At 34.4% G+C, this 57,410-nt stretch carries 59 protein-coding genes (1 of these 59 running past the window's edge); 26 read left to right on the top strand and 33 right to left on the bottom strand.

Features of this window, described 5'->3' with window-relative positions:
* From ACNQGX_RS04470 to ACNQGX_RS04450, 5 genes are all read right to left on the bottom strand, one after another.
* Positions 1-165: the 5' end (the start) of a hypothetical protein gene (locus tag ACNQGX_RS04470; protein WP_417974404.1), read on the bottom strand. Its footprint begins 231 nt before the window's first position; 165 of the gene's 396 nt are visible here — the first part of the coding sequence; its start codon is at positions 163-165; its stop codon lies off the left edge, out of view.
* A gap of 82 nt (positions 166-247) precedes the next feature.
* Complete coding sequence (locus ACNQGX_RS04465; RefSeq protein ID WP_417974402.1) at positions 248-805, bottom strand: sugar O-acetyltransferase; 558 nt, start codon at positions 803-805, stop codon at positions 248-250.
* 45 nt (positions 806-850) lie between these two features.
* A complete protein-coding gene (locus ACNQGX_RS04460; protein ID WP_417974400.1) occupies positions 851-1,309 on the bottom strand; it encodes a DinB family protein in 459 nt (152 codons plus the stop codon).
* A 64-nt stretch (positions 1,310-1,373) separates the two neighbouring features.
* Positions 1,374-1,718 (bottom strand): MmcQ/YjbR family DNA-binding protein, encoded by a 345-nt coding sequence (locus ACNQGX_RS04455; protein WP_417974398.1) that lies wholly within the window; start codon positions 1,716-1,718, stop codon positions 1,374-1,376.
* A gap of 4 nt (positions 1,719-1,722) precedes the next feature.
* Positions 1,723-2,181, bottom strand: coding sequence for a YciI family protein (locus ACNQGX_RS04450; RefSeq protein WP_417974396.1), 459 nt, complete (start codon positions 2,179-2,181; stop codon positions 1,723-1,725).
* Between the two features lie 178 nt (positions 2,182-2,359).
* On the opposite strand from ACNQGX_RS04450, the gene ACNQGX_RS04445 reads away from it, so the two are divergent.
* From ACNQGX_RS04445 to ACNQGX_RS04415, 7 genes are all read left to right on the top strand, one after another.
* Entirely contained in the window at positions 2,360-4,564 is a 2,205-nt protein-coding gene (locus ACNQGX_RS04445; protein ID WP_417974394.1) for a TonB-dependent receptor, read from the top strand.
* A gap of 196 nt (positions 4,565-4,760) precedes the next feature.
* Complete coding sequence (locus tag ACNQGX_RS04440; RefSeq protein ID WP_417974392.1) at positions 4,761-5,381, top strand: hypothetical protein; 621 nt, start codon at positions 4,761-4,763, stop codon at positions 5,379-5,381.
* A gap of 76 nt (positions 5,382-5,457) precedes the next feature.
* Entirely contained in the window at positions 5,458-6,792 is a 1,335-nt protein-coding gene (locus tag ACNQGX_RS04435) for a histidine kinase (protein ID WP_417974667.1), read from the top strand.
* A gap of 2 nt (positions 6,793-6,794) precedes the next feature.
* A complete protein-coding gene (locus tag ACNQGX_RS04430; protein ID WP_417974390.1) occupies positions 6,795-7,106 on the top strand; it encodes a 2TM domain-containing protein in 312 nt (103 codons plus the stop codon).
* A gap of 2 nt (positions 7,107-7,108) precedes the next feature.
* Positions 7,109-7,414, top strand: coding sequence for a 2TM domain-containing protein (locus ACNQGX_RS04425; RefSeq protein ID WP_417974388.1), 306 nt, complete (start codon positions 7,109-7,111; stop codon positions 7,412-7,414).
* 62 nt (positions 7,415-7,476) lie between these two features.
* Positions 7,477-7,812 (top strand): 2TM domain-containing protein, encoded by a 336-nt coding sequence (locus ACNQGX_RS04420; RefSeq protein WP_417974386.1) that lies wholly within the window; start codon positions 7,477-7,479, stop codon positions 7,810-7,812.
* Between the two features lie 56 nt (positions 7,813-7,868).
* Positions 7,869-8,624: a LytR/AlgR family response regulator transcription factor gene (locus ACNQGX_RS04415; RefSeq protein WP_417974384.1), complete on the top strand. Its 756-nt coding sequence runs from the start codon at positions 7,869-7,871 to the stop codon at positions 8,622-8,624.
* A gap of 107 nt (positions 8,625-8,731) precedes the next feature.
* Here ACNQGX_RS04415 and ACNQGX_RS04410 read toward each other — a convergent pair whose 3' ends face one another.
* From ACNQGX_RS04410 to ACNQGX_RS04375, 8 genes are all read right to left on the bottom strand, one after another.
* Positions 8,732-8,914, bottom strand: coding sequence for a CsbD family protein (locus tag ACNQGX_RS04410; RefSeq protein WP_417974382.1), 183 nt, complete (start codon positions 8,912-8,914; stop codon positions 8,732-8,734).
* Positions 8,915-9,152: 238 nt separating this feature from the next.
* Positions 9,153-9,926, bottom strand: coding sequence for a CDP-alcohol phosphatidyltransferase family protein (locus ACNQGX_RS04405; RefSeq protein WP_417974380.1), 774 nt, complete (start codon positions 9,924-9,926; stop codon positions 9,153-9,155).
* A gap of 63 nt (positions 9,927-9,989) precedes the next feature.
* Positions 9,990-11,012, bottom strand: a complete 1,023-nt coding sequence (locus ACNQGX_RS04400; RefSeq protein WP_417974378.1) for a COX15/CtaA family protein — start codon at positions 11,010-11,012, stop codon at positions 9,990-9,992.
* Between the two features lie 41 nt (positions 11,013-11,053).
* Positions 11,054-12,487, bottom strand: a complete 1,434-nt coding sequence (locus ACNQGX_RS04395; protein WP_417974376.1) for a CCA tRNA nucleotidyltransferase — start codon at positions 12,485-12,487, stop codon at positions 11,054-11,056.
* Positions 12,488-12,540: 53 nt separating this feature from the next.
* Positions 12,541-13,113: an L-threonylcarbamoyladenylate synthase gene (locus ACNQGX_RS04390; protein WP_417974374.1), complete on the bottom strand. Its 573-nt coding sequence runs from the start codon at positions 13,111-13,113 to the stop codon at positions 12,541-12,543.
* Positions 13,110-13,934, bottom strand: a complete 825-nt coding sequence (locus ACNQGX_RS04385; protein WP_417974372.1) for a glycosyltransferase family 2 protein — start codon at positions 13,932-13,934, stop codon at positions 13,110-13,112. The genes ACNQGX_RS04390 and ACNQGX_RS04385 overlap by 4 nt, the downstream gene beginning before the upstream one ends.
* Before the next feature lie 68 nt (positions 13,935-14,002).
* On the bottom strand, positions 14,003-14,929 hold the full coding sequence (locus ACNQGX_RS04380) for a glycosyltransferase family 2 protein (protein ID WP_417974370.1): 927 nt from the start codon (positions 14,927-14,929) through the stop codon (positions 14,003-14,005).
* A gap of 28 nt (positions 14,930-14,957) precedes the next feature.
* Entirely contained in the window at positions 14,958-15,707 is a 750-nt protein-coding gene (locus ACNQGX_RS04375) for a glycosyltransferase family 2 protein (protein ID WP_417974368.1), read from the bottom strand.
* 78 nt (positions 15,708-15,785) lie between these two features.
* Here ACNQGX_RS04375 and ACNQGX_RS04370 point away from each other — a divergent pair, with 78 nt between their 5' ends.
* Positions 15,786-16,508, top strand: a complete 723-nt coding sequence (locus ACNQGX_RS04370) for a polysaccharide deacetylase family protein (RefSeq protein WP_417974366.1) — start codon at positions 15,786-15,788, stop codon at positions 16,506-16,508.
* Here the strand turns inward: ACNQGX_RS04370 and ACNQGX_RS04365 are convergent.
* Positions 16,500-17,237, bottom strand: a complete 738-nt coding sequence (locus tag ACNQGX_RS04365; RefSeq protein ID WP_417974363.1) for a glycosyltransferase family 2 protein — start codon at positions 17,235-17,237, stop codon at positions 16,500-16,502. The two genes, ACNQGX_RS04370 and ACNQGX_RS04365, sit on opposite strands and share 9 nt — an antisense overlap.
* A 54-nt stretch (positions 17,238-17,291) precedes the next feature.
* Between ACNQGX_RS04365 and ACNQGX_RS04360 the strand changes: the two genes are divergently transcribed.
* Positions 17,292-18,110, top strand: a complete 819-nt coding sequence (locus tag ACNQGX_RS04360) for a glycosyltransferase family 2 protein (protein ID WP_417974361.1) — start codon at positions 17,292-17,294, stop codon at positions 18,108-18,110.
* 30 nt (positions 18,111-18,140) lie between these two features.
* Here the strand turns inward: ACNQGX_RS04360 and ACNQGX_RS04355 are convergent, their stop codons facing one another.
* Entirely contained in the window at positions 18,141-19,199 is a 1,059-nt protein-coding gene (locus ACNQGX_RS04355) for a glycosyltransferase family 9 protein (protein WP_417974359.1), read from the bottom strand.
* Positions 19,200-19,355: 156 nt separating this feature from the next.
* Here ACNQGX_RS04355 and ACNQGX_RS04350 point away from each other — a divergent pair, with 156 nt between their 5' ends.
* Positions 19,356-20,114, top strand: coding sequence for a lipopolysaccharide kinase InaA family protein (locus tag ACNQGX_RS04350; protein WP_417974357.1), 759 nt, complete (start codon positions 19,356-19,358; stop codon positions 20,112-20,114).
* A 90-nt stretch (positions 20,115-20,204) separates the two neighbouring features.
* On the opposite strand, the gene ACNQGX_RS04345 is transcribed toward ACNQGX_RS04350, so the two are convergent.
* Positions 20,205-21,020: a 2,3,4,5-tetrahydropyridine-2,6-dicarboxylate N-succinyltransferase gene (locus ACNQGX_RS04345; protein WP_417974355.1), complete on the bottom strand. Its 816-nt coding sequence runs from the start codon at positions 21,018-21,020 to the stop codon at positions 20,205-20,207.
* Positions 21,021-21,164: 144 nt separating this feature from the next.
* Here ACNQGX_RS04345 and ACNQGX_RS04340 point away from each other — a divergent pair, with 144 nt between their 5' ends.
* The 3 genes from ACNQGX_RS04340 (at position 21,165) to ACNQGX_RS04330 (ending at position 23,954) form a co-directional block, all read left to right on the top strand.
* Positions 21,165-21,899, top strand: a complete 735-nt coding sequence (locus ACNQGX_RS04340; protein ID WP_417974353.1) for a class I SAM-dependent methyltransferase — start codon at positions 21,165-21,167, stop codon at positions 21,897-21,899.
* A 22-nt stretch (positions 21,900-21,921) separates the two neighbouring features.
* Complete coding sequence (ruvX, locus tag ACNQGX_RS04335) at positions 21,922-22,338, top strand: Holliday junction resolvase RuvX (RefSeq protein WP_131916339.1); 417 nt, start codon at positions 21,922-21,924, stop codon at positions 22,336-22,338.
* A gap of 119 nt (positions 22,339-22,457) precedes the next feature.
* Positions 22,458-23,954 (top strand): malate:quinone oxidoreductase, encoded by a 1,497-nt coding sequence (locus ACNQGX_RS04330; protein WP_417974351.1) that lies wholly within the window; start codon positions 22,458-22,460, stop codon positions 23,952-23,954.
* 65 nt (positions 23,955-24,019) lie between these two features.
* On the opposite strand, the gene ACNQGX_RS04325 is transcribed toward ACNQGX_RS04330, so the two are convergent.
* A complete protein-coding gene (locus ACNQGX_RS04325) occupies positions 24,020-26,233 on the bottom strand; it encodes an FUSC family protein (protein ID WP_417974349.1) in 2,214 nt (737 codons plus the stop codon).
* Between the two features lie 196 nt (positions 26,234-26,429).
* Here ACNQGX_RS04325 and def point away from each other — a divergent pair, with 196 nt between their 5' ends.
* The 3 genes from def (at position 26,430) to mazG (ending at position 28,450) form a co-directional block, all read left to right on the top strand.
* Positions 26,430-27,017, top strand: coding sequence for a peptide deformylase (gene def, locus ACNQGX_RS04320; protein ID WP_417974347.1), 588 nt, complete (start codon positions 26,430-26,432; stop codon positions 27,015-27,017).
* Positions 27,018-27,106: 89 nt separating this feature from the next.
* Positions 27,107-27,586, top strand: a complete 480-nt coding sequence (locus ACNQGX_RS04315) for a DUF5606 family protein (RefSeq protein ID WP_417974345.1) — start codon at positions 27,107-27,109, stop codon at positions 27,584-27,586.
* Positions 27,587-27,667: 81 nt separating this feature from the next.
* Entirely contained in the window at positions 27,668-28,450 is a 783-nt protein-coding gene (mazG, locus tag ACNQGX_RS04310) for a nucleoside triphosphate pyrophosphohydrolase (protein WP_417974343.1), read from the top strand.
* A gap of 305 nt (positions 28,451-28,755) precedes the next feature.
* Here mazG and ACNQGX_RS04305 read toward each other — a convergent pair whose 3' ends face one another.
* A complete protein-coding gene (locus ACNQGX_RS04305; protein ID WP_417974341.1) occupies positions 28,756-29,436 on the bottom strand; it encodes a Crp/Fnr family transcriptional regulator in 681 nt (226 codons plus the stop codon).
* A gap of 109 nt (positions 29,437-29,545) precedes the next feature.
* Between ACNQGX_RS04305 and ACNQGX_RS04300 the strand changes: the two genes are divergently transcribed.
* From ACNQGX_RS04300 to ACNQGX_RS04265, 8 genes are all read left to right on the top strand, one after another.
* Positions 29,546-31,948, top strand: coding sequence for a heavy metal translocating P-type ATPase (locus ACNQGX_RS04300; protein ID WP_417974339.1), 2,403 nt, complete (start codon positions 29,546-29,548; stop codon positions 31,946-31,948).
* 117 nt (positions 31,949-32,065) lie between these two features.
* Positions 32,066-32,257, top strand: a complete 192-nt coding sequence (gene ccoS, locus ACNQGX_RS04295) for a cbb3-type cytochrome oxidase assembly protein CcoS (protein ID WP_131916347.1) — start codon at positions 32,066-32,068, stop codon at positions 32,255-32,257.
* Positions 32,258-32,301: 44 nt separating this feature from the next.
* Positions 32,302-34,491: a cytochrome-c oxidase, cbb3-type subunit I gene (gene ccoN, locus ACNQGX_RS04290; protein WP_417974336.1), complete on the top strand. Its 2,190-nt coding sequence runs from the start codon at positions 32,302-32,304 to the stop codon at positions 34,489-34,491.
* A 5-nt stretch (positions 34,492-34,496) separates the two neighbouring features.
* Positions 34,497-34,667, top strand: coding sequence for a cbb3-type cytochrome oxidase subunit 3 (locus tag ACNQGX_RS04285; RefSeq protein WP_131916349.1), 171 nt, complete (start codon positions 34,497-34,499; stop codon positions 34,665-34,667).
* Between the two features lie 27 nt (positions 34,668-34,694).
* Entirely contained in the window at positions 34,695-35,594 is a 900-nt protein-coding gene (locus ACNQGX_RS04280; RefSeq protein ID WP_417974334.1) for a cbb3-type cytochrome c oxidase N-terminal domain-containing protein, read from the top strand.
* A gap of 76 nt (positions 35,595-35,670) precedes the next feature.
* Positions 35,671-37,089: a cytochrome c oxidase accessory protein CcoG gene (ccoG, locus tag ACNQGX_RS04275; protein WP_417974332.1), complete on the top strand. Its 1,419-nt coding sequence runs from the start codon at positions 35,671-35,673 to the stop codon at positions 37,087-37,089.
* Positions 37,090-37,131: 42 nt separating this feature from the next.
* Positions 37,132-37,584, top strand: coding sequence for a FixH family protein (locus ACNQGX_RS04270; protein WP_417974330.1), 453 nt, complete (start codon positions 37,132-37,134; stop codon positions 37,582-37,584).
* Between the two features lie 73 nt (positions 37,585-37,657).
* On the top strand, positions 37,658-38,359 hold the full coding sequence (locus ACNQGX_RS04265) for a sulfite exporter TauE/SafE family protein (RefSeq protein ID WP_417974328.1): 702 nt from the start codon (positions 37,658-37,660) through the stop codon (positions 38,357-38,359).
* Between the two features lie 71 nt (positions 38,360-38,430).
* Here ACNQGX_RS04265 and hemN read toward each other — a convergent pair whose 3' ends face one another.
* From hemN to ACNQGX_RS04225, 8 genes are all read right to left on the bottom strand, one after another.
* Complete coding sequence (hemN, locus tag ACNQGX_RS04260; RefSeq protein WP_417974326.1) at positions 38,431-39,795, bottom strand: oxygen-independent coproporphyrinogen III oxidase; 1,365 nt, start codon at positions 39,793-39,795, stop codon at positions 38,431-38,433.
* Between the two features lie 100 nt (positions 39,796-39,895).
* Complete coding sequence (locus ACNQGX_RS04255; protein ID WP_417974324.1) at positions 39,896-40,372, bottom strand: hypothetical protein; 477 nt, start codon at positions 40,370-40,372, stop codon at positions 39,896-39,898.
* A 101-nt stretch (positions 40,373-40,473) separates the two neighbouring features.
* Entirely contained in the window at positions 40,474-40,821 is a 348-nt protein-coding gene (locus ACNQGX_RS04250; protein ID WP_417974322.1) for a hypothetical protein, read from the bottom strand.
* Between the two features lie 144 nt (positions 40,822-40,965).
* Positions 40,966-42,990 carry a DUF349 domain-containing protein gene (locus ACNQGX_RS04245; protein WP_417974320.1) on the bottom strand — a complete coding sequence of 675 codons (2,025 nt, stop codon included), beginning with the start codon at positions 42,988-42,990 and terminating at the stop codon, positions 40,966-40,968.
* Between the two features lie 342 nt (positions 42,991-43,332).
* Positions 43,333-44,082, bottom strand: coding sequence for a shikimate dehydrogenase family protein (locus ACNQGX_RS04240; protein WP_417974318.1), 750 nt, complete (start codon positions 44,080-44,082; stop codon positions 43,333-43,335).
* A complete protein-coding gene (locus ACNQGX_RS04235; protein ID WP_417974316.1) occupies positions 44,082-45,479 on the bottom strand; it encodes a tetratricopeptide repeat protein in 1,398 nt (465 codons plus the stop codon). Before ACNQGX_RS04235 ends, ACNQGX_RS04240 begins: the two co-directional genes overlap by 1 nt.
* 224 nt (positions 45,480-45,703) lie before the next feature.
* Positions 45,704-46,891 carry an aspartate aminotransferase family protein gene (locus tag ACNQGX_RS04230; RefSeq protein ID WP_417974314.1) on the bottom strand — a complete coding sequence of 396 codons (1,188 nt, stop codon included), beginning with the start codon at positions 46,889-46,891 and terminating at the stop codon, positions 45,704-45,706.
* Positions 46,892-46,949: 58 nt separating this feature from the next.
* Positions 46,950-48,581, bottom strand: coding sequence for an OstA-like protein (locus ACNQGX_RS04225; RefSeq protein ID WP_417974312.1), 1,632 nt, complete (start codon positions 48,579-48,581; stop codon positions 46,950-46,952).
* Positions 48,582-48,860: 279 nt separating this feature from the next.
* On the opposite strand from ACNQGX_RS04225, the gene ACNQGX_RS04220 reads away from it, so the two are divergent.
* The gene (locus ACNQGX_RS04220) at positions 48,861-50,726 is read left to right on the top strand and encodes an alpha-amylase family protein (RefSeq protein WP_417974311.1); all 1,866 of its coding nucleotides are present in this window, start codon (positions 48,861-48,863) and stop codon (positions 50,724-50,726) included.
* A 33-nt stretch (positions 50,727-50,759) separates the two neighbouring features.
* Here ACNQGX_RS04220 and ACNQGX_RS04215 read toward each other — a convergent pair whose 3' ends face one another.
* The 7 genes from ACNQGX_RS04215 to rsfS all read right to left on the bottom strand — a co-directional run bounded on the left by ACNQGX_RS04215 (position 50,760) and on the right by rsfS (position 56,468).
* A complete protein-coding gene (locus tag ACNQGX_RS04215; protein WP_417974309.1) occupies positions 50,760-51,533 on the bottom strand; it encodes a superoxide dismutase in 774 nt (257 codons plus the stop codon).
* 92 nt (positions 51,534-51,625) lie between these two features.
* A complete protein-coding gene (locus ACNQGX_RS04210; RefSeq protein ID WP_417974307.1) occupies positions 51,626-51,895 on the bottom strand; it encodes an acyl-CoA-binding protein in 270 nt (89 codons plus the stop codon).
* A gap of 2 nt (positions 51,896-51,897) precedes the next feature.
* Complete coding sequence (locus ACNQGX_RS04205; protein ID WP_417974305.1) at positions 51,898-52,548, bottom strand: phosphatidylserine decarboxylase family protein; 651 nt, start codon at positions 52,546-52,548, stop codon at positions 51,898-51,900.
* Positions 52,538-53,428, bottom strand: coding sequence for a phosphatidate cytidylyltransferase (locus ACNQGX_RS04200; protein ID WP_417974303.1), 891 nt, complete (start codon positions 53,426-53,428; stop codon positions 52,538-52,540). The genes ACNQGX_RS04205 and ACNQGX_RS04200 overlap by 11 nt, the downstream gene beginning before the upstream one ends.
* 1 nt (position 53,429) lies before the next feature.
* The gene (locus ACNQGX_RS04195) at positions 53,430-54,032 is read right to left on the bottom strand and encodes a lactate utilization protein B/C (RefSeq protein ID WP_417974301.1); all 603 of its coding nucleotides are present in this window, start codon (positions 54,030-54,032) and stop codon (positions 53,430-53,432) included.
* A gap of 116 nt (positions 54,033-54,148) precedes the next feature.
* Positions 54,149-56,077, bottom strand: a complete 1,929-nt coding sequence (gene ftsH / locus ACNQGX_RS04190; RefSeq protein ID WP_131916371.1) for an ATP-dependent zinc metalloprotease FtsH — start codon at positions 56,075-56,077, stop codon at positions 54,149-54,151.
* A gap of 19 nt (positions 56,078-56,096) precedes the next feature.
* Complete coding sequence (rsfS, locus tag ACNQGX_RS04185; protein ID WP_039109645.1) at positions 56,097-56,468, bottom strand: ribosome silencing factor; 372 nt, start codon at positions 56,466-56,468, stop codon at positions 56,097-56,099.
* A gap of 97 nt (positions 56,469-56,565) precedes the next feature.
* Here rsfS and ACNQGX_RS04180 point away from each other — a divergent pair, with 97 nt between their 5' ends.
* Positions 56,566-57,294 (top strand): biotin--[acetyl-CoA-carboxylase] ligase, encoded by a 729-nt coding sequence (locus tag ACNQGX_RS04180; protein ID WP_417974298.1) that lies wholly within the window; start codon positions 56,566-56,568, stop codon positions 57,292-57,294.
* Positions 57,295-57,410: the final 116 nt, after the last annotated feature.

Here is a 57,410-nt window from a genome sequence, read left to right as displayed (position 1 = left end):
CGCTTTTATTGGTGCAAAATTTCCTTCTTCAGCCGGATGAAATGTTTGGGACATTACTTCGTGAAATTCTTTTATGGCTGGCCATTTATCAAAAGTGGATTGAGCCGAAACGGAGTTTGCAACAACAATTAGTACCAAAACCAGAAATGCTTTAAGATGTTTCATAATTATTTATTTGTGTTTAAAGGTTCTAACAAATATAGGAAATTTTAGTTTTGAGGAGTTATAATTCGGGTTAGGATATTCATTAAACATTCAATTTTCGAATTACTTTTGCCGGATTTCCAACTGCCAAAGAATTGTCGGGAATGTCTTTTGTAACTACTGAACCAGCACCAATTACAGAACCATTTCCTATGGTAATGCCAGGGCAAATAACCGAATTTCCTCCAATCCAGCAATCATCACCGATAGTTATGGGTTTAGAAAGTTCGTGGGTGCGTCGGGTTTCAATATCCATTGGGTGTGATGCGGTGTACAATTGAACGCCAGGAGCAAATAGAACATTAGAGCCAATGGTAACTTTCGCACCATCCAAAATAACACAGTTTACATTGAAATACACATTGTCGCCACAGATGATATTGTATCCATAATCACAAAAAAATGGAGGTTCTATATAAAGATTTGCTCCTGCATTAGGTATTAGCTCTTTTATTATTTCTCGTGCTTTTTTGGTTATTCGATACTCGGTTACATTTAATCGATGGAGTAAATTTTTGGCTTTACGGCGATCTTTTTTAAGATCGTCTCCTCCAGAAATATAAAGTTCCCCAGCGAGCATTTTTTCTTTTTCGGTTTTCATAAAAGGAATTGTCGTTTTTTGTAAATCTTGATTTTTGCCAAAGTTTCAAATGAATTTTTTAAGAATAACAATTTGTCCTAAATGATATACGTCATGCTGAATGATTCCGTGAATATGCTCATAATAGGTGAGATTATTATTGGGGTATATTTTTTCAAAATCACTTTCGTTAAAATCACTTAATAGTTCAATCCATTGCTGTTGGGATTCCTCAAGACTTATCAGAGTGTTTTTCCATGCTTCTTCAGATGGATCTGAATTTTTTGTAAAATAGTTGTGACCGGGTGTTGTCATAATTTTTCCTTGGACACGTTGCAATACATTCAACCTCCATTGAATCATGTGATTGACAATCTCCCAAATAGAATTGATTTCAGGCTTAACTTTTGTATAAGCTTGTTCTGCTGAAATTGATTCCAAAGTTTCAAGAATGTTAATATCAATCCAAGGATGGCCATTGTAAACGGTTTTGTAAAGATTAGAAACTCTTTCTTTTTCAGTCATGAATTATTAGTTTTAAAATTATGGATTACACTATTTTTAGAATGTCAGGATCAACACTTCTTAATCAATTTAGTTCTTTCTTAATTTTCGCGGGTAATTTATCCTTAACCAGAGTATAGGATTGTGTCACATAATGTTGCCATTCTTTAGCCGATAAAACGTTGATGTCTTCTGCCAAAACCCATTTGTAACGTGCTGTGTAAGGTGCAGGCTTAAAACCTTCCCGGTGGCTCATTTCCTCAAATTCTTCATCCAAAACTTTAAAAGCCGCTGAAGTAGGAGATTGGTCTAAACCAATAACCAAAAATATTTTTTCGCCTATGCAAAAACACAAATCATTTCCCCATTTAATGTTTTCGGTTACCGCTGCATTTGATTTACAAATAACCTGTAATTCTTCAATATTCATGAAATTAGATTTTTGTTTTGGCTATTTTATCATGAATTTTTAATGTTTCCTGCAATCCCGCACTTCCGTACCAAAGCGTCAGTTCAGCTTCAAGCAGATTCGATTGTACCGCAGGATCTGTTGCTACAAACGCTTTAGCTTCTTCAATACTGGCGGCATTAAAAATATAAATGCCTCTGTAATTTCTTTCGTTTTTCATAAAAGGACCAGCCACAACCAGTTTTCCTTCTTGCGCTAATCGATTAATATTAGCCATATGTCCTTCAAATAATTTTTGAGTTTCTTCTTTGGTGGCTGTCGTGTTGCTTCCCGTTTTTAATAAGCAAAAAACATATTTCTTCATGCCATATTCGTCGGCATTTAAAGATTTTGCCAGTTTTTCGTCATATGTTGAGGGAGTTTCTTGAGAAAATACTGCGGTACTATAAGAGAACAGTAAAAGTAAAAAGAGTGATTTTTTCATTTTTCAGAATTTGATTGTACACAAATTTAAGGTTTTCATCATAAAATAAAAAATACGTGATTTCAAATTCGAAATTTATTTACTAAAACAACTCATCCTGTAATTTCAACAGTTCAGTAATAACTTTTTCTGGTTCTGATTTTTCCAATAGATATTTGCGGTATCAAAATCAGATATCATGAAACCAACAATTATTGAACAATCAAATCATTCGAACAGAACCCTTAAATCGATTTTTACTCTTGTCCTTTTATTATTCAGCTTGACTATTTTTTCACAAAATACAGTTTCAGGGAAAGTGGTGGATGCAAAAGGAAAACCAGTTTCCGGCGCTAATGTTTTTATCGAAGGAACTTATGACGGCGCTTCCAGTACTGAAACGGGTAATTTTAGTTTTACCACCAATACAACCGGAAATCAGACATTGGTAGTGAGTTTCCTGATTTATGAAACTTCAAAAACTGTAATTGATGTGGCTAATTTCCAAAATAAAACGATCAAATTACGAGAAAGTGTTACGTCGCTTGATGCAGTTGTGATTACCGCAGGAACATTAGAAGCGGGCGATAAAGCAAGAGTTTCGGTTTTGAAACCATTAGACATCGTAACTACAGCGGGTTCTGCGGGGAATATTATTGCGGCTTTGCAGACGTTGCCAGGAACACAAACGGTAGGCGAGGACGGGCGATTGTTTGTTCGTGGTGGCGAAGCCAATGAAACACAAACTTTTGTTGATGGGATTCGGGTGGCGCAACCGTATGGCGCAACCACGAATAATTTGCCTACACGAGGGAGGTTTTCGCCCTTTTTATTTAGTGGAATATCTTTTTCTACAGGTGGATATTCAGCGGAATATGGCGAAGCGTTATCCAGTGTTTTGTTATTGAATACACAAGATGAACCAGACCAAAATAAAACCGAAATCGCTTTGATGACCGTAGGTTTAGGGATTGGAAATACCCAAAAATGGAAAAAAAGTTCTTTGAGCGTAAATGCGAATTACATCAATTTAGCGCCGTATCAAACGGTTATTCCTCAAAATGTGGATTGGAACAGTCCTTTTCAATCTTTGTCAGGAGAAACGGTATATCGCTATAACTTCAATAATGGGATTTTGAAAGTATACGCTGCTTTTGATAGCTCTAAATTCGATATTAATCAGGAAAACATCAATTCGCCGGAGAAAATCAGAGTCGATTTAAACAATAATAATTTTTATTTGAATTCGTCTTACAAAGGCATTTTTGGGAATAACTGGCAAATTACTTCTGGGTTGAGTTATGGCTATAGCAACAACAAAATAAATTTGGATTCAGATAAAGTGGCGAATGATGAAAATGCGGCTCATTTGAAATTAAAATTGAAAAAAAGTTTTTCAGACCGATTAAAACTATCTTTTGGAGCTGATTATTTTGTTACCCAATTCAATGAAGATTTTAAGGAAAATTCAGGTTCGGTTTTTACCAATGGATATGATGCTAACATTGCAGCTATTTATACTGAAGCTGATATTTTCTTCTCTAAAAAATGGGCGGCAAAAATAGGAGTAAGGGCTTCAAATAACGATTTGCTGAACGAAACTGCTATTTCACCCCGAGTTTCATTTGCGTATAAAATGGCTAAAAACAGCCAGTTTTCATTTGCTTATGGCAATTTTACCCAAACTCCAAATGCGGAATACGTTAAATACTCCAACAACCATCAGTTTGAAAGCGAAAAAGCTTCTCATTATATTTTGAATTTTCAATACAATAAAAACGGGAAAACGTTTCGTGCGGAAACCTATTTTAAAGATTACAGCAATTTAGTAAAATTCGACACAGAAAGAGCAGTTTATAATTCGGTTTATGACAATACGGGTTCTGGTTATGCGAAAGGCTTGGATTTGTTTTGGAGAGACGGAAAGTCTATCAAAAACTTAGAATATTGGGTTTCCTATTCTTATATCGATACAGAAAGAGATTATAAAAATTTCAGTTCCCAAGTTACGCCTAGTTTTGTTGCGGATCACAGTTTGTCAATAGTTACTAAATATTGGATAAAGGATTGGAAATCACAAATAGGTTTCACGAATTCGTACAGTTCGGGACGACCATACAACAATCCAAACGAAGCGAAATTCATGAATGGAAAAACGAAATCGTACAACAGTTTGAGTTTCAATTGGGCATATTTAGTGTCGCAGCAAAAGATTTTATACTTCTCGGTTTCCAATGTTTTAGGTTCTCAGAATGTTTTTGGATATGAATATGCCAATAATCCAGATAATGCGGGGTTTTACAACAGAAAAGAAATCGTTCCCACGGCTGATCGTTTTTTCTTTGTAGGCTTCTTTTGGACAATCAGCAACGATAAAAAAGACAATCAGTTGAGGAATTTGTAAATGACAATTTCAATAGTAATGGCAATAAGAATAGCAATGACACTATTCGAAATTTAATTCCAATAACAATTCATCCTTCAAAATTGACAGTTCAGTAAGTATAAATTTTAAATCAATAAAAACCGAGATACTTTTGAAGTATAAATTATATAACGTTTCAATCATCAAAATAATAATCATTTAAAAACAAGAAATCATGACCAAAATTATCACCACAATCGTATTTTTTATTTGTAGTCTAGTATCAGCTCAAGGGCAATTTGAACAAGGAATGGGAAAAGCATTCCAGCTTTGGGGAGAAGGGAAAAACACGGAAGCTTCGGATATGTTCGAAAGAATCGCCGCCGCTGAAAAAACAAGTTGGTTGCCTAATTATTACGTTGCATTAGTGAATACAACAACCGCTTTTAGAACAAAGGACAAGGAACAAATGAATTTGTTGCTTACAAAAGCTCAGAATTCTTTGGATACAGAAATGGGAAAAAATCCCAATAATGCCGAATTATTGGTTATGCAGGCTATGATTCACACCGCTTGGATTGCTTTTGATCCGATGACTAACGGACAAAAATTATCCGGAACTGTTATGGAATTGTACGGAAAAGCACAGGCAATTGCTCCAGAAAATCCAAGAGTTGTTTTTGGTAAAGCCGAGTTTGAAATTGGTGGAGCCAAATTTTGGGGAACGGACACTAAACCAATGTGTGTGCAAATTGAAAAAGCTATCGGACTTTTTGCTACTTTTAAACCGGAAACTCCTTTCTCTCCAAAATGGGGTTTAGAAAGAGCAACGGCTGCATTGAAAAACTGTAAATAAGTCTGTTGATTGTTTCTAATTATTCGTTTTTAAGAAACAAAATAGAGAATAGTAACTATTGAAAAAAAAGAGAATGATGTATATAAAACCACATTTGATTAAAGCTTTATCTATTGGAATGGTTATTTTTTTGGTGTCCCTTTTAATTGAATTTGCTTCTGTAGGAACCGAAGTTTTTTCGCCAAATTTAGTTGTTTACTTTCTCTGTTGCATGCTCTATAGTATTGTTTTATATGTTGTTAACGCAGGGTTGTTTGTGTTTTTGGATAAAAAATTCAAGGATGATAATTATTCTCCCAAACGAATAATCGTTGGATTTATAAGTTCGTTTTTTGTTTCCTTGTTTGCGATTTTTTTGCTACGAATTTTTTTGGAAGTAATTGTAGGTAAAAAGACATTAGAAGCTTTCTTAGCACATGAAACCCCTTCTGAATATATAGAATCATCTATTATTACTTTTATCATTTTGTTAGGATTTCACGCTTTGTATTTTTATAAAGCGTTGCAGGAAAAAAAAGTCAAAGAACAAAAAATCATTGCAGGAACCGCTTCGGCGAAGTTTGAAAGTTTAAAAAATCAAATAGATCCCCATTTTCTTTTTAATAGTTTGAATGTATTAAGTTCCTTGATTGAAGAAAATCCAGATAATGCACAACGGTTCACTATTTCATTATCAAAGATTTATCGCTATGTGTTAGAACAAAAAGATAAAGAATTAGTTTCTGTTGAGGAAGAATTGGCTTTCGCCAAAACCTATATGAATTTATTGAAAATGCGTTTTGAAAACAGTTTGTTTTATGAATTACCAACATCATTTATAAACCCAGAAGCCAAAGTTGTGCCGCTTTCTTTACAGCTTTTGCTCGAAAATACGGTAAAACATAATGTGGTTAGCGAACAAAGACCATTGCACATCAGGATTTATGTTGAGGGCGATTATCTGGCTGTTCAAAACGATTATCAAAAGAAAGAAGTATTGCAGGATCGTCAAGGTGTTGGTTTGCAAAATATCGTCAATCGATACGGAATCATAACCAACAGGAAAGTCCTGATTGCTCAAAATGAGAAAACATTTACTGTCAAAATACCCATTTTAACCAAACAAATAACCGTTATGGAAACGACTACAAATTATAATGAAAATAACGCCTATTATAGAGCCAAAAAGAGAGTGGAAGAGCTCAAAGGATTTTATGGAAACTTAATTTCCTATTGTTGTGTTATTCCGCTTTTAGTATATGTAAATTTAACGTATTCTCCACATTTTCAATGGTTTTGGTTTTCGGCGGCCGGATGGGGATTTGGATTGGTGATGCATGCTTTTAAAGTTTTTGGATACAGCTCCAATTGGGAGGAAAGAAAAATTCAGGAAATTTTGCGTAAAGAAGAGAATCAACAAAATTGGAAGTAATTATGGGAAATCAAGAAAATGAGCTTGTAGAATTAGCAAAAAGCAAAGTAAATAAGTTAAAAGGATTTTATGTTCATCTGGCTATTTACTTAATTGGAGTAGTTGTTTTTATACTCAAAGAATATTTTGATATGACATTTAAATTTTTCCCCATAAAGCATATTAATTCTTATGTAATGGCAATTTGGTCAATAGCTTTTTTTATATCGGCAATTGATGTACTAATTGCATTTCAATTTTTTGGAAAAAAATGGGAAGAGCGTAAAATAAAAAGTATAATGGAAAAGAAGTCGGAAAAACAAATATGGAAATAATCATGGAAAATAAATATCAAAACGAAGAGCGCTATTTTAAAGCAAAAAAACAAGTAGAGGAAATCAAAGGATTCTACGGGAACTTGACGGCATATATTGTAATCAATATTTTTTTTCTTATTCTGAATTTAAAAACTTCTCCAGAACATTTATGGTTTTTTTGGCCCATGTTGGGGTGGGGAATTGGAGTAATTTTTCACGGATTTAAGGTATTTAATTGCACGCCGTTTTTAGGGAAAAATTGGGAAGAGCAAAAAATTAAAGAGTTCATGAATAAAGACAATGAACGAAAAGATTCTTGGGAGTAGTTTTATTTTAAAACAAGAATACACATGCTTTTTTTGAATGAATACTTTTAAATACAAACAAAATGGAAAGAAATTATAAATCAGAACTTGAAGGGATGGAACCCGAAGATAAATATGCTGCCGCCAAAAGGAAAGTGAAACGATTAAAAGGATTTTACACGCATTTAATTGTTTATGTAGTCATAAATATAATAATTGTATTTATTAACATTAGGGATTTAGATCCAGGAGAAAGCTATTTTAAAATAGAGAATTTCTTTACCGCATTTTTCTGGGGAATTGGTTTAACGGCTCATGCACTTTCTACATTTATGCCCAATTGGATTTTTGGAAGAAACTGGGAAGATAAAAAGATCAAAGAGTTTATGGAAAAAGAGAAAAGCGAGAAATGGGAATGAGTATTCAGTCGCAGTTTTCAGTTAACCAAATAACCAAATAAACGATTCAACATTAAATGACAACAATAATAATCGAAGACGAAAAACCAGCTGCACGATTGTTGCAACGAAAACTGGAAAAAATAAATATTGAAGTGGGAGTGCTATTGCATTCCGTTGAAGAAGCAATTAATTGGTTTTCTAATAATCAACATCCGGAATTGATTTTTCTTGACATTCAATTATCGGATGGATTGTCGTTTGAAATTTTCGAAAAAGTTGAAATCAAAAGTGCCATAATTTTCACAACAGCTTATGATGAATATGCTTTGCGGGCTTTCAAATTGAACAGTATTGATTATCTTTTGAAACCCATAGATGAGGATGATTTAGAAATTGCCGTAGCTAAATTTAAAGCGCGTTTGCCAAAACAAGAAACCTTGCAATTAGATTTTGAGCAGATTAAAAAAATGCTGTCTAATCCGTTTGAGAAGAATCATAAAAAACGTTTTACGGTAAAAATAGGGCAACACTTAAAAGTGATTGCTACCGATGAAATTGAGTGTTTTTTTAGCGAAAATAAAGGGACGTATCTTCATACTTTTGACAACAGAAATTATTTAATTGAAACGACTTTGGAACTTTTGGAACAGGAATTAGATCCAAAAGATTTTTATCGAGTAAGTCGAAAATTCATAGTTCCCCTTAAAGCAATCAAAGAAATTATAGTCTATAGTAACTCCCGATTAAAAGTCATTTTGCCTTCTTATGCAGCAGATGAGGTGATCGTAAGCAGGGAAAAAGTTTCTGATTTTAAGAATTGGATTGGGTAGTTTTAGGCTATAAAAAAACTGTTTCAAATGCATGTTCAAAAAATCCTGAGAAGGAAAAATTTTGAATCTTGCAATTGAAACAGTTCAAGTAAGTTTAGGTTTAAGAATTAATCAAATAATGATTTAATTTCCTTTTTAGTCTTACCTAATTTTTGTTGTAATTTACCCCACATTTCATCTTCTTTCCCTTCTTCATACAACAAGTCATCATCGGTCAAATCGGCAAATTTTTGTTTAAGTTTACCTTTTAACTCATTCCAGTTTCCTTCAATCTCTTCTGAATTTGGCATAACGTTTAAGTTTAAAATTACTATTGTTCTTTTACAAAATTAGAAATTTTTAACCGTAAATATGTTATATGATTTTAAAAAATAATTGCGTAATTTTGATCATTTGTCCTTTGATTTTAAAATGCCTATTATGGAATACAATAGTACTTCTAGTTAAATTAAAACAGAAGGTAGTTTGTTTTAAAATAATGGTAATGTGTAGTTTGTGTTTTCAATATAGATTATGTCTATGATGACTTTAGACCTTAAGAACTGTTTTTCTGATTCCAATTAGCACGAAAATAAACAAAGTATAAACGATAAAGAACGGAGCGATATATTCGATTAAATTCATGGGTAACATTACGGCAATAATCAACAATTGAAATCCCAATCCGTAAATGGAAACTAACGTCATAAACCAGTTTGGAAACGTTTTTGCTTTGTAAGCTTCTTTATCAAGTGTGTGAATTATTGTATCAAAAGTACCGTAGACAATGGTATAAATTCGGAACAAAATATCAACCGATTTTTGGCTTTCTCCAGGCAAAGCTTTCGGAGATTTATATTCGAAAATTTTACTGGTTGTATCTCCGCCAACTGATTTATTTCTTAAAATTACATAGTAATAATTGTATAAAGTTCCCTGTAATTGAATGCCAATAAATGCCAAAAAAGTAAGCCAAATGGTTGTTTTTGAAACGTAACAAATAGCCATAAAAAACAGAAAGTTCAAGATGATATCAAATACACTGTCTAAGTATCTTCCGGTATAAGAAGGCGTATTTTTTAATCGTGCCAGTTCACCATCGGCTGCATCAATCATTGATTTCAGAATGATAAAAAAACTTGCAAAATAGTAACTTCCTTGCAGAATACAGTAAATAGCAATCAAGCCTGAAACGCCAAAAAGTAAGGTGACATGAATAGGCGTGAATCGAGTATTTTTTAATTGATTGGCAAGAAATTTTCCAAATGGTCTTCCATAATCTGATAAATCTAAAAATTTATCTTGAGCAGCAAGTTTAGACATTTATGTTTGTAAACAAAGAAATGCGACAATATAGTCAGGTGTAATTTTATGTATGCTGTAACATTATTTCGATAATCGGTGTAAAGTGAATGTCATTGCCGTCAGTAAAAAGAAGGCCATTACTTGATGTAATAATCCCAACCAAAGTGGAACACTGTAAAGCAAAGTAAAGACACCTAATGTGAATTGCAAAAATACGATTAATACCAAGATATTGATTCCTTTTTTCTGTAACGAGGAAAGAGTATGTTTTTTACTTGTGAAATAAAGTGCAAGAATTAATCCAACTACAACATATGCCATGGTTCTGTGTACAAACTGAACGCCGCTTTTTCCTTCGATAAGATTCAAAAATAAGGTGCTTTTTTCTATGAAAACACTATCGTGAACCAATTGCCCGTCACTCATTAAAGGCCAGTGATTGTGAATTAAACCCGCATTTAAACCGGCAACAAACCCGCCATAGATAATTTGTAACAACAAAAATACTAATGCAACGCGTGCTAGTTTTTGCAATGGAATTATGACTGTCGTTTTGTTTGGATAGATTAAATCCAAAGCTACCCAAAGTGTGTAAGCAAACGTGATGAAAGCAAATGTAAGGTGTAATGCCAATCTAAAATGACTTACATCCGGATTGTCAATTAATCCGCTACGTACCATAAACCAGCCCAAGAATCCTTGAAAACCGCCCATGAATAGTAGAACAACACATTTTTTTATGGTTTCAGTAGAAAGACGTTTCTTGAACAAGAAATATACAAATGGAACAAAAAACACTAAGCCAATTATTCTTCCTATGAAACGGTGAAACCATTCCCAAAAATAGATGAATTTATAATCACTAAGTGTGAAATCATTGTGGATGTTTATTTTTTGGTACTCTGGAAATTTTTTATATTCTTCAAAAGCCTGTGACCATTTATCTTCTGTTAAAGGCGGAAAAGTATCGGTTACTAAATGCCAGTCTGTCATTGATAAACCGGAATTGGTCAATCGGGTAATTCCTCCCACTACAACCATCATAAACAATAACAAGCAACCGGATAACAACCAAATGATAACGTAATTATTCTCTTTTTTCATTGTTTGAAATTAATTTTCGTAAAGATATTTTAAATGTTAATTCAACAAGCGTTAATCTTTAATCCTAACTTTTCAGCTCTTTTTAGCATAAATTGATAGGCTGCCTCATATTCATTTGGAATTTCTCCTTCCAAAATCGCTTCTTTTATAGCTTCTTTCAGCATTCCAATTTCTTTTGAAGGCTTTAAGTTGAATTTTTCCATAATTTCTTCACCTGATATTGGGGGTTGAAAATTACGTACCTGATCACGTTCTTCGACTTCCACAATTTTCTTGCGAACAATTATAAAATTATTGTGGTATTTTTTGAACTTATTTGGGTTCTTGGTGGTGATATCTGCTTCACACAGCGTCATTAGATTCTCTACATCTTCACCGGCGTCAAAAACCAAACGACGCACCGCTGAATCGGTAACGGTATCTTGGGATAAAACAATCGGACGCGAACTCATCATGACCATTTTCTGTACAAATTTCATTTTGTGATTCAACGGCATGTGTAAGCGTTCGAATATTTTCTTCGCCATTTTTCCACCAAGAAATTCATGTCCATGAAAGGTCCAGCCTTGTTTTTTATTAAAACGTTTCGTTGGTGCTTTTCCAATATCGTGCAATAATGCTGACCAACGCAACCAAACATCATCAGTATGCGGGCAAATATTGTCCACAACTTCTAAAGTGTGATAAAAATTGTTTTTATGTGTGTGACCTTCTATTTCTTCTACTTGATTCAAAGCGGTCAATTCCGGAAGAATAATATCTAAAAGCCCAGTTTTGAACAATAGCAAGAATCCTATGGAAGGTTTGTCTGTCGAAAGTATTTTATTCAATTCATCAACAATGCGTTCTCCGGAAATGATCTTGATTCGGTCTGCATTTTTCGCAATTGATTTAAACGAATTTTCTTCGATTTCAAATCCCAATTGGTTCGCAAAACGAATCCCTCGCAACATGCGCAACGGATCGTCAGAAAAAGTAATATCTGGATCCAGAGGTGTTTTGACTATTTTGTTTTTTAAATCTTCGAGTCCGTTAAAAGGATCTGAAAGTTCTCCGAAATTAGCAGCGTTTAAGGATAAAGCCAGCGCATTTATGGTAAAGTCACGACGATTTTGATCATCCTCAAGCGTTCCGTTTTCTACAACCGGATTGCGGCTTTCAAAATGATACGATTCCTTTCTCGCACCTACAAACTCAATTTCAGTGTCTTCAAAACGCAACATTGCGGTTCCGTATGTTTTGAAAACTTGAACTTTTGGTTTCTTTGGAAGTAATTGCGACACTTTTAAAGCTAATTCGATTCCGCTGCCAACAGCAACAATATCAATGTCTTTTTTAAAGTCTCTGTTTAAAAGTAAATCTCTCACGAATCCACCAATAACATAACTTTCGATGTTAAGTTCCTGGGAAGCTTGAGAAATGACTTGAAAAATTGTATTATTTAAGGCTTCTTTATATGAAGTTTTAATGCTCATTTTAAAAATGTTTAAAGTCTAAAGTCCAAAGTTGTTAAACTGAAAACTGAATACTATTTCCGAATCACTTTCACCTGAGAATCATTCGTCAATTTTATTATTGTTGACGGTTTTCCGCCAATTTTTTCACGGTGCAAATTTACAACATAGTCTACACCTTTTATAATTTCTGGACTAATATCTTTGAAGGCAATAGGAGTAGGCTGGCCTGAGATATTTGCAGATGTCGAAACCAATGGTTTTTTCATCTTTTCCATTAGTTTAAAACAAAAAGGCTCTTTCACAATACGAATTCCTAATGAGTTATCTGAAGAGATTATATTGGGAGCTACATTTCTGGGTTTGTCCAATATCAAAGTGGTTGGATTTTCGGATAAATCCATAATCTGCCACGCCACTTCCGGAATGTCCTTAAATACGTTGTACATCATTTTTTCGCCATTCATCAAAACAATCATACTTTGGGTTTCGGCTCTTTGCTTGAGTTTGTATATTTTGGCAACTGCATCAGGGTTTGTAGCATCACAGCCAATTCCCCAGACGGTATCAGTGGGATAGAGAATGATGCCGCCTTCTTTTATGACTTCGAAGGCGTTGTGTATTTCTGTGTTGATGTCTTGATTCATTTTTTTGTTATTTTGTAAAACAGTTTTCTGTACCAAACATTGTAATATTTTTTTTTATATTTCCCATTACTGTCTTTTGATTTTAAGAGTGTCTCAATATCATAATTGTTTTCCGAAAAATAGGCATAATGCTTATTGTAGATGTATAAAGTGGATTGATCTCTTATATTCCAGTTTTTTTTATCATCTGTGATCGAACTTTTGTCAAATCTTTTTCGGTAAAAAAATAATGACTCTGGGATTTTATGCACGCCACCAAATTCCTTGACTATCCGGATCCATAGTTCCCAATCTTCTGTATAATTCAAATTTTCATCAAATTTACCGACTTCTTTAAAGACTTCGTTTCGTATTACTGCCGAAATGGGGATGCAATTTGATTCTAAAAAATTTGAAATTTTAAACTCTGGTAGAATCCAGGCCCTATTTTTTGCTCCAAAATATTCTGCTTCAGTATAAACAATATTTAGCGTTTGATCCTTTTCTAAATGTTCTATACATTTGTTTATAAAACTGGGGGCTATGATATCATCTGCATCTAAAAAAAGCAAGTATTTACCGATAGCTTTATCCGCACCGTTATTTCTAGATTTTGAAGGACCTGAATTAACTTGATTGATTAAAGTGATATTTGCAGCATTATTGTTTTTGATATAATCGCTAATAACTTGCGTACTCCTATCGGTAGATCCATCATTGACAATAACCATTTCTATTGAGCTATACTCTTGTTGATTAACGGATTCAATTGTCTCTAATATGGTTGTTTCATTATTGAAACAAGGAATTATAACAGATATTTTTGGAATAGGATTCATCATGATGAGATTTTTAATCGGGTTAATTGTTAGGATGTGAATATAAAGCTACAGAAATTTTCATGTTTATTTTAATTAATGTTTTGTAACCTCTGTTTCACTTTTAATGATTTCGATAACGGGGCACCCACAATCAAAACGCCAAATAATTTCCAATATTTTGGTTTGAAAAAACTCTTGAAAAAATATTGAATTTGAAGATAACTTAATAAAAATTTATACCCCAAATAACCGGAATGCTTTCTAATTATATATAATAATGAAATTTTAAGTTCAATTTTTATGTGTATGGAACTAGGCGTACTGGCACCATGATAATGAATGTAGTGTGCGTCAGGAATTAGGTAACAACTTTTACCTGATTTTTCTAGTCTCTTGCATAAATCGGTTTCCTCGTAGTACAGAAAAATATTGGTATCAAATCCCCCAACAAAATTAAAATCCTCATTTCGAACCATCATAAAACTACCTTGTACATAGTTTACTTTGGTGGGAGTCGTATACTCGGCTTTTCTTTTAGGGTATCTTTTGGGGTTTGCTTTTTCAAGAAAATCTCTTCCAAGCAATTCTTTTGTTATAGAGGCAAAATGATCAAAGGCTTGCATTCTTGTCCCATCTTCTTTATAAGATTGCCCGCCAACCATTCCTATTGAATTGTCATTTTGTAATGCCTTCGTTAAAATGGTCAAACAGTCATTCAAGAAAACAGTGTCATTATTTATAAAAGCGATGTGTTTTGCCGAAGCATAATGTACACCCAGCATATTTCCGGCACCAAATCCTGTGTTTATTTTACTTCTTACGAGTTGTAAATTAGGGAAAGTAATCTTGTCGCAGAATTGTTTCAGTTTAAAAAAATCATCTTTTTCAGAACAATTGTCAACAACAATAATTTGAAAATTAACGGTAGTGGCCGTTTTTTCTAAAATGCTCTCTATACATTCTTGGGTTAATCTACTGGAATTGTAGTTAATTATTATTGCAGCAATTTCAAACATTTTATTTGTTTATTAATTTAGTATTCAATTACTCAATTTTTCTATACATCAGCCAAAGCAGTAAATAGCGTTTGAATACCGCAAATGTATGAACATAGGATAAAATAAATCCTTCTTTTCCATCTAAAAAACCAAAGCGACCCAGATAATGACCCATGAAAAAGGACATTGGGCGAATGAAAAAATGATAGAAATTTGGGCGTATGTTTTTTTGGTAAAGGGATTTTGCTTCTAGTTTGCTGAAGGTGTTGAGCTTGTTGTTGTAATGGTCAAAGCTCTTATAGCCATGATGAGCCATTCGTTCTTTTAAAACACCGATTTTTCCATTTGTTTCAATGTTTTCGTGAACCAAATCCCCGTTGTATTTGCAGAAGTTTTTGTTGAAAACCTTGATCGATTTTTTTGATCGCCAGCCGCCATGTTTTATTTGTTTTCCCATGAAAAAGAAATCACTTTTAGCATAAAACGCGACAAAATTATTTTGGGAAATCATGGAAGCAATTTCCTTTCCGAGCTCCGGACTAATCGTTTCGTCTAAGTCGAAAAATACAATCCAATCGTTCTTTGCCTGCTGAATGGCAAAATTTCGTTGGCTTGAGAAATCATCAAAATTTCGTTGAATAACGGTTACGCCTAATTCTTTTGCGATGGCCGCGGTGGCATCGGTGCTGTTCGAATCAATAAAAATAATTTCATCGGCAAAAGACAAACTTTGGACATAGCGTTTTACGTTTTCTTCTTCGTTTAGAGTAATTGCTAAAGCAGTAATCTTTGGCATCAAATTATTTTGTTTCTAATTAAACTTAATAGGGGCAAATGTAATAAATTTACAACTTGTATTTTTCAAAAAAAGTAAATGGCACGATTACCTATATTGATGTATCATAATGTATCCGTTAAAGAGTCTGATAGTGATGGACTAACGATTTCTACTCAAAGATTGGAGGAACAATTTCGGTATTTGACTGAAAATGATTTTAACTCTTTTTATCTTTCTGAATTGGAATCTTTAACGGAAATCCCTCAAAAAAGCGTTGTTCTAACTTTTGATGATGTGACTGAAAATCAATTGCTTTATGCCGTTCCGTTGCTTGAAAAATACAATCTGAAAGCTACTTTTTTTATCCCTTTCGGCTATATTGGCAAAGCCGATTTGTGGAATGAAGGCCCCGAAGCCTCGGGAGAAAAAATCATGTCGATGCTAGAATTGCAGGGTTTAGATAATAGGGTAGAATTGGGATTGCATTCTTATGCCCATAAAAAATACGCGACTTTGTCTGAGTCAGAAATCAATGAAGATTTTGACAAATGTTTCCGAATCGTCGAGCAAAATGGATTGAAAGTCTACAATGCCCTTGCTTATCCGTATGGCAATTATCCCAAAAAAGAACCTGAAAAAAGTCAATTCAAAAGGGTTTTGCAACACAATAACGTAAAAATGGGATTGCGGATAGGGAATAAAATAAACAGCTTTCCTTTTAAAGACCCGTACGAAATTATGCGGATAGATGTTAAAGGAAATGATAGTTTGTTAAAATTCAAGTTGAAACTGCGTTTCGGTAAATTGAAATTATTTTAGTCCTTTTTGGATTAAAATAATTTTCGCATACCTCGAAAAAACCCCGTAGGCGTTTACGCTGGCCAATGCCAAACCCGGAACGCCATCCATAAAGCCTCTCTTTAAAATATAAGAAGAAAAGAAGCGATAAAAAGGTTTGAAAATCAAATGAAAATAGGTCGCCTTTTTTCCTTTTTTATAGGAGGTATTGGCTTGAAACCAAGCATAGGAATCTTTCTTTTGCAAAAGATGAAACAGCCCTTTGTAGGTATAATGGATCATGAAATTTTTCAGTGAGCCGATGCTTCCGTCAACATGGAGTTTTTCATGGACATCTCCCGTGAATTTGATGTTTTTGTTTTTTACCAATCGAACAACCCGATCCACCTTGTGGTATAAAAAACGATTCATGTAAAAATGAGGAAAACTGATTTTGTAACCCGAATGTTTCCCGTTTTTAATAACCGAAAGGATTTCAAGCTTCAGTTTTTGGGTCACACGCTCGTCCCCATCCAAAAACAGAACCCAATCACCGGTTGCAGATGAGATAGCGTGGTTTTTTTGGTTGGAAAAGTTATCGAACTTCCGTTCCAAAACCGTACAGCCTAAACTGAGCGCTTTCTCCTTGGTGCCGTCGGTACTATAGGAGTCAATTACGATGATTTCATCGGCAAACTCCACCGATTTAATGGCGTCTTCGATGTAGTCAATCTCGTTATATGTAGGAATTATTACGGAGAGGGTGTTCATTATTTCTTTTTAGGAAAAACAAAATTAACAAATTTAGGTTACCTTTGCGGCATTATGCAGAAGAATATTTCAGTTGTTATCAGTACCTATAATTCACCCGAATGGCTTAAAAAAGTGATTTGGGGATATAATACGCAAACCTACCGCAATTTCGAAATGGTTATTGCCGATGATGGTTCCCGTCAGGACACTTTTGATCTAATCGAAGAGATGAAAAAAGAAGTCTTCTTTCCTATAATACATGTTTGGCATGAAGACAATGGGTTTCAAAAGTCCCAAATTTTGAACAAAGCCATATCGGCCTGTACGACAGACTATATAATGATGTCTGATGGGGATTGCATTCCGCGTCCGGATTTCGTTGAGCAGCATATCAAATTTAGGGAAGAGGGGTATTTCCTTTCTGGGGGATATCATAAATTGCCAATGGAATTGTCAAAGAATATAACAAAAGAAGACATTTATTCTGATTTGTGTTTTGATGTTTCTTGGTTAAAGAAAAACGGAATGAAGGCGTCTTTCAAAAATAATAAAATTGATGCCACTGGTTTGAAAAGTTCGATTTTAAACTTTTTAACCCCAACAACTCCAAGTTGGAATGGTCATAATGCATCTGGATGGAAAAAGGATATCCTTGGCATCAATGGTTTTGACGAAAGAATGCAATATGGTGGACAGGATAGGGAGTTAGGGGAGCGATTGGTAAATTATGGCATTAAGCCCAAGCAAATTCGATACAGTACAGTTTGTCTGCATTTAGACCACCCGCGTGGCTATGCGACTCCCGAATCAATCAACAAGAACAGGAATATCCGAAAAGAAACCAAGGAACAAAAGAAGAACTGGACTGATTTTGGTATTCTGAAAAAATAAAAGCATCCGTCACTGGCGGAGGCTTTTATTTTATAAGTTATTCTTCAAGAAGGTGTCCAATTCCGGAAGAATCATCTCCGGTGTCAATTGTTTGTATAGTTCGTCAGGGTTTTTTTCAATTTTCTTTCTTTCTTCAAAAGTAAAATTGTCAAATAGATTTGGTTTCATTTCCAGTAAATGTACCGAGTGATGGAATTTTCCGTCTTCAAAACTAGCCCAATGGTCTTTGTTTACATAGGGTGAGAAAATGGTAAAAGTGGGCTTATTCAAGGCTTTGGCGATATGTACAGTTCCCCCTTCATTTGAAACTAAGGCATCGCATTGATTCATCAGTTTGATGAAATCACGAATGCTTTTGGCGTAAATGTCTAAAATGATGCTCGATTTGTTTTTGCACATTTCATAAATTTTTTGCGCCTCCTCTTTTTGGTGTGGTGCATAATTAAAAAGGATGTTCACATCATAGTTTGAAGCTATAAAATCAACCATTTCGGCAACATATTCATAGGGCATCGACTTTTGGGGAGTGCTGCCCAAAACGCCAAGAACAACGACTTTCTTTCCTTTATGTCTTCCTAACCAATCTTCTTTTTTTTCGTCTTCCGAAAGAAAGATTTTAGGTTCATAATCGATAGGTTCGAAATTGCCAGCCTGACTCAGTAGGTGTATTCGATCTTCGATGGCTTTTCCGCAAATTTTTGTTTTCTCTTTCGATATGGTAACGGGATGAGTGTAATATCCCCAATTTCCCAGTTTCTTGCGGCTTTTATGTCCGATGGTTTGTTTTGCCCCGGAGAATTTGCAGATCAATTTACTTTGTGTCTTCGAATAAGGGTCGAAAATGATATCATATTTTTCTTTTCTGATCTGGCGAATCAGTTTAAAAAGAACGGGAAGTTTTTTTAATTCCTTGTCATTTATGGAAATGATTTTGTCAATATTCGGATTGTTCATGATAACGCCATGCGTAAAATCGTATGCCATAAAATGAACTTCGCTTTTTGGGTATTTTGCTTTAAAATTATTGGCGATTACCGAGCTGATTAAAACGTCACCTATGCGCTTGTTTTGGATGATTAAAACTTTCATGCAGTTATTTATTGTTACTGATTAGTTGCATGTAATTTGCCATATTGAACCTTTAGAATTGACGCAAAAAGGGTATGACTCATTTCTTCATAAAACTATTTCTTGGTGCAAAGTACTATTTTTTATACTTTTAAACCAAAATAATACAAAAACATCGTGCAAATTATCATTCATCCCAAATATATACATCAGGAAAATTCTATTCTTCAATTGATTGCAGATTTTTTTGTTCAAGGAGACTTGATTGTTAAAGGCTCGCGAAATACAATAAAATCTAATATTTTGGGCGATGAGAAAGTAAATATCAAATATTTTGCAAAACCGGGACTGTTAAAATCTATTATTTACTCTTTTTTTCGAAGCACCAAGGCAAAACGTTCTTTTGATTACGCCAATTACTTGTTGGCTCATAACATACCAACGCCTTTTCCCATTGCCTATATCGAGAATAGCCGCCGTTTCGGACTTTTGGCCGACAGTTATTACATTTGTCAGCAAATTGACTACGATTTTACCATTCGTGAATTGATACATGATCCGTTATTTCCGGAACGCAATGTTATTTTAGAACAATTTACGGCCTTCACTTATAAGATGCATGAAGGCAAGGTCAATTTTTTAGATCATTCACCTGGAAATACCTTAGTTGTAAAAAAAGATGCTGGGAAATATGATTTCTATCTGATAGACTTAAATAGAATGAAGTTCGAAGATTTATCCATAGAAGCAAGAATGGATAATTTCAAGAAAATGTGGCTGTCCAAAGCGATGGTAAAAGTGGTGGCAAAGGCCTACGCGAAACTAAGCAATCAACCTGAGGAAAAATTGCATGCCATTCTTTTAGAAAAAACAACCCAATTCAAAAGAAAAATTACCAAAAAGAAATACCTGAAGAGGAAAATTGGAAAAAAATAAATTCCAATAAAAAATTCCAAATTCCAATCGATATGATAATTGGAATTTGGAATTTTATCCCGATAGCTCTACCGGATTGGAATTTAAAATCTATACTGCTACGTCATATTCACGTAAAGCATTATTCAATGAGGTTTTCAAATCAGTTGAAGGTTTGCGTGTGCCAATGATTAACGCACAAGGTACTTGGAATTCACCTGCAGCGAATTTTTTAGTATAACTTCCAGGAATGACTACTGAACGAGCAGGAACAAAACCTTTCATTTCAACTGGAGTTTCACCAGTAACATCAATGATTTTTGTTGAGGCAGTCAAACAAACATTGGCACCAAGAACGGCTTCTTTTCCAACATGAACACCTTCAACAACAATACAACGGGAACCGACAAAAGCACCGTCTTCAATGATAACTGGAGCAGCTTGTAATGGTTCAAGAACACCACCGATACCAACACCACCACTTAAGTGTACGTTTTTACCAATTTGTGCACAACTTCCTACGGTTGCCCAAGTGTCCACCATAGTTCCTTCATCTACATAAGCACCAATGTTTACATAACTTGGCATCAAAATAACACCACTTGAAATATAAGCACCGTAACGCGCTACAGCATTAGGAACTACACGAATTCCTTTCTCGGCATAGCCTCTTTTCAACAACATTTTGTCATGGTATTCGAAAATTCCAGATTCCCATGTTTCCATTTTCTGAATAGGGAAATACATCACTACCGCTTTCTTTACCCATTCGTTTACCTGCCATCCTTCGCCAACTGGCTCGGCAACACGTAATTTTCCGGTATCTAATAATTCGATAACTTCTCTGATAGCATCAGTAGTTGTAGTTTCTTGTAACAAAGCGCGGTTTTCCCAAGCTTGTTCTATAATTGTTTGTAATGGATTCATTTTTGATAGATTTTTGACAAAGATATGTTTTTTAACTAAAAGCAAAAACGCAAATTGATTTGAAAATGTTACAGATTTAACTTGCTATACGTTTAATGTTACCAAATGTTGTAAATTAGACGAATAAATGAAAATCATAGGAATATGAAAGATAATTTCTCCAAACAAGCTTCTGAGTATTCTAAGTTTCGACCACAATATCCAGATGAAATGACTAATTATTTGGTTTCATTTGTCAAAAATAAAGGGGTTGCGCTTGATATTGCAACCGGAAATGGGCAAATCGCACACAAACTTTCGAGATTTTTTGAAACGGTGTATGGAATTGATATTAGCCAGAACCAACTTGATAATGCCATCTCTGCAGAGAATATCATTTATAAAATTGCTGCTGCTGAAAATACTTTTTTCAAAAATCAGGAATTTGATTTAATTACCGTAGCGCAAGCAGTTCATTGGTTTGATTTTGATTCGTTTTACAAAGAAATTTACCGAATCTTAAAACCCGAAGGGATTTTTGCTGTTCTGGGGTATGGATTGTTTTCTACCAATGCGGATTCGGATAAGATATTGCGAAATTTTTATCACAATATAATAGGTCCCTATTGGGATGCCGAGCGAAAGTATCTGGATAAAAATTACAAAACGATTCCATTTCCGTTTGATGAAATTGTTGCGGAACCTTTCGAAAATAAACTAACATGGACTTTTGATGAGCTTATGGGGTATTTGGAAACATGGTCAGCTACGCAGCATTATATTTCGAAAAACAATCAAAATCCTTTGGATTTGATTTATGATGATTTGAAAGCCTCTTGGCAAAAAAGCGATAAGAGAGTGACTTTTCCGTTGTTGCTAAGAATTGGAAAATTAAAATAGTTATCTTTGAAAAAAATAAAAAATGCCAAGAATTCTCGCCATAGATTACGGACAAAAACGAACAGGAATAGCCGTTACCGATGAAATGCAAATCATAGCTTCAGGGCTGACAACCATTCCATCTGCAACTGCAATTGCTTTTTTGAAGGACTATTTTTCCAAAGAGAAAGTAGAAGCTGTTCTTATTGGCGAACCCAAACAAATGAACGGTGAACCATCGGAAAGTGCTTCCATCATTAAAGGTTTTGTAACGCATTTTACCAATCATTTTCCGGATATGAAAGTCATTCGGGTAGATGAACGGTTTACTTCAAAAATGGCTTTTCAAACGATGATTGACAGCGGTCTTAGCAAGAAACAGCGTCAAAATAAAGCACTTATCGATGAGATTTCGGCAACGATAATGCTTCAGGATTATTTGACTCGAAAGATGTTTTAAAAATTCAACTCAAAGCCAGTCAATTGACTAAAATAGATTTGTAATTCCTTACTTTTTAACAATAATTTGTTACATTTTTTTTGCATATATAAAGTATCTTTGCACTTTAAAATTTTGTTATGCCCGATACAACCATTCGTTCGCAAAGTGAAGTAGTTCTTATAGGAGCTGGAATAATGAGCGCCACTCTTGGCTTAATCCTAAAAGAGTTACAACCCGATATAAAGATTGAAATTTACGAAAGATTAGATATGGCTGCTGCCGAAAGTTCTGATGCATGGAATAATGCCGGAACTGGACATTCTGCTTTTTGCGAGCTTAATTATACTCCAGAAAGTGAAGATGGAAGCATCAACCCGAAAAAAGCAATCAGTATTGCAGAATCTTTCGAGGTTTCTAGACAGTTTTGGGCCTATTTAGTGCAACAAAGAAAAGTTTCATCACCTGAAAATTTCATTAAAAGTATTCCTCACATGAGTTTTGTATGGGGAGAGAAAAATGTAGAATACCTTAAAACAAGATTTGAGGCTTTACATTCGAATCCTCTTTTTAAGCAAATGGTTTTCAGTACTGATTTTGCGCAATTAAAAGAATGGATGCCTCTGGTTATGGAAGGTAGAAATGAATCTGAGAAAGTAGCGGCAACTTCAATGGCCATTGGTACCGATGTGAATTTTGGAGAATTAACCCGAAATATTTTTAGTTATTTGACTAAATTGGATGGAGTTACGTTGTATTTCAATCATGAAGTCCAAAAATTGAAGCAACGTACGGATAAATCTTGGAAAATAAATATCACTGATTTGGCTACAGGCCAAAAAAGAAAAGCATATACTGAATTTGTTTTTATTGGTGCTGGTGGCGGTTCATTGCCGTTACTAGAAAAAGCAAACGTTCCCGAAGGAAAAGGCTATGGCGGTTTCCCTGTAAGCGGACAGTGGTTAAAATGTACCAATCCCGAAGTAATTGCAAAGCATCAGGCAAAAGTATATGGAAAAGCAAGTGTGGGTGCACCACCAATGTCAGTTCCACATATTGACTCCCGAATGATAAATGGAGAAAAGCAACTGCTTTTTGGACCTTTTGCAGGTTTTTCTACTCGATTTTTAAAAAATGGCTCGTATTCGGATTTGCCTTTATCCATAAAACCGGATAATATCATTCCCATGGTTGCTGCAGGTATTAAAAATATACCACTTACAAAATATTTGATTGAGCAAGTGCGTCAGTCTCCTAAAGACAGGATTAATGCATTGAGAGAATATGTTCCTGGTGCCAGATCTAAAGACTGGAAATTAGAACGTGCAGGACAACGCGTGCAAGTGATAAAAAAAGACGAAAAAGAAGGAGGAATACTAGAGTTTGGTACCGAAGTAATCACAACTGCTGATGGATCTTTAGCTGTTTTACTTGGAGCTTCTCCTGGTGCTTCAACTGCTGTTTCTATTATGGTAGATTTAATAGGAAGATGTTTCAAAGAAGAAATGGCAACTCCGGAATGGCAGGAAAAATTAAAAGTGATGATTCCATCTCATGGTCAGACTTTGAATGATAATCCAGCTTTATTGGATCAAATCAGGAAAGATACTGCCTCTGTTTTAAAACTGAATAATTAGAAAAGTTAGAAATAAAATAAAAGGCGCTGGATTTTAGATATTATCTAATTCCAGCGCTTTTTTCTTTAAGACTCCATTAATGTTTTTGTAGTTTTTAAAATATTTTCAGAAAGATTAGTCAACCAGATTAATTGCTCTATAACCAATTGTGCTTCCTGCATTTTCAATTGAAACGCTTCTTCATCAATAGGAATTCCTTCTTTTAATTCTTTGGCTCGAATATTTTTTAATTCCGTAAATCGCATGGCTAAATCTTCTTTTGGGAGATTTTCTTTTAGATATAAATCATTTTCTTTCAAAAGTGCTATCGCATTATCCAGATTTCTAATGACAGTATCGACTACAACATTAAATGCCTCAGAAGCTGATGTAGTTTTGTGCGATTGGATGTAAGTTCCCAACGAAGCTGATGAAGATAGCAATGAATGATTAAGTATCGCTAGTTTATATACCTGTGGTAATTGCTTTTGTTTCGATTTTGGTTCTTGCACCATTCTTTGGAAAGAAGCCATTAAATTACCTATTTCGATAAAAGCATTTTTTCGGGCTAAACGGTACGAAGTAGAAATAGTTCCTTTTTTATTGTAAAAAACGGAAATTTCCTTTAGGTAATTTTGATTTGCTTTAATGGATTTCTCCAAATGCATTGGGATATTTAAAAACTCCCAAGAAGGCCATAAAAAGTGATTGGCAAGAAAAGCCAAAACAGCCCCCACAACGGTATCCAGTATTCGATATTGAACTACATCAACAATATTAGGGGTTACAATTCCATAAATAAAAACGACATACATGGTGACAAACGTGGCGCTCACCTTATAATTTATTTGCGTAAAGGAGAATCCCAATAACATGCAAAGAATGGAAAGAATACTGATGATAATGTTGTCCTTTACCAAGGAAAGAATTCCAAAGGCAATCAATCCGCCTAAAACAGTGCCAAATATTCGGTGAAAAGAACGCTCTTTTGTCAAACCATAACCAGGTCGCATGATTACAATTATGGTGAGTAAAATCCAATATACGTTTTGAAACGGCAAAAAATTTCCAATAATAAAGCCAACCATCAATGTTATGGTTAGTCGCAATGAATGTCTGAAAATAGTAGAGGAAAAACTCAGGTTTTCAATCAAAGTGCTCAAAGGATAATATTGTGGCGTCAGAAATTTTTCTAAATCCTTATCTATTCCTTTAAAATCTTGAGAATTAAAAGCAAGTGTAAAAGCCCGTTCGACAATTTTTATTTTTTCGACCTGTTTTTCGGCATACTGGAGCATGGTGGTGAGCATAAAAACACCTTCGGAAGCGGGAACTTTTCCTAAATCATTTTCATAATCTGCGATGGCAAGCTGTAAGGCATTCAGATCATTGAGTAAAGTATGTTTGGAAATGTATTTAGCTCGTTTTTTTACACTTTTGGACAATTGCTTTAAACTTGCGGCAAGATTATAGGCTAAACTTTGATACGTTAGCAACACCTTTGGATGGTCGTCAAATTTTTGATGCAATTTATCATGGTCGAATGCAGTAGATAATGCCAGTTCAAGAATTTCTACCAATGAAATAAAAACCAGAAGCATTTTGCGGTTTTGATTCGAAGAACCGGTAGTAGTATGACTGCTGATCAATACCTCTCTTATATTTTGGTGAATGGTGTTCAGTTCAACCTGAAGGTGCAATTGTTTTTCAATAATGGATTTTTTATCAGCATTAATGGTCCATAAATCACCTCTTAGTTTTAAATATTTAGCAGTAAGCTTAATGCATTCAGCAATTTGTAATTCAATATAGCGATGTGGTCTTACGTAATAGAAAACAAGAGAAATTATCAAATAAAATAACCCTCCGGATACTATTAAAACGGAATGTTGTACCATAGCCCAACCGGTATTGATGCTTGCAAATGCTAATGAAACTGCAATTAGAGCGGAGAATGAGACCATGGTAGCGCGTTGTCCATAGACAGAAATCATTGCTATCAGAAAAATTAATACCGCCAAAAAAGGATAGAAAATCCAGGAATAAGGATGCATAATATTCACTAACAAATTAACACCCGCAACAAGTAAAGCCGTAACCAGAATACCGTTTGTTTTATGTTTCAGATTGCTTGGGATATCGCTTGGATAGGTAAAAAAGGCTCCTAAAGCTATTGTAAAACCTATTTCGAATTTGCCTAAAAAAGAAAACAGTACAACTGGAATAACTGCAGCTATTGTTACTTTTAAGGCATTGGTGAAATACGTGCTGTCGGTAAATTTTCGGATTTTGTAAATCATACAATTGGATTGCAAACAAAGGTAAGAATTGAGTGACTCATTCAAAGAATAATTTGCCTTGTTTTTGCCTAAATGGTAAAAAAACACTAATTATCAATACAGGATTATTCATTGTCTATTTTTTTACTATTTTTGCAGACTGAATTAAAAGGAAACTTATTCCGATTTATAGTAGATAATACTTAATATAACAATAATGATTTTACCAATTATAGGATATGGCGATCCCGTTTTAAGAAAAGTAGGAGCCGTTCTTTCACCAGAACATCCTAATTTGAAAGAAACGATTGCTAACATGTACGAAACGATGTATAATGCCTATGGTGTTGGACTTGCCGCACCTCAAGTAGGATTGGCACTTCGTTTATTCGTAATCGATACAACTCCTTTTAGTGATGATGATGAATTAGAAGATGCTGAACAAAAAGAATTAAAAGGATTCAAAAGAACTTTTATCAATGCAAAAATGATAAAAGAAGAAGGTGAAGAATGGAGTTTTAATGAAGGTTGCTTGAGTATTCCGGATGTTAGAGAGGATGTATATAGAAATCCAACCATAACAATCGAATATTGCGAAGAGGATTTTGTAATGAAAACCGAAGTTTTTGACGGATTGATTGCCAGAGTAATCCAACATGAATACGATCATATTGAAGGAATTTTATTCACAGATAAAATTTCGTCATTAAAAAAACGATTGATTCAAAAGAAACTAAAAAACATTTTGGAAGGAAAAACATTCCAAGAGTACCGAATGAAATTTTTTGGTAAAAAAGGAAGATAAAACAGTCTTTACTGCTTTATCTTGGTATGATTTTTGGTTCTAAATGAAAAAATAAATAAGTCAAATTCTTAATAATAATTACACAAAACATGAATTTAGAAAAAATATTAGCCATTTCTGGGAAACCGGGTTTATATGTATTAAGAGTACAAACACGTACTGGGTTTGTAGCAGAATCATTATTAGATGGAAAAAAAATCACAGTAAACTTGAAAAGCAATGTGAGTTTATTGTCGGAAATTTCAATTTATACGTATGAAGGCGAAAAACCATTAGCTGAAATCATGCAAAAAATTGCTGATAAAGAAAACAAAGGTCAAGCAATTTCACATAAAGAAGATAATGCTACCTTGACGGCTTATTTCAAAGAAATTTTACCGGATTATGATGAAGAAAGAGTATATCCTTCTGATATCAAAAAAGTTTTAAACTGGTATAATATGCTTCAAGCAAAAGGATTAGTTGTAGATGAAGCCCCAGTTGCTGAAGAAGTTGCTGCTGTTGTTGAAGAAACTCCTGCTGCCGAAGTTAAAGCTCCTGCAAAAAAAGCAAAAGCTAAAAAAGAATAATTTTACTTTAAAATACTATTTAATCCTGTTCAGCTATTTTTCTGGACAGGATTTTTTTATTTTTACCAAAAACCATTTCTGATGAATTCAAGACAAAACCAACTGCAAGCTTTCGAAAGATTATTAAACATTATGGATGATTTGCGAGAAAAATGTCCTTGGGACAAAAAGCAAACCATGCAAACCCTGCGTCATCTTACCATTGAAGAAACCTACGAATTAGGCGATGCTATTTTAGACAACGATTTAAACGAAGTCAAAAAAGAATTAGGGGATTTGTTATTGCATATTGTTTTTTATGCCAAAATAGGAAGCGAGACGAACGATTTTGACATGGCTGATGTATGCAATGAAATTTGTGAAAAGTTAATTCATCGCCATCCGCATATTTATAGTGATGTGGAGGTGAAAGATGAGGAAGAAGTAAAACAAAACTGGGAAAAACTGAAACTGAAAGAAGGCAAAAAGTCCGTTCTGGAAGGCGTTCCAAAAAGTTTACCAGCATTAGTTAAATCAAGCCGAATTCAGGATAAAGTAAAAGGAGTTGGATTTGATTGGGAAGAATCGCATCAGGTTTGGGATAAGGTTCAAGAGGAATTGGAAGAATTACAAGTTGAGGTTGAAGCAGGCGATCAGGATAAAATTGAAGCCGAATTTGGCGATGTTTTATTTTCGATGATAAATTACGCCCGATTTTTAAATGTAAATCCTGAGGATGCTTTGGAACGTACCAATAAAAAATTCATCAAACGCTTTCAATACTTGGAAAGTAAAGCAGGAGAATTAGGAAAACCCCTAATGGATATGACTTTAGCTGAAATGGATGTTTTTTGGGAAGAAGCGAAGCGGCTTCCTAATAAATAGGAATTGGAAATCTATGATTTCCAAATAACTCAATTTTGGGAAGAAGCGAAGCGGCTTCCTAATAAATAGGAATTGGAAATCTATGATTTCCAAATAACTTAATTTTGGGAAGAAGCGAAGCGGCTTCCTAATAAATAGGAATTGGAAATCTATGATTTCCAAATAACTCAATTTTGGGAAGAGGCGAAGCGGCTTCCTAATAAATAGGAATTGGAAATCTATGATTTCCAAATAACTCAATTTTGGGAAGAAGCGAAAAAATTATAGTGTTCATTTTTTTAGTGAACAGTCCTAAATGATTAAAATTACTCCGCCATTTTTTTTAGGGCATTAATGTCTTTCAAAACAATTTTTTTGCCATTCAATTCAATTAAACCTAATTTATTAAAATCAGATAATAAACGGATGCAACTTTCAGTGGCAGTACCAATCATACTGGCTAGTTCATCTCTGGAAAGTTGTATTTTTAAAGAATTATCCTTGTTTTTCCCAAAGGTATCATGCAAATAAAGAAGCGTTTCGGCTAATCTTTCTTTGACTGTTTTTTGGGCTAAATTGACCATGTGATCATCGGCTTCTTTTAGATCACCGCAAATAGTTTTCATCACGTTCATCGAAAACTGATTGTTCTTGTCAAAGTATCCCATCACTTCTGACTTTGGAATAAAACAAACCTGCATGTCTTCAAGAGCTACAGCACTTAGATTTACCGGTTCATCACTAATCATGGAACGTTGCCCCAGTAATTCTCCTTTTGTAACCAATTTTACAATGTGATCTTTACCATTTGCACTGAGTTTAGTCAGTTTACAAATACCATCTTTTATACAATAAATGCCATTCACATTTTCTCCTTCTTCAAATATAACCTCCCCTTTTTTTATAATATGGGATGTTTTACAGTCGGAAAGTTTTATTAATTCTTCTTTAGTAAGTGCTTTTAAAGAGCTAAATTCTCTGACGATACATTGTTCGCATTTGCTCATATTGTGTGTGATTTATTTGCATTACAAAACTAACTCTTTAATATGACAAATATCATATTTTTAACTTATTCAATTGATGACCTTTGTTCCAGGTAAAATGAGCAAAGCTATGGACACACAAAACTGTTTCCATTGTGGTTTAGATATTATAAAAGAAGAAGAAATTATTTTTGACGCGAGAAATTTTTGTTGCAATGGTTGTAAAACGGTGTACGAAATTTTTAGTCTCAATGATTTGACTTGTTATTATGATTTTGAAAAATCCCCTGGAGCAACCCCTCAAGACATTAATGGTAAATATGATTTTTTAGACAATGAAAGTATTGTATCTAAACTTTTGGAATTTCAAGAAAATTCAACCGCAATTATTTCACTTAACATTCCTCATATTCATTGTAGCTCGTGTATTTGGATTTTGGAAAATCTACAGCGTCTTCAAAAAGGAATAAGCACTTCTCAGGTTAATTTTCCTGAAAAAAGAGTCCGAATTACTTTCAATCCTGAAGTAGTTTCTATCAAAACGATTGTTTATTTGTTGAGTTCTATTGGTTACGAACCCTACATCAGTTTAGAAAACTATGAAACGGGGACTAATAATGTAGATAGAAGTTTAACCTATAAATTAGGCGTTGCTTTCTTTTGTTTTGGAAATATCATGTTGCTTTCGTTTCCGGAATATTTTGAGGTGAAAGAATATTGGTTAGACCAATACCGTGGCTTTTTTCGTTGGTTGATTTTTGCTTTAGCGTTGCCGAGTTTCTTTTATTCGGCAAGTGGCTATTATGTTTCAGCCTATAAAAGTATCAAAACCAAAATGCTCAACATCGATATTCCCATCGCTTTAGGAATTGTGGTGATGTTTGTGAGAAGTACGTTTGATATTGTCATGGATTACGGTTCCGGTTTTTTCGACAGCTTAACCGGATTGATTTTCTTTATGCTTTTAGGCAAAATGTTCCAAATCAAAACCTATAGTTTTTTGAGTTTTGAAAGGGATTTTAAATCGTATTTTCCAATAGCAATTACCAAAATTAATGCAGATGCCTCCGAAGAAAGTGTGGCGATTTACGAAGTTGAAAAAGGCGACAGACTACTCATCAGAAATCAGGAACTCATTCCGGTTGATGGGATTTTAATTTCTGAAAAAGCAGAAATCGATTATAGTTTTGTTACCGGAGAAGCGATTCCTATAACGAAACAATCCGGTGATAAAGTATTTGCAGGCGGAAAACAAATAGGGAAAGTTATCGAAATGGAAGTCTTACATTCTGTTTCCCAAAGTTACTTAACGCAATTATGGAGTAATGATGTGTTCCAGAAAAATGTAGAGCAAAAACACAAAACGATTACCGATAGCATTAGCCGTTATTTTACGCCTATTTTATTACTGATTGCTTTTGCAGGATTTGGATACTGGATTTTTATTGATGCCAATACCGCTTTCAATGTGTTTACGGCAGTGCTTATTGTTGCTTGTCCCTGTGCTTTGGCATTGACAGCGCCATTCACTTTTGGGAACATATTACGAATTTTAGGAAAGCAGAAATTCTATCTCAAAAATGCTTTGGTCATTGAACAATTAGCGAAAGTAGATACGATTGTTTTTGATAAAACAGGAACGATTACCACCAATAAAAAATCGAATATTTCCTATGAAGGAACCGTTCTTTCGGATGAGAATTTGTTGCTGATAAAAAATGTATTACGGGCTTCAAATCATCCCTTGAGCAGAATGTTGTATGATTATTTGCCGGAAGTTAAAAGATTAAAATTGGATGATTTTCAGGAAATTATAGGAAAAGGGATTCAGGCGATTATAGGCAATAATAAAATGGTAATTGGCTCCGCAGAATTTTGCGCACCTCTTTTATCCGTTTCGTCTCCCTCCCCTTCGGGGAGGGCCGGGGAGGGGAATACCTCGGTTCACATAAAGATCAATGATGTTTATTACGGAAAATTCATTTTTAACAATCAATACAGAGAAGGGCTTGAAGAGCTTTTCAGGAACTTAAGCAGCAACTATCAAATCAAGGTTTTATCTGGTGACAATGAAGGCGAACGTGCCACTCTTGAACAACTTTTGCCGAAAGGCACGGAATTAATTTTCAATCAGAAACCGGAACAAAAATTAGAATTCATTAAAAATTTGCAGGACAAAGGTAAAAACGTAATGATGGTGGGCGATGGATTGAACGATGCCGGAGCTTTGGCACAAAGTAATGTTGGGATTTCAATTTCTGAAAATGTGAATGTTTTTTCACCGGCCTGTGATGCTATTTTGGATGCCAATGAGTTTCAAAAATTGAACTATTTCTTGAAATTATCCAAGAATTCCATAACGACCATCAAAATGAGTTTTGCACTATCCTTATTATACAATGTGGTGGGATTATCGTTTGCTATTACAGGTAATTTATTGCCTTTGGTAGCAGCTATTATCATGCCTTTGAGTACAATAACCATTGTGAGTTTTGTAACGGTGATGAGTAGTTATTATGCAAATAAAAAATAGAATTATATAAGTTTTTGAGTTGCGCTTTCACATAAATTTAACATATGTCAATAAGTATGACAAATGTCATATTTTACTCGAAAACGTCAAAGTAACTTTGTTAACACAAATTAAGGTATGAGTGTCATTTATTTATTAATCTCCATCAGTATAATAGTCGCCATTGGTTTCTTTATTGCTTTTATACGAGCAGTAAAAACAGGTCAATATGACGACGATTATACGCCATCAGTCAGAATGCTATTTGACGATGAGCTAATTCAGTCGAAAGTTAAAAAACCGAAAGCCGAAAGTTCAACGACTTTATAATATTCAATTTAAACACTAAAATTAAAATAAAAACAGATTTAATTATGGAAATGCAGCAGTTTTATTATGACAACAAAATTGTAAAAAAATTCATTTACGCGACCATTGTCTTTGGAGTGGTAGGAATGTTGGTGGGGCTTACATTGGCCTTTATGTTCCTTTTTCCAAATATTACTGATGGTATTTCGTGGTTGAGTTACGGTCGATTAAGACCTTTACATACCAATGCCGTTATTTTTGCCTTCGTAGGGAACGCAATGTTTGCCGGTATTTATTACTCGTTACAGCGATTGTTAAAAGCCAGAATGTTCAGTGATTTTTTGAGTAATCTTAATTTCTGGGGTTGGCAATTAATTATTGTCGCTGCAGCCATATCATTACCGTTGGGATATAGCTCTTCAAAGGAATATGCCGAATTAGAATGGCCAATAGATATTGCGATTGCATTGATTTGGGTTGTTTTTGGGATCAATATGATTGGAACCATTTTAAAACGTAGAGAGCGCCATTTATATGTTGCGATTTGGTTTTACTTGGCAACATTCGTTACCGTGGCAGTTTTACATATTTTCAATAGTTTATCATTGCCGGTTTCCGGAATGAAAAGTTATTCTGTTTATGCAGGAGTTCAAGATGCTTTAGTACAGTGGTGGTACGGTCATAATGCGGTAGCGTTTTTCTTGACCACACCTTTCTTGGGATTAATGTATTATTTTGTTCCAAAAGCGGCGAATCGTCCGGTATATTCTTATAGACTGTCAATTGTTCACTTTTGGTCGTTGATTTTTATTTACATCTGGGCTGGACCGCACCATTTATTATATTCTGCTTTGCCTAACTGGGCACAAAATTTAGGAGTTGCTTTTTCTATTATGTTGATTGCTCCATCTTGGGGTGGAATGATAAACGGACTTTTAACGTTGAGAGGCGTTTGGGATAAAGTGCGTGTGGAACCCGTTTTGAAATTCTTCGTGGTAGCGATTACCGGTTACGGAATGGCGACTTTTGAAGGTCCGATGTTATCGCTTAAAAATGTAAATGCTATCGCGCATTATACGGATTGGATTATTGCTCACGTTCACGTTGGCGCATTGGCTTGGAATGGATTTATGGCATTTGGTATGATTTATTGGTTGGTTCCCAGAATGACCAAAAGCAATTTGTACTCTCTTAAGTTAGCTAATTTTCACTTTTGGATAGGTACTTTAGGTATTATATTATATACGATTCCAATGTATGTTGCCGGTTTTTTACAAGCATCTATGTGGAAACAATTTAATCCGGACGGAACTTTAACCTACGGTAACTTCCTGGAAACAGTAACTCAAATCATGCCAATGTATTGGATGAGAGCTATTGGTGGAACCCTTTATTTAATTGGAATGTTTACTTTGGTTTATAATATTATTCAAACCGTAAGAGCAGGTTCTAAAATTGAAGATGAATTAGCGGAAGCTCCTGAATTATTGAAAATTAGTGCAGGAAGAGTTAAAGGGGAAAAATTCCACCCTTGGTTAGAAAGAAAACCTATTCAGTTAACTATTTTGGCAACAGTTGCAATTTTAATTGGTGGTGTTATCCAAATTGTACCAACGATTATGGTTAAATCTAATATTCCAACCATTGCAAGTGTAAAACCCTATTCTCCATTAGAATTAGAAGGACGTGATTTATACATTCGTGAAGGTTGTGTAGGTTGTCACTCGCAGTCGGTTCGTCCTTTCCGTAGTGAGGTAGAACGTTATGGACCGCAATCTAAAGCAGGAGAATTTGTATACGATCATCCATTCCTTTGGGGATCAAAACGTACAGGTCCGGATTTATTAAGAGTAGGAGCAAAATACAATGACAATTGGCATTTTAACCACTTTTGGAATCCGCAAAGCACCTCTGCAGGTTCAATTATGCCAGGTTACAAGTGGCTGTTTGACAATAAACCAATGGATGTTTCTTTGACTCAAAAGAAAATGCAGGTTATGGTGACACTTGGTGTTCCCTACACAGAAGCTCAGATTGCAAGTGGTTTAGATGATTTAAGAAAACAAGCTATTGCAATTGAAGAAAGCTTGAAAAATGATCCTGACTTCGTGAAAAGTTATGACGAAAGCAAGAAAAAATCCGAAGCCAGAGGAGAGAAATTTGTTCCAATGAACGAAAGGGAAATCGTTGCCTTGATTGCTTATATGCAAAGACTTGGAACGGATATTAAAGTAAAAGATATCGCTAAAAAATAAAAGTTATGTTCGAACAAATAAAACACAATATGGAAACGATTGAAGGTGTGGCAATTTATCCCATCTTATCATTATTAATTTTTTTCGTCTTTTTCGTGGGCTTGGGTCTGTGGGTGTTCTCCTACAAGAAAGAAACGATAAATGAATTGAGTCAAATTCCATTAAGAGACAATTAAATAGTATAATTTTTTAAAATTTAGAAAATGAAAAAATTAATTCCAGTATACGTTAGAGTACCTGTTATTTTCTTTGCTGTAATGATGGCAATGGAATATTTCATAGACTCAGGAGATCGACCTGCTTTTATAAAATTTCCAATGGTTTCTGTATTCTTATTCGTATTTCTTTTCCTTTTGATAGCAATAGAAATCACGATGAAAGCAGTTGACAATATAACCTATCATTTATTGACTGAGGAACAAAAAGTCAAATTAAATGAAACAAATGATTTGAGTTTCAAGGATAGTGAGTGGTATAAAAAATTGATGGAAAAATTGACTAAAACCGAGCCATTAGCAAATGAAGATCAGTTATTATTAGAACACGATTACGATGGCATCAAAGAGTTAGATAATAATTTACCGACATGGTGGGTGTATTTATTTTATGCTAGTATCTTTTTTGGGGTTGTTTATATGGTGCAATATGAAGTTTTAGGAGCTGACAATCAAGAGATGGAACTTAAAAAAGAAGTTGCTCAAGCCAAAATTGATATTGCAGAATATATGAAAACTGCTCCGGACATGATGGATGAAAAAACGGTGACCTTGTTGACAGATCCTGCCGATCTAGCAGCTGGAAAAGAAATTTTCACTACCAATTGTGCAGCTTGTCACAGAGCTGACGGTGGAGGACAGATTGGACCAAATCTAACGGATGAGCAATGGATTTTAGGTGGTGGAATAAAAAATGTATTTCATACGCTGGTAAATGGAGGACGTGATGGAAAAGGAATGATTTCTTGGAAAGGAACATTGAAACCTAAAGAAATGCAAAAAGTTGCCAGTTATATTTTATCCTTGAAAGGAAGCAATCCACCAGCTGCTAAAGCTCCGGAAGGGGAAGTTTGGGTAGAAGAAAATGTTACAGTTGCAGTTAAATAACAATTAGAAACACGCGTTTTTATTTAGCTTAAGAATTTTAATAATTATTTTGAACTTGTGTTTTAAATAAAAAAAAATGTCAAAATTACCAGACGAAGCTTTTAGAGATACCATCGGGACGATTGATGAAGAAGGAAACAGAAAATTTATTTTCCCCAAAAAGCCTTCCGGAAAGTTTTATGATTACAGGAAATGGGTTAGTTATTTTTTACTGATTGCACTTGTTGCGAATCCTTTTATAAAAATAAATGACAATCAGTTCATGATGTTCAATATATTGGAGCGACGATTTAATATTTTCGGATTTCCATTTTGGCCACAGGATATTTATCTGTTCGTTCTTTTTATGATTATTGGTGTCGTTTTCGTCATTCTTTTTACGGTGATTTATGGACGAATATTTTGCGGATGGATTTGCCCGCAGACCATCTTTTTAGAAATGGTTTTCCGCAGAATAGAATACTGGATTGAAGGCGATCGCGGTGCTCAGATTCGTTTGGAAAAACAGGAATGGAATGCAGAGAAAATTAGAAAAAAAGCCTTTAAATGGACTCTGTTTTTAATCATTTCTTTTTTTATTGCCAATGTTTTTCTGGCGTATCTTATCAGCAGTGATAAGTTGCTTTTAATGATTGAAGAAGGACCTGAAAATCATCTGAGTACTTTGGTTTCGTTATTGATTTTTACAGGAGTTTTCTATTTTATTTTTGCATGGTTTAGAGAACAAGTTTGTATTATTGCCTGTCCTTACGGAAGATTGCAAGGCGTTTTATTAGACGATAAATCGATAAATGTAGCGTACGATTTTGTTCGTGGCGAAAAAGAAGTGGGCAGGGCTAAATTCAACAAACAAGAAGATAGAGCAGCTACCGGAAAAGGCGATTGTATCGATTGTAAGCAATGCGTAAATGTTTGTCCAACCGGAATTGATATCAGAAACGGGACACAAATGGAATGTATCAATTGTACCGCTTGTATTGATGAATGTGACACGATTATGGACGGTATAGGATTGCCTAAAGGACTGATTCGTTATGCTTCGGAAGAGGAAATCGAGAAAAAAGTAAAGTTCAAGTTCACGCCCAGAATGAAAGGCTATTCAGCCGTATTATTCATTTTGACAGGTATTTTGATTGGATTGTTGTTTTTACGTTCTGATGTTGAAGCCAGTATATTGAGGCTTCCGGGTCAGTTGTTTGAACACAAAGGCGAAAATATCAGTAACATTTATACTTTTAAAATTATCAATAAAACCAACACTGATTTTAATGATATTCATTTCAAATTGGTGGGCATAAAAGGAACTTTAAAAGTGGTTGGGAAGAAAGATTTAAAAGTACCAAAACAAGGTATGAATAGCGGAACGCTGTTTGTTGAAATCAACCAAAATTTATTGGACAGCGATAAAACAAAACTGAAAATTGAGGTTTATAATGGAGATGAAAAAATTGAAGCCAGCAGCACTAACTTTTTGAGTCCGCGAAGTTTTGATTAATATCCTTTTAACCTAGGATTAGAATTTATAAAAAAATAGATCATGAAAATTAGCTGGGGAACAGGAATCGTAATCGCTTTTGGTTTGTTTATAACCTTCATTTTGTATTTTGTTTTTACGGTACAATCCGATTCAAAATATGACAATGAGTTAGTTGTAGAAGAATATTACAAACATGATGCGCATTTTGGAGATGAAATGGCTCGTGTTCAAAATGTAGAAGATTTGGCTCAAAAGCCAACAATAAACATTGTTTCAAATGGAGTTGAAATAGCATTCCCAAAAGTATTTGTTCCAAAAAACATCAAAGGTAAAGTGTCCTTTTACAGACCGTCTAACAAAAAATTAGATTTTGAAATTCCCATTTCACTATCTGATGCTACTACTTTGCTCATACCTAAAAAAAGTTTGGCAGGCGGTCGATGGGACATTAATATGGAATGGCAATATGATGGAAAATCGTATTTGTCTAAAGAAACGATATATCTTAATTAGTCTTAAAGTGAAAAGTCAGAAAGCCCAGGAATTGGCTTTAAGACTTTTGATTTTATGACATTAGACTAAAAAAATGCTTTACACTGCCTTCATTTTCGGTTTAATAAGTAGTTTTCACTGCATTGGTATGTGCGGTCCTATTGCTATGATGTTACCCGTAGACAGAACGAATCAGACTAAAAAAGCAACTCAAATCATTACCTATCATTTAGGAAGATTAACGGCTTACGCCACAATAGGCTTTGTTTTTGGACTGCTTGGGAAAGGTTTTTTTATGGCCGGTTTACAACAGAATTTATCCATATTCATTGGTGTAGCCATGATTCTTATAGTTGTAACGCCAGATAAAATTTTTGCGAAATACAATTTTTCAAAACCTGTTTTTAAATTAATATCCAAGATCAAAACGGCTTTAGGAAGTCAGTTTAGAAACAAGAGTTATAAATCCCTATTTACTATTGGTTTGCTGAATGGCTTTTTGCCTTGCGGAATGGTTTATGTTGCCTTGTTTGGTGCTATCGCCATGCAGAGTGAAAGTTTGGGGGTTTTGTATATGATTTTATTCGGATTAGGAACCGTTCCTATGATGAGTAGTGTCGTGTTTATCAATTCATTTTTAACGGTGCCTATTCGAAACCGAATCCAAAAAGCGATTCCTTATGTAGCGGTATGCATTGGTTGTTTATTTATTTTAAGAGGATTGGGATTGGGAATTCCTTACATTTCTCCATCTAATATGAGTTTGTTTATTCAAGCCGATCCGAATTGTCACTAATTTTTTCATAGTTTAGCATAGAAAAAGCACGCCATTCAGCGTGCTTTTTTATTTTGTAAGATTAGGAATTATTAGATTGTCATCGAAAATAATTCGGTTTCCGGTGCTTTTCTCTTCAAACGTAAATCGAATGCCATACAAATATTGCGAACATAAGGTTTCCCTTTTTCTGTAACGGCAATGCTATTGTCTTTAATGATTACTAATCCATCATTTTCCATTTCTTTCAATTGAAGTATAATGTCTGGAATTTCATTGAAATAACCCTCTTTGTTTTTCCAGGAAGTTTCAAATTGACACATTAAATTCAGAATGTGTTTTCTGATGATGAGGTCTTCATTAGTCAGTAAATGCCCCCTGAAAACCGGTAATTTATTCCATTCTAATACTTGATAATAATCTTCCAAATTTTTTACATTCTGTGCAAAACTATACCAACTGTCACTGATGGAAGAAACTCCCAATCCAATCATCAATTGTGTTTTTGAAGAGCTGTAGCCCATGAAATTGCGGTGCAGTTTGCCGTTTTGAAAAGCCTCATGTAAACTGTCTGTTTTCAACGCAAAATGATCCATCCCTATTTCATGATACCCGTTTTCATACAATAATTTTTTACCGGTTTCATAAAGTATTCTCTTTTTATCATCTTTTGGAATGTCTTCGTCGTTAAAACCGCGTTGTCCATTGCCTTTAATCCAAGGAACGTGCGCGTAACTATAAAATGCCAATCGGTCGGGCTGTAATGATTTTGTTTTCTCAATCGTATCGATTATATCCTCTATTTCCTGAAATGGCAATCCAAAAATAATATCATGACCTATGGAAGTATACCCAATTTCTCTGGCCCAGAAGGTAACTTTTGCCACATTATGAAAAGGCTGCAAACGGTGAATTGCTTTTTGTACTTTCTCTGAATAATCCTGAACACCAAAACTCACTCTTCTAAAGCCTAAATCGTAAAGCTTTTGCAAATGTTCATGCGTCGTGTTATTTGGATGACCTTCAAAACTAAACTCATGATCTTTGGCTTTTTTGGCATGAACAAAAATACCATTTATTAAATCCTCTAAATTCTTAGTAGAAAAAAATGTGGGAGTTCCACCACCCAAATGAATCTCTTTTATAGTTGGTTTTTCTCCAAGAATTTTACAATATAATGTCCATTCTTTTAAAACTGCCTCTATATACGGATTTTCAACGCCATGATTTTTGGTAATACGCTTGTTACAGCCACAAAAAGTGCATAAGCTTTCGCAAAAAGGCAAATGGATATACAAACTGATCCCTTCTGAAGAATTGCTTTCTATAAATGATTTCTTTAGCGTTTCTGCCCAAATGGCATCTGAAAAATCAGTTTCATCCCAATAGGGAACCGTTGGATAACTGGTGTATCTGGGGCCTGGAACATTGTATTTTTGAATTAAAGAATTTTTCATAGCGAAGTCATTTAACATTAATCAAAAGTAGAACGACTGCTCAAATATTAAAATGATAATTATCATATTGAAAAAACCTTTTACAGAACAAATCAATTGCTTAAACGGTGATGCAACCCTGAATCATTTTAGCCCATTTTTTGGCTAGTTGATGATCTTCATACAAACAAACTTGACCAATTTGATCATTCTCAATTTTGTAAAATGGAATAAATGCTGCTTTTTTATCTTCTTTGTATTGAAATTCGAATTCAATTTTTAGAATTGTATCACTATTATTCTCCGTTGTTGGAATCAGTTTGCAAGATTGAACCGTATTTAAGTCTACAAAAGAAACAACTTCTTCCTTTGCACTTAAATCCATTAAAAGAAACCCTTTGTTTTTTTCGTCTAATGCCAAGACTTTTTTATTTTGTACTTCGGTTAATTCAAAATTAAAGCGATTGTTTTGGCTGAACTTGGTTTTTATGGTTTTGATTTTTGTTTTGTTAATCGAATTTGATCGAATCACATAGAAAAGAGGAATAGCAATTATTAAAGTTAGTATAAGGCCAATTATTGTTACGGATGGGTCCATTTTTTTTATTTTTTAGTTATTTGTAAAGCATGATAAGTTGAACCGAAACCAAAAGGAATCAATTCAAAAGGGAAGATAAGTAGCGAAATCAGTGCTTCAAATCACCAAAAAAAATGGAAAGGAAAGAGTAGGAGCGAAACCATCTCACATCGATTGATGTCTTGTTTCGCGAAACGAATAAAGAATGTGCTAATTTTAAAATCCGGAATTGCAATCAGAAAATTTTCTAGATATTTTGCAATAGTGTAATCAGGAGTTTTATGATAGGAAGTAAATGTGTTACTTACCTGTGGTTGTATAAAATCTGAAGAATGAATGCTGTCAACAGAAACCGAAGAATTGGATTTCTCTGATTGGGTGGTATGAATAGGAGTTTCATTTGCACTAAAGGCAAATAAAAAAGCTATTAAAAGCCCAATAAAAACAAGTGTTTTTCGAAACCAATTCATTTTGCAAATCTAAAATTTGTCACTCGATTTATATAATTTTTTCTAATAAATGAAAGTTAAAGTTTAGTGTTAGATAGGTTTTCTCCATAAAAAAACCTCGAACTATTTAAGATCGAGGTTTCTATTTTTAACGATTACTGAAATTTACTGCTGGTTTAAATTTCTCAATTGTTTTAATTTTTCTTTCCAAACATCAAGGCTTTCCTTGTGAATAGCAATGTTTTTACGAACTTCTAATACAATAGAATTTTCTTTTTTTGCATTTCTGGTATTGGTAAAGAATTGAATGTTATTTTCCAATTGGAAAATTTCATTTTGAACTTCGTCAATCTTACGCATTAGGAAAATCTTTTCGTTATCCAGTTTTCGAGTGTCATTACTTTCAGACAAATGATCCATTCTATTGGCAAAACGCATCATATCAGTATCTTTTTTACTCAAACTCAATTTTTCAAAAAGGGCATCCAAGATTTTATTGAATTTTCCTTCAATATGTCTTCTTGGGAAAGGCACTTTTCCGAAGTTTTTCCAAGTTTCGATATGCAATTTTATGGCATCCAAATCTGTTTTGTGGTCTCCGGTCAACTGAAATTCTCTCAACGTTTCCAAGTAGGCTTTTTTATTATCAAAAGCTTCTACTTCTTCACCGTTTTCCTCATTCTTTTGCTCTTTTAACTTGTCAAAATAATGGTTACAGGCATCTTTAAACTCTTTCCAGATTTTATCCGAATATTTTCTTGGCACATGTCCTATCTGTTTCCACTCATCCTGAATTTGTTTCATGATAGGTGTGGTAGCAGCAAAATCAACACTTTCTTGCAATTCTTTGGCTTTGGCAACAAGAGCCGTTTTTTTGCTTAAATTGTCGTTTTGATCTTTTTTAATGTCTTTGTAAAATGAATTTTTGAAAGAATTAAAATTTCTGACAGCAGTTTTAAAACTAGCCCAAGTTTCCTCATTCACATCCGATGGAACTTTTCCGGCAGAGAAGAAAGCAGTACGCAACGCTTCCACTTTTTCTATTTGAGCGAGCCATTGTGTATGAGCATTCACTTTTTCGGTAGCCAAAACTTCAATTTTGGCAATAATTTCTTTTTTCTTTTCTAAATTCTCAAGTTCCGTTCCTCTTTGATTTTCGAACAAAACTTCACGTTTATCATGCATTTGTTTGGTCAAATCGCTAAACTTGTTCCAAATCGCATCACGATGTTCTCTGGAAACAGGGCCAATGTCTTCTTTCCAAATCCTATGTAAATCCTGTAGTTCTCTGAATGCTTTGTTAATATCGGCTTCATTCACCAATTCTTCAACACGCGCTACAATTTTTTGTTTTTGCTCTAAATTATGTTTGAAATCTAAATCTCTTGCTTCTCTGTCTAAATGCAGATAATCGTAGAAATTTTCCACATGAAAATGGAAATTGTTCCAAACGTGGTTGTATTTGTCTTTTGGAATTGGTCCGGCAGTCTTCCATCGTTCTCTTAAATCATTAAAATGCTTTAAAGTGTCTTTGATGTTTTCCTGTGGGTTAATCAACTCTTTCAATTCCTCAACAATAGCCAAACGGTTTTCTAAATTTGTTTTTAGATTCGTTTGCAAACTCTTGAAATGGGTATTTTTTGTATCTCTAAAAAGAGAATAATATTTATCAAAATTTGTTTTTAGTGGAGAATGATATTGAAATTCTTCGTTTGGATCTTGATTTTCGGCTAGAAACTCCTCTTTTTTCTCTTCAAGAAGGTGGTTGTATTTAGCCAAAAATGCTTTTTTGATTTCTTCAATATGCTCCTTAAATGACATTACTTTTTCATTGGAAACTAAACTTTTCAGTTCGTCTACCAGTGCTTCAAGTGATAAGGTATCATAATCCTGCATTGGAATTTCATGACGTTCCTTCAACGTTTCATCCTCACTTTCCGCTGCATTTGTTTCGGAAATAGCATCTAGTACAGTCTGGTTTTCAGTCTCTATAATAGGTTCAGCGCCTAACAATTCTTCATCATTAAGAGTTGCTACATTGTCTTCTGCAGGAATCGTAGTAACGCTGTCACTAGTTTCCGCTACAGTTTCCGTTTCCAAAACTTCTGGTTCTAATGGAGTAGATTCAACAGAATTGTGTTCTAAATTTCCATCTGCTTCAAGCAGGTTATCATTCTTTTCTTCTAACATTTTTTCAATGTGTAAGGTTTCTATTTTTTTTATCGAACACGAAAGATAGTAAAGGAGCATGAAATTTCAAAATAAATCCTTTATTTATAGTCGTTTTAGGTTAGGAGATAGTTTTTTTTGAAGCAATTTCCTGCTTCCCGATAGTTATCGGGATGCCTATCTTTTTTGTTCGCGAAAAAGGCGAACAAAAAAGGATGCCGCTGCCATCAGGGCTAGGGTTTTGGGGTTTCAATTGTGAATTTTTTTCTCGAGTTTGATTTGTTCTTTCAAACAAAAAACCACTCAAAAAGAGTGGTTTTTTACGTACTCAAATACGTTTAAGAAGTTAACTCCGTATTTAGATTATTTATTCCAAATCTTCCAAGCTTTTTCCGCTTGAAAAATAAGCATATCCAAACCATTTTTGATTTGTGCTCCTTGTTGTTTGGCTTTTTTAAGGAATTGTGTTTCGGTGGGATTGTAAATCAAGTCAAACGCAATGTGCTTCTCCGTAAAAAACTCATAAGGAAGTAATGGAAATGCATCCACATTGGGACTTGTTCCTACCGGAGTCGAGTTGATTATGATTTGGTAATTATCAAATGTAGTTGCGTTGATTCGGTTGTAGTCGATTGCATTTTCTTTGGCTTCTCTCGAAACAAAAGTGTATGGAATGTCCAGTTCGTCCAATGCATACGCCACTCCTTTAGAAGCGCCGCCTGTGCCTAAAATCAAGGCTTTTTTATGGTGCGGTTGCAATAACGGTTCTAATGATTTTTTGAAACCATAATAGTCCGTATTGTAGCCTTTCAGTTTTCCTTTTTTTGTAATTTTAATGGTATTTACAGCACCAATTAATTCCGCTTTTTTAGATAATTTATTCAAAAACGGAATTACTGTTTCCTTATACGGAATGGTAACATTCATTCCTTTTAAATCCGAAGTGTTTTTAATTACCTCTGGAAAGGCCGTTATTTCAGGAATGTCAAAATTCTCATAGGTACAACCTGCAAAGTTTTCGCTATTAAATTTGTCGGTAAAATACCCTTTAGAAAAAGAATAATTAATGTTGCGTCCTAATAATCCAAAGCGTTTTCTAACTATGTCAACCATTATTGTTTTTTATGTTTTGCAATATAATTCTGTACCATTTTTTTTGCCCAAACTACCGGGAATAAATCTTCTAAAAGAATGTAATTGTCAAAATTCAATCGTAAGGCATTGCTTAAATGGAATTTTGCTTTTGTATTATCCGTTAGCATAAAATACAATCCGGCTAAACGGTATTCGACTTCATTTTCTTCCGGAAAATATTCAGAAGCTTGTAATAACGTTTGAATAGCACTTTCGAATTCCCCTAAAAACTGAAGGATATCCACCCAGAATAACCAAGTGTCTAATCCGTAATCACCAAATTCTACTGCTTTTCGGTAACCAAATTCAGCTTCTTCAAAGAAGTTCATTTGTTTGTTAATAGTCGCAAAACGTTTCCAATACAAACGATTTTGGTTGTCAATAGCTAATGCTTTGTTGACATAAAATAACGCTTTTTGGTAATTTTTTTGACGCACGTAAAAGTCAGTGATGGCAATCCAGCCTTTATCTAAAAGTGGATCTTCATGCACGGTTTGATTAAAATATTTTAATGCTAAAGCTTTGTTGCCTAATCTTTCATAACATTTTCCCATTCGGAGTAAAGCATACGAAGTGGCATCATCTAATTCAATGGTTCTGCTGTAGCTTTCAATGGCTTCATCGTATTTTTTTAAACGTTCATACGCTTTTGCTTTTTCCATGAAAGCGCCAAGGAATTCATCATCGATTAAAGTGGCATAATCAAAGGCGCGAATCGCATTTTCATATTCTTTTACGCCGTAATGCAAACGCCCCAGTTGATGCCAGGCGATTTCGCTGTAAGGGTTTTTGTCAATGTATTTGTTCAAATAGGTAATCGCTTCTTGGTTTTGATCTAAAAATTCAAAACAATACACTACGTTATACAATGCGGATTGGTCTTCCAGATCTTCTTCTAAACACTTGATAAAGCTTTCTTTTGCCATTTCAAGATTGTCCATAAAAAGATATTCCATGCCTATTAAATTATAGACATCAGCATAATCATCGGTGTATTTTAAAGCTATTCTTAGCAATTCAACTGCCTTTTCGTGTTGGTCTCTTTTGGAGCAGATATTGGCTTTTTGAATGTAGATTTCTTCATTGGTTGGTTCAATGGCATACAACTCATTCAATAGCTTTTCGGCTAATTCGAGTTTGTCATCATAGACTAGCATTTCCACTTGAACTAATTTTAGTCCGGTAGATTTTGGATGTTGTTCCAATGCCAGTTTCAGTGCTTTTTTTGCCAAAGCGGCCTTACCCATATCGAGATAATGAAGAATAATTTCTTCAAATTCTTCGGAGTCAAAAAAGAGCACTTTGTTGGTTTTCAACATGGACTCAAATTTAGACAGGGATAAGTTATAGTCTTCTTCTTCGTTGCTTAATTGCATACTGTGTGTTTTTAATTTGGCCTAAATAAATTTAGGTAATCGTGCTTGTACTGTGAGGGAAAGTTAGAATTGTTGTGAACAATTTAATTAACAAAAAAAGCTTTGGTTTAATACTGATGCCATAGCCCTGATAAGAGTGGAAATCCCACGCTTTTCGCGTGGATTGCAACGTCCCGATAGCTCGGAAAGCGGGAAATAGCTCCCAATTGCTATATTTTTAACTATTAATTCTTGTTCAAAATTTCATCCATTACTTCAAGTATGATGCTGCAACCTTCTCGTATTTCTTCTTCAGAAATGGTAAGAGGAGGTGTTATTCTAATGGCGCATCCTTCAAAAAGCAGCCAGAATAAAATGAGTCCTTTGTCTTGACATTTGAGAATCACTTCGTTTGTTATATCGGCACTTTTGGTCATTGCGGCTAGCATCAAACCTTTTCCTCTTATTTCTTGTATCAAAGGATGTACCAAAAGTGATCTGAATAGCTTTTCTTTCTCCATGGCTTCGGCCATCAGATTGGTCTCAGTAATTTCCTGCAAAGTCGCCAAACAGGCTGACGCAATGACAGGGTGGCCTCCAAAAGTCGTGATATGACCCAGTTTTGGATCGTGACTCAACAAATCCATCATAGCAGATGAGGCGGTAAAAGCGCCTACAGGCATTCCGCCACCCATTCCTTTTCCCATAACCACAATATCAGGAACGACATCGTAATTTTGGAAACCGAAAAGTTTTCCGGTTCTCCCGAAGCCCGGTTGGATTTCATCGAGAATCATCATCGCGCCCACTTCAGTACAGCGTTGACGTACTTTTTTAAGGAAATCATTGTGTGGCTGAATAAATCCGGCGCCTCCTTGAATGGTCTCCAGAATAATTCCTGCGGTTTTGGTGGTTATTTTTTGTAAATCGTCTTCGTTGTTGAAGGTGATAAAATCAACATCAGGAATCAACGGGCGAAAAATTTGTTTGCGTTCTTCAAATCCCATAACGCTCATGGAACCCATTGTATTTCCGTGATAGGCATTGTGGCAAGAGATCAATTGGCTTCTGCCTGTAGTTCTTCGGGCGAGTTTTAAGGCACCTTCAATGGCTTCGGTACCTGAATTGACCAAATAGGTTTTGTCTAAAGGAGCGGGCAGGAGTGAGGCTAGTAATTTGCAATATTGAACTGCCGGACTTTGGGAATATTCGCCATACACCATGACGTGTGAATATTTATCTAATTGATCTTTGATGGCTTGATTGACTCTCGGGTGTTGGTGTCCCAATGTACAAGCGGAAACTCCAGCCACAAAATCCAAGTATTTTTTAGAATTGGTATCGTAAATATAAGAACCTACAGCATGTGACACTTCCATACCCAATGGATAAGGAGATGTTTGTGTCTGGTATTTTAAGAAATCGGTATTCAAAATTTATTAGTTTATTAGTTTAATCGTTTTTAGAAAAACTGAATACTGCGACTGAACACTATTTTTTCCCTTTCTTCTTATCGTAATTCAAGGTTTCTTTCCTGATTTTCATAGGAACGTCTTCTTTAGCTTCAGCTGATTTGGTTGCTTTGGCTATTTTATCGTTGTCTTCATTTTCTTCGGGAGGAAAAATATCGTCCTTGGATTTTATTCGTTCATCACCACGCCAGACTAATCCTCGTAGTTTACGGGCATTTTCCGGTAAATCTTTTTCGGGATAAATATCGCCATCCACTTGCTGAAAAAAGGTGATGGTTTCTATCTCATTTTTTTCTAAAATAAGATTGATTTTACTGCTCACATTTTTGTTGATACCAATGAGTTCTTGGGCTTCGTTCCGCATGTAATAGATGACTTCGGCATTCTTCACGATATCGACATCATGTAGTTTTCCTTCCTCAAATTTACCGTAGAGATTTTGTCCCTTGACTTGATTGTAGCCGGTTCCTATCGTGTCTTTGGAGACTATGAACGTATTATTGAGGACTTTTAATGAATCTAGTTTTTGAGTTTTGTTGTCTCCAATAAGATGCATTACATCGCCTGTGATTTGGTTTTCTGCGTTCCATAGTATCGGATTTCCAATCATTTTCGTCAAAGCTGTTTTGGAACTCGAATGAATTGAATCGCATTTGCCACTCATATCTGTTTTAAAAAATCGGACATTATTGAACGCTCTGATAATTCGGTTTCCTTCTTTTCCGGTTACCATTAATTTTTTTCCGTGGATGTAAACCGAATCATTCTCGACAAAATTCACGGCAACGGCTCTTTTGGTCACAAACATCGAATCCAGTTTTTTATACACTTCAGCATAATGTCCTTTTACGATTCCGCGATTGATGGAATCCGTTATTTTTACATTTCGTGTTGCCGATGCAAATTCCCTGTTTCGGTCATAATACAAACTGTCGCCTTTAATCACCCGATCATCGTATCTGATGTACGATTTATTCAGGAAATGCGCCAGGTTTTTTTTGGTATCATAAAATCCTTTTTCGGTATAAATATAATTGGCTTTACTGGTAATTGTTGACGGTCCAAAAAGATAGGAATGCCCGGAATTACTGAAATAATCCAAATGATTTGATTTAATTACATATGTTGGATTTGTAATGGTAACCGCAGTCAGGAATTGGAATTTCTTTTGTTTCACATAATATCTTCCTGAGTTACTTTTTAGCGTATTGTCTTTATTGGTAATTGTCCCTGGTGTATCGTAAAATACTTCTTGAATGTTTCGGTCAAAATTAATAATATCTGTCACCAAAGTCGCATCTGGGGAACTCATCACGGCATCTCCGGAAGCAAGTGCTTTTTTTACATTTCCATTGTATTCAGCATATTTACTGTTTAAAAATAAAGTGTCGCCTTGAACTAATTGTACATTTCCAAAGGCTTTCAAATAATTTTCTTTTTGAAAAAAATAAGCTTTATTACAAGTTAGTACTACGCCGTCATGGTTGATACGCACATTTCCGGTGAGTAATACCGCATCAGGAATTTCTACTTGATTTACATCGGAAAAATCAGAGTTTTCTACAATAATTTTTTTTGGAGCTTGCGCCAAAACCAAATTAGTAGCAAGCAGTATCAAACAATAACGAAGGAAAAACAGCGATTTCTTCAATGGATTTAATTTTTGTCAAATTTATGAAAAAGGAAACAATCCTAATCCATATTAGGATATATTTATAATTAGTTAAAAGGGAACCAAAAAACAGTAACGATATACTTTTAAAGTTATCAACAAATGGTAGAACTCCTTCGTTGTAGTGTCCGTTTTTAAAAACAGAATTATTTAATTTCAAATGATATAGACTTCTTCTATTTAAAAAATATTAAATTTAAAAATTGATATTCATTTTGACATAAAAAAAGATTGAAATCAGCATAAATAATTTGTAGGATGAAAAAAATAACTATTGTTGCAGGCATTAGCGTGGTACTTTTAGCAACGGCTTGTAAAACGAAAGTGTTTAAAATGAACGCAGAACAGAAAGAGTCAGTCTCTAATAAAAAAGAAGTGGTGTACCAGGTTTTTACCCGATTATTCGGAAATAAAAATACCACCAATAAACCTTGGGGAACCATTGAAGAAAATGGAGTAGGGAAGTTCAACGATTTTACGGATACCGCATTACAGGAAATAAAGGATTTGGGAGTCACTTATGTTTGGTACACCGGAGTTCCGCATCATGCTTTGATACGGGATTATTCGGCTATTGGAATTTCCAATGATGACCCGGAAGTGGTAAAAGGACGAGCAGGTTCTCCCTATGCCGTAAAAGATTATTACAATGTAAATCCAGATTTAGCCGTAAATCCGGCTAATCGTTTGCAGGAATTTGAAGCTTTAATCGCGCGAACACACCAAGCGGGATTAAAGGTCATAATTGATATTGTTCCTAATCATATTGCGCGTAAATACGAAGGAAAGAATAATCCGGTTGGCGTTAGAGATTTTGGAGCTGATGATGATGTTTCTGTTGAATACAAAAGAGACAATAATTTCTATTATATACCAAATACGCATTTTGAAGTACCTAATACGGATAAACCATTAAATGGTGAGAATAATCCATTAATAGATGGCGAATTTGAAGAAAACCCAGCAAAATGGACCGGTAATGGTTCTCGTATGGCAAAACCAGATCGTAATGATTGGTATGAAACCATCAAAGTAAATTATGGTATTCGTCCGGATGGCTCCAAAGATTTCCCGGAACTTCCTGCTGGTTTTGACACCAAATCCTATCAGGAACATTATACTTTTTGGAAAGGAAAAGACGTTCCGGATTCTTGGGATAAATTTAAAGATATCGCTTTGTATTGGACCGCTAAAGGAGTTGATGGTTTTAGATTTGATATGGCCGAAATGGTGCCGTATGAATTTTGGAGCTACATGAATTCAGCAATTAAAACAAAAAATCCAAATGCTTTTTTATTGGCCGAAGTGTATAATCCTAAAGAATATCGAAATTACGTTCATTTGGGTAAAATGGATTATTTATATGACAAAGTAGAAACCTATGATAAATTAAAAGATATTATTCAGGGAAAAGCATTGCCTGATGGATTATCAGACATACAAAACGGAATGGCAGATATTGAACATCACATGCTTCATTTTTTAGACAATCATGATGAGCAACGTTTGGCTAGTCCAGAATTTGCGGGAACGCCACAGAAAGGAAAACCTTTGATGGTCGTTTCCACTACCATAAGCACTTCGCCTACGATGGTTTATTTTGGACAGGAAGTAGGAGAGGTCGGAAATGAAAATGCAGGATTTGGAACGCATTCCAGAACTTCAATTTTTGATTATATTGGAGTTCCGAATCATCAACGTTGGATGAACGGAGGGAAATTTGACGGAGGTCAATTAACGCAGGATGAAAAAGACTTACGTGATTTTTATAAAAAATTGCTGAATTTTTCTTTGAATAGTTCGGCATTAATGGGAAAATATCAAGAAATCCAAACGATAAATCGTAAAACGACTCAGGGTTATGATTCTGGAATTTATGCTTTTACGCGTTGGTCTGATACTCAAAAACTGATCGTTATTACTAATTTTTCAGGTGATACCACTAGCAATTTCGAATTAAAAATCCCTTTGGATGTTATCCAGAAATGGAATTTGAAAGACGGAAATTATACACTTACGGATCAATTGTATCATAAAAGTTCCGTTCAGTTGCAGGTGTTGAATGGAGAAGGAAAAGTACTGATTACAATCGCGCCTTCGGAATCGTTTATTTATCAATTGTAAAAAAGAGCCTTTTTATAATTTAAAACTAGAGCATTATTTTTTTATAGCTGCATCGTAATTTTCTTCTACTTTTTTCCAATTAATTACATTGAAAAAGGCATCGATATAATTTTTTCTTCGGTATTGGTAATCCAAATAATAAGCGTGTTCCCATACGTCTAAAGCTAATATTGGAGTTCCGGGAACAACTGCATTACGCATCAAAGGATTGTCCTGATTTGAAGTGCTGGTTACCTGAAGTTTTCCTGTTCTGTCAACCACAAGCCATGCCCAACCGGAACCAAATTGTTTTGTAGCTTCTCCTTTGAATAAAGTGGTGAAGTTTTCAAATGAACCAAAATCTTTAGTAATTGCTTCCGCTAATGTATTTGTTGGTTCACCTCCTGCTTTTGGAGCCATACATTTCCAATATAAGGAATGATTGTAAAATCCACCGGCATTGTTGCGAAGAGCAGCGTCACTAGGGTCTAATTTCGACAACACTTCTTCAATTGTCAGATTTTCTAAAGGCGTTCCTAATACAGCGCTATTCAAATTGTTAGTATAGGTAAGATAATGCTTGGAATAATGCATTTCTAAAGTAGTGGCTGATATATTTGGTGCCAACGCATTATAAGCATAAGGTAGTTTTTCTAGTTGAAATGAGCCTTCATTTGCCTTTACATCATCCGGAGATCCCATGATGGAAACACTTTGTTCCGTTGTGGGTAGAGGGACTTCAACAACCTCAGTTAATTTCTTATTGTTACAAGAAAGTAAAGTCATAAATAAAAATAAAACAGAAATTAAAAAATTCAGTTTTTTCATATGAAGATAATATTTGTTTTTTAGCGGAATATGGTATCGCCATTCTTCATTCCTGTTTGTGATTTTGAATCATGGCGATTTCATAATTTGTATTATTTTTTGATCAGTAAATGTATCATTTCTATGTATTGTTCTTTGGCTTGTTCTGGAGTAAGATGGCTAATTTGCATCCAGGCATTGGTTTTAAAAGCATCTCTCAAATGGTATGATGATGTTTGTTTTAAATCTAAAGTTCCAAAAGTAGCTTGTTTATAGAAAGCATAAAGACGCAATTGTACATCTTGAGGTAAAGATGCCTGAGTCATTTCAGAGGCTATTTCTACCGCTTCTAAAAACCGAGTATCTAAATCTTTTTTAATCATGCTTATTTTGTAGCAATAATAGTTTTTCCTCCGATTGCTTTTTGATTCAGTACAACATTTACTTGTGTTCCCAATGGTAAAAAGACATCTACTCTTGAACCAAATTTTATAAAACCGGCATCAGTTCCTTGAATTACCTGCATTCCTTCTTGGGCATAATTTACAATTCTTTTTGCCAATGCACCTGCAATTTGACGGTATAAAACAGCGCCGAATGTTTTATTTTCGATCACTATGGTTGTTCTTTCGTTTTCTTCGCTCGCTTTTGGATGCCAAGCCACCAGGAATTTCCCAGGATGGTATTTGCTGAATTTCACTAATCCACTAAGCGGATAACGAGTGACATGCACATTAATGGGCGACATAAATATGGAAATCTGCAAGCGTTTGTCTTTGAAATACTCTCCTTCAAAAACTTCTTCTATGACAACCACTTTTCCATCTACAGGAGCAATGATATGATTTTCGTTTAGAATAGCGGTGCGTTTTGGATTTCTGAAAAATTGCAGGATGATTATCAAAAACAACAAAGTTGCTAATTGAATAGTCATTTTAATCCAGCTCGTGTCAATAAAATTGTCTGTCAATAAAAGTACAATAGCCGTGAAAATTGTAGCTAATAAAATAGATTGGGTTCCTTCTTTATGAAACATAGTTTAAAATTTGATAAAATAAAAAAATAATTGGTGCTACAAATATAACACTATCTAATCGATCTAGTATGCCTCCATGGCCAGGCATTATGTTTCCGCTGTCTTTTACGCCTGCAATACGCTTGAATTTAGATTCAATTAAGTCTCCTATAGTACCTGCAATTCCAACAATAACAGCAATAGAAGTCCAAATCAGGATAGATCTTTCACTAAATTCAGGATTGGCTTTTATGTAGTATTTTGATATTAAATAACCCGCCAAAACCGCAAAAACGATTCCTCCTAAGAACCCTTCAATTGTTTTCTTAGGGGATATTTTTTCAAATAATTTGGTCCGACCCATAGATTTGCCTACAACATAAGCAAAGGTATCATTAGTCCAGATTAATATGAATAATCCAATTATAATTTTAGGATTATAGTCATATATTCCAAATGAAATTTTTGTGATAAATACAAATGGCAGTATAATATACCCTAATAAAAAGAGGTATTTTGATGAAGTGCTTATTTTTTGAATGTTGTCATAAAATAAAAAAAGGATACACTTTATAGATATCACCAATGCTATAACCAATAAAACGACATCTAATTTTTGAATATTTACTGCTATTTTTAAATCAGTATTGAATATCTGGTTGATAGTATCTGTAGTGATTTTATTGTAATGACTTACGAGTGTTACTGTAGTATATAAAGCTGTTCCAAAAATAATTGGAAATACTTTATGTATTTGGATTAAATTGCAAAATTCATAAATTGCAATAATAAGAAAGATACCAAAAAGAATAAAAAAGCTTTCAGTGGAATATAAAATAGAAGCAAGTAACAATATAATATAAATCGCTCCTGATATAGCTCGTTTTAGAGTTTCATTCATATTAAAGGTCTTCTAAAAGCAATAAATATAGATTTTTTGCTGAACTTCCGTACTGTGTAAAATCTTCTTCTTTAGCTTTCTCGAAATATTTTATTGTAGTAATGTTGGTAGGATAATCTCTTTCGTATTTCTTTTTTATGGCGCTAAGTCCGTCGCTTTTTGCAGCAAGAATTTGGCTTGTATTCGCTATAATAATAATATTGGTAGGTAACTCGTTAGGTTTGTTTTGTTTAATTTGTTTTGAAGAGAATAAAATAGAACCTTCCTCCGCAATTAAATTTTCACAACTTGCAAGAAGAAATTTAGGATTTACAGGCTTGTTGTAGGTAAGTTTATTGTCATTAAGCATTCCAAAAAGGTCTGGTTCATAGCATAAAACTTCGCTTTCAAACCAATCGTTTTCTTCCAATATGTTTTCAAATTGTTCTTTTATTTCTTCAGAATTTTCGCAATACAAAAACTTACCACCATTTTTTTTAAAATTGTAGATAAATTTTTCATCTATAGAGGTTGCATTATCAGTATGGGATTTACTAAATTCGCTTTCTTGATCTTCCTCAGAAGCCGGATTGCTAGAACCAAAAATTTTTCTAAAAAGACTCATATTTTTGTAAAATACTATAATTTGTTATTTGAAAACGTCCAAAGATAAAAAAATCTTAATTCAAAAGTAGCTTTTGAATTAAGATTTTAAAAATAATTAAATAATTTATGTGTTTTCTAAGATACGACTTCCTCAAGATTTTTATCAAATGTTCTTTTTCCGAAAATAGCTTCTAAATCATCTTTAAATATGACTTCTTTCTCGATTAAGATATTTGCCAGTTGATTCAGTTTGTCTTTATTTTCTTCTAATATTTGAATCGCTCTTTGGTATTGACCTTCAATTAGTAATGAGATTTCTTCGTCAATAACTCTGGCCGTTTCTTCTGAATACGGTTTAGAAAAATTGTATTCGCTTTGTCCTGTTGAATCGTAATAGGTTACGTTTCCAATTTTTTCATTCAAACCATAAACCGTTACCATAGCACGGGCTTGTTTGGTCACTTTTTCTAAATCGCTTAATGCACCAGTCGAAATTCTGTCGAAAGTTACTTTTTCAGCAGCTCTACCACCCATAGTAGCACACATTTCGTCTAGCATTTGATCCGGACGAACAATTAAACGTTCTTCTGGCAAATACCAAGCGGCTCCTAAACTTTGTCCTCTAGGAACAATGGTTACTTTAATTAATGGAGCTGCATGTTCAAGCATCCAACTAACTGTTGCGTGACCCGCTTCATGAATAGCGATCGCTTTCTTTTCTTCGGGAGTTACAATTTTATTTTTCTTCTCAAGACCACCTACAATTCTGTCAACAGCATCAAGGAAATCTTGTTTGTCAACCGCAGTTTTGTTGTTTCTTGCGGCAATCAAAGCAGCTTCATTACACACATTTGCAATATCAGCACCAGAAAAACCTGGAGTTTGTTTGGCTAAAAAGTCAGTATCTAATCCTTCTACTTTTTTCAAAGGTGCAAGGTGTACTTTAAAAATTTCAGCACGTTCCCGAATGTCTGGTAAGTCTACAAAAATTTGTCTGTCAAAACGACCGGCACGCATTAATGCTTTGTCCAGGACATCAGCTCTGTTTGTCGCAGCCAAAACAATTACATTAGAATTAGTGCCAAAACCGTCCATTTCTGTCAGTAATTGGTTCAACGTATTCTCACGTTCGTCATTTCCACCGGACATATTGCTTTTTCCTCTGGCTCTACCTACTGCGTCAATTTCGTCAATAAATATAATGGCAGGAGATTTTTCTTTGGCTTGTTTGAATAAATCACGCACACGGGATGCACCCACACCTACAAACATTTCAACAAAATCAGAACCGGATAAAGAGAAGAATGGTACTTGTGCTTCACCAGCTACAGCTTTTGCCAATAGAGTTTTTCCAGTTCCCGGAGGTCCAACCAGTAAAGCTCCTTTTGGTATTTTTCCACCCAGATTAGTGTATTTTTCAGGGTTTTTCAAGAATTCAACAATTTCTTGTATTTCTTCTTTTGCCCCTTCTAAACCGGCTACATCTTTAAAAGTAGTTTTGATATCTGTTTTTTCGTCAAAAAGTTTAGCTTTTGATTTCCCTATGTTAAAAATCTGTCCGCCACCGCCACCAGCGCCACCACCAGACATTTTTCTCATGATAAATATCCAAACAGCTATAATAATAATGATTGGCAATAAACTGATTAAAATATCCGACCAATTGTTTTTGGGTAAGAAATTAAAATCTTTCAATTTGCCTTCAGCAACTGCCTTTTCCAGTTTGTTTTGGAATATTTGGTCGTTACCAATATCAAAAGTATAATGAGGCCCTTTGTTGGGTCTGTCAAAAACGTCTTTAGAAACTTTCTTGTGTGCTGCAACTTTCAATGCTGTAGCGTTAAGAAAAACTTCAGCTTCTGTTTTATTGTAAACTATAACTTTTTCGATCTGGCCTTTTTCTAAATAATCGTTAAATTTAGAAGAAGTTAATTGACCTGGTTCGTTTAAACTAGAACCGCCAGTTATAAAACTTATAAACAAGAAAATTAATAATATTGCAGTATAAATTAACCAAGGGCTTATTTTAAACTTATTCGAATTTGGATTATTATCTTTAGCCATTACTAGGAGTTATGTTTCTTTAGTATTTGTTTTCAATGGTAGTTATTTTTGCATCGCCCCATAAACTTTCGATGTTGTAGTATTCGCGGATGTGTTTTTGAAATACATGAACCACAATATTTACATAATCCATTAGTACCCATTCGGCATTATCAGTTCCTTCAACATGCCAAGGCTTGTCTTTTAATTCTTTAGAAACTGTTTTTTGAATGGAGTTTACTATTGCGTTAACTTGTGTATTTGAGTTACCATTGCAGATGATGAAATAGTCGCATACCGCGGTATCTATTTCTCTTAAATCAAGAATATCAATATCATTTCCTTTTACCTCTTCTATCCCCTTAATGATGTTCGCCAATAGAACGTCATTATTTATAGTCTTTTTCGCCATGAATTATTTTTATATATAAGTTTGTAAAGTTACCATTTTTTGTGATTATTTTTGAACCTTAACATAATATTAAATTCTGTTTCACAAAAAAACGTATATGAAACTAATCAAACTCGATGCCATAGATTCTACAAACGAATTCCTTAAAGGGTTATCGAATAAACAAGAGCTCGAAAATTTTACTATTGTAACTGCTGAGAACCAAACAAAGGGGAAAGGTCAAATGGGTGCTGTTTGGGCTTCTGAGGCGAGTAAAAACTTAATAATGAGTGTTTTGGTTAAGGATTTTTTATCGAATATTTGTCAGATTTTCAATCTGAATATAGCGGTTTCACTTGCTGTAATGGAAGTTTTAGAATCATTTAAGATTCCCGATCTTAGTATAAAATGGCCTAACGACATAATGTCATACAACAAAAAAATAGGTGGCATTTTGATCGAAAACAGCATCAAAAGTGACGGAACTATTATTTCTATTGTAGGTTTAGGACTAAATGTGAATCAAACCAATTTTGAAAATCTACCAAAAGCCTCTTCTTTGGCGGTTATTTGTGCTGCGAAATTTGATAAAGAGGAACTTCTTTTTTCAATTTGTGACGCAATAGAAAAAAATGTGAAGTTATGCAAACACAATCCTGCCGTTTTATGGTCTGGTTATAGTAATAAATTATATAAAAAAGGAATACCGATGCCTTTTTCAGATCAAAATAATTGCAATTTTATGGGGATTATTCAAGGGGTTTCTGCTGTTGGGAAACTTGAAATTCTTCTGGAAGATGACAGTATTGCTGAATTTGATATTAAAGAAATTCAAATGTTGTATTAATACCAAACGAAAATATAATATAGACCAATTTTGATAATTGGTTTTTTTATGGTAAATTTGGACTATATTATAACAGTAATTATGGCACATGCAAAAATTTTGGTGATTAAGGAAAC

It is taken from the genome of Flavobacterium glycogeni, from assembly GCF_048286775.1.
Lineage (GTDB): Bacteria > Bacteroidota > Bacteroidia > Flavobacteriales > Flavobacteriaceae > Flavobacterium.
This window is presented reverse-complemented; position numbering and strand designations above follow the sequence as displayed.

What these genes read in the sequence shown, in the direction of transcription:
- ACNQGX_RS04235 (WP_417974316.1), bottom strand. Translation starts at nt 45,479, where the DNA reads ATGCAATTAAGCAACGAAGAAGAAGACTATAACTTATCCCTGTCTAAA.
- ACNQGX_RS04245 (WP_417974320.1), bottom strand. Translation starts at nt 42,990, where the DNA reads ATGTTAGAAGAAAAGAATGATAACCTGCTTGAAGCAGATGGAAATTTA.
- ACNQGX_RS04455 (WP_417974398.1), bottom strand. Translation starts at nt 1,718, where the DNA reads ATGAATATTGAAGAATTACAGGTTATTTGTAAATCAAATGCAGCGGTA.
- ruvX (WP_131916339.1), top strand. Translation starts at nt 21,922, where the DNA reads ATGCCAAGAATTCTCGCCATAGATTACGGACAAAAACGAACAGGAATA.
- ACNQGX_RS04315 (WP_417974345.1), top strand. Translation starts at nt 27,107, where the DNA reads ATGAATTTAGAAAAAATATTAGCCATTTCTGGGAAACCGGGTTTATAT.
- def (WP_417974347.1), top strand. Translation starts at nt 26,430, where the DNA reads ATGATTTTACCAATTATAGGATATGGCGATCCCGTTTTAAGAAAAGTA.
- ACNQGX_RS04360 (WP_417974361.1), top strand. Translation starts at nt 17,292, where the DNA reads ATGCAGAAGAATATTTCAGTTGTTATCAGTACCTATAATTCACCCGAA.
- ACNQGX_RS04440 (WP_417974392.1), top strand. Translation starts at nt 4,761, where the DNA reads ATGACCAAAATTATCACCACAATCGTATTTTTTATTTGTAGTCTAGTA.
- ACNQGX_RS04445 (WP_417974394.1), top strand. Translation starts at nt 2,360, where the DNA reads ATGAAACCAACAATTATTGAACAATCAAATCATTCGAACAGAACCCTT.
- ACNQGX_RS04280 (WP_417974334.1), top strand. Translation starts at nt 34,695, where the DNA reads ATGAAAAAATTAATTCCAGTATACGTTAGAGTACCTGTTATTTTCTTT.
- ACNQGX_RS04400 (WP_417974378.1), bottom strand. Translation starts at nt 11,012, where the DNA reads ATGAAAAAAGAGAATAATTACGTTATCATTTGGTTGTTATCCGGTTGC.
- ACNQGX_RS04425 (WP_417974388.1), top strand. Translation starts at nt 7,109, where the DNA reads ATGGAAAATAAATATCAAAACGAAGAGCGCTATTTTAAAGCAAAAAAA.
- ACNQGX_RS04430 (WP_417974390.1), top strand. Translation starts at nt 6,795, where the DNA reads ATGGGAAATCAAGAAAATGAGCTTGTAGAATTAGCAAAAAGCAAAGTA.
- ACNQGX_RS04305 (WP_417974341.1), bottom strand. Translation starts at nt 29,436, where the DNA reads ATGAGCAAATGCGAACAATGTATCGTCAGAGAATTTAGCTCTTTAAAA.
- rsfS (WP_039109645.1), bottom strand. Translation starts at nt 56,468, where the DNA reads ATGGCGAAAAAGACTATAAATAATGACGTTCTATTGGCGAACATCATT.
- ACNQGX_RS04265 (WP_417974328.1), top strand. Translation starts at nt 37,658, where the DNA reads ATGCTTTACACTGCCTTCATTTTCGGTTTAATAAGTAGTTTTCACTGC.
- ACNQGX_RS04285 (WP_131916349.1), top strand. Translation starts at nt 34,497, where the DNA reads ATGTTCGAACAAATAAAACACAATATGGAAACGATTGAAGGTGTGGCA.
- ACNQGX_RS04300 (WP_417974339.1), top strand. Translation starts at nt 29,546, where the DNA reads ATGGACACACAAAACTGTTTCCATTGTGGTTTAGATATTATAAAAGAA.
- ACNQGX_RS04395 (WP_417974376.1), bottom strand. Translation starts at nt 12,487, where the DNA reads ATGAGCATTAAAACTTCATATAAAGAAGCCTTAAATAATACAATTTTT.
- ACNQGX_RS04345 (WP_417974355.1), bottom strand. Translation starts at nt 21,020, where the DNA reads ATGAATCCATTACAAACAATTATAGAACAAGCTTGGGAAAACCGCGCT.
- ACNQGX_RS04270 (WP_417974330.1), top strand. Translation starts at nt 37,132, where the DNA reads ATGAAAATTAGCTGGGGAACAGGAATCGTAATCGCTTTTGGTTTGTTT.
- ACNQGX_RS04355 (WP_417974359.1), bottom strand. Translation starts at nt 19,199, where the DNA reads ATGAAAGTTTTAATCATCCAAAACAAGCGCATAGGTGACGTTTTAATC.
- ACNQGX_RS04385 (WP_417974372.1), bottom strand. Translation starts at nt 13,934, where the DNA reads ATGATGAATCCTATTCCAAAAATATCTGTTATAATTCCTTGTTTCAAT.
- ACNQGX_RS04210 (WP_417974307.1), bottom strand. Translation starts at nt 51,895, where the DNA reads ATGATTAAAAAAGATTTAGATACTCGGTTTTTAGAAGCGGTAGAAATA.
- ccoN (WP_417974336.1), top strand. Translation starts at nt 32,302, where the DNA reads ATGGAAATGCAGCAGTTTTATTATGACAACAAAATTGTAAAAAAATTC.
- ACNQGX_RS04200 (WP_417974303.1), bottom strand. Translation starts at nt 53,428, where the DNA reads ATGAATGAAACTCTAAAACGAGCTATATCAGGAGCGATTTATATTATA.
- ACNQGX_RS04405 (WP_417974380.1), bottom strand. Translation starts at nt 9,926, where the DNA reads ATGTCTAAACTTGCTGCTCAAGATAAATTTTTAGATTTATCAGATTAT.
- ACNQGX_RS04205 (WP_417974305.1), bottom strand. Translation starts at nt 52,548, where the DNA reads ATGTTTCATAAAGAAGGAACCCAATCTATTTTATTAGCTACAATTTTC.
- ACNQGX_RS04390 (WP_417974374.1), bottom strand. Translation starts at nt 13,113, where the DNA reads ATGAATCAAGACATCAACACAGAAATACACAACGCCTTCGAAGTCATA.
- mazG (WP_417974343.1), top strand. Translation starts at nt 27,668, where the DNA reads ATGAATTCAAGACAAAACCAACTGCAAGCTTTCGAAAGATTATTAAAC.
- ACNQGX_RS04435 (WP_417974667.1), top strand. Translation starts at nt 5,458, where the DNA reads ATGTATATAAAACCACATTTGATTAAAGCTTTATCTATTGGAATGGTT.
- ACNQGX_RS04365 (WP_417974363.1), bottom strand. Translation starts at nt 17,237, where the DNA reads ATGAACACCCTCTCCGTAATAATTCCTACATATAACGAGATTGACTAC.
- ACNQGX_RS04465 (WP_417974402.1), bottom strand. Translation starts at nt 805, where the DNA reads ATGAAAACCGAAAAAGAAAAAATGCTCGCTGGGGAACTTTATATTTCT.
- ccoG (WP_417974332.1), top strand. Translation starts at nt 35,671, where the DNA reads ATGTCAAAATTACCAGACGAAGCTTTTAGAGATACCATCGGGACGATT.
- ACNQGX_RS04420 (WP_417974386.1), top strand. Translation starts at nt 7,477, where the DNA reads ATGGAAAGAAATTATAAATCAGAACTTGAAGGGATGGAACCCGAAGAT.
- ACNQGX_RS04450 (WP_417974396.1), bottom strand. Translation starts at nt 2,181, where the DNA reads ATGAAAAAATCACTCTTTTTACTTTTACTGTTCTCTTATAGTACCGCA.
- ACNQGX_RS04240 (WP_417974318.1), bottom strand. Translation starts at nt 44,082, where the DNA reads ATGGTTGACATAGTTAGAAAACGCTTTGGATTATTAGGACGCAACATT.
- ACNQGX_RS04370 (WP_417974366.1), top strand. Translation starts at nt 15,786, where the DNA reads ATGGCACGATTACCTATATTGATGTATCATAATGTATCCGTTAAAGAG.
- ACNQGX_RS04340 (WP_417974353.1), top strand. Translation starts at nt 21,165, where the DNA reads ATGAAAGATAATTTCTCCAAACAAGCTTCTGAGTATTCTAAGTTTCGA.
- ACNQGX_RS04180 (WP_417974298.1), top strand. Translation starts at nt 56,566, where the DNA reads ATGAAACTAATCAAACTCGATGCCATAGATTCTACAAACGAATTCCTT.
- ACNQGX_RS04215 (WP_417974309.1), bottom strand. Translation starts at nt 51,533, where the DNA reads ATGAAAAAACTGAATTTTTTAATTTCTGTTTTATTTTTATTTATGACT.
- ftsH (WP_131916371.1), bottom strand. Translation starts at nt 56,077, where the DNA reads ATGGCTAAAGATAATAATCCAAATTCGAATAAGTTTAAAATAAGCCCT.
- ACNQGX_RS04325 (WP_417974349.1), bottom strand. Translation starts at nt 26,233, where the DNA reads ATGATTTACAAAATCCGAAAATTTACCGACAGCACGTATTTCACCAAT.
- ACNQGX_RS04375 (WP_417974368.1), bottom strand. Translation starts at nt 15,707, where the DNA reads ATGCCAAAGATTACTGCTTTAGCAATTACTCTAAACGAAGAAGAAAAC.
- ACNQGX_RS04410 (WP_417974382.1), bottom strand. Translation starts at nt 8,914, where the DNA reads ATGCCAAATTCAGAAGAGATTGAAGGAAACTGGAATGAGTTAAAAGGT.
- ACNQGX_RS04415 (WP_417974384.1), top strand. Translation starts at nt 7,869, where the DNA reads ATGACAACAATAATAATCGAAGACGAAAAACCAGCTGCACGATTGTTG.
- ACNQGX_RS04255 (WP_417974324.1), bottom strand. Translation starts at nt 40,372, where the DNA reads ATGGACCCATCCGTAACAATAATTGGCCTTATACTAACTTTAATAATT.
- ACNQGX_RS04460 (WP_417974400.1), bottom strand. Translation starts at nt 1,309, where the DNA reads ATGACTGAAAAAGAAAGAGTTTCTAATCTTTACAAAACCGTTTACAAT.
- ACNQGX_RS04330 (WP_417974351.1), top strand. Translation starts at nt 22,458, where the DNA reads ATGCCCGATACAACCATTCGTTCGCAAAGTGAAGTAGTTCTTATAGGA.
- hemN (WP_417974326.1), bottom strand. Translation starts at nt 39,795, where the DNA reads ATGAAAAATTCTTTAATTCAAAAATACAATGTTCCAGGCCCCAGATAC.
- ACNQGX_RS04250 (WP_417974322.1), bottom strand. Translation starts at nt 40,821, where the DNA reads ATGAATTGGTTTCGAAAAACACTTGTTTTTATTGGGCTTTTAATAGCT.
- ACNQGX_RS04220 (WP_417974311.1), top strand. Translation starts at nt 48,861, where the DNA reads ATGAAAAAAATAACTATTGTTGCAGGCATTAGCGTGGTACTTTTAGCA.
- ACNQGX_RS04380 (WP_417974370.1), bottom strand. Translation starts at nt 14,929, where the DNA reads ATGTTTGAAATTGCTGCAATAATAATTAACTACAATTCCAGTAGATTA.
- ccoS (WP_131916347.1), top strand. Translation starts at nt 32,066, where the DNA reads ATGAGTGTCATTTATTTATTAATCTCCATCAGTATAATAGTCGCCATT.
- ACNQGX_RS04195 (WP_417974301.1), bottom strand. Translation starts at nt 54,032, where the DNA reads ATGAGTCTTTTTAGAAAAATTTTTGGTTCTAGCAATCCGGCTTCTGAG.